The sequence below is a fragment of the Mesorhizobium sp. M0491 genome (genome assembly GCF_040321265.1).
Classification (GTDB): Bacteria; Pseudomonadota; Alphaproteobacteria; order Rhizobiales; family Rhizobiaceae; genus Mesorhizobium.
On record NZ_JAMYRE010000015.1, the window covers coordinates 57,348 to 113,354 of the forward strand.

The 56,007-nt window shown below is 62.2% G+C and carries 56 protein-coding genes and 1 tRNA gene (2 of these 57 running past the window's edge); 22 read left to right on the plus strand and 35 right to left on the minus strand.

The window, feature by feature from the left end; translation table 11 throughout:
* Positions 1–988 carry the 5' portion of a PRC-barrel domain-containing protein gene (locus NKI69_RS20275; RefSeq protein WP_023811006.1) on the minus strand. 350 nt of this gene lie to the left of the window's left edge, so the window shows 988 of its 1,338 coding nt (coding positions 1–988); the start codon lies at positions 986–988; its stop codon lies off the left edge, out of view.
* A gap of 254 nt (positions 989–1,242) precedes the next feature.
* On the opposite strand from NKI69_RS20275, the gene NKI69_RS20280 reads away from it, so the two are divergent.
* Complete coding sequence (locus tag NKI69_RS20280; protein ID WP_023811005.1) at positions 1,243–2,163, plus strand: diacylglycerol/lipid kinase family protein; 921 nt, start codon at positions 1,243–1,245, stop codon at positions 2,161–2,163.
* Positions 2,164–2,192: 29 nt separating this feature from the next.
* Here the strand turns inward: NKI69_RS20280 and NKI69_RS20285 are convergent, their stop codons facing one another.
* Positions 2,193–2,396 carry a hypothetical protein gene (locus NKI69_RS20285; protein ID WP_023811004.1) on the minus strand — a complete coding sequence of 68 codons (204 nt, stop codon included), beginning with the start codon at positions 2,394–2,396 and terminating at the stop codon, positions 2,193–2,195.
* Positions 2,397–2,545: 149 nt separating this feature from the next.
* Here NKI69_RS20285 and NKI69_RS20290 point away from each other — a divergent pair, with 149 nt between their 5' ends.
* Positions 2,546–4,078 (plus strand): sensor histidine kinase, encoded by a 1,533-nt coding sequence (locus tag NKI69_RS20290; RefSeq protein WP_023811003.1) that lies wholly within the window; start codon positions 2,546–2,548, stop codon positions 4,076–4,078.
* A 13-nt stretch (positions 4,079–4,091) separates the two neighbouring features.
* On the opposite strand, the gene NKI69_RS20295 is transcribed toward NKI69_RS20290, so the two are convergent.
* The 3 genes from NKI69_RS20295 to NKI69_RS20305 all read right to left on the minus strand — a co-directional run bounded on the left by NKI69_RS20295 (position 4,092) and on the right by NKI69_RS20305 (position 5,776).
* On the minus strand, positions 4,092–4,550 hold the full coding sequence (locus NKI69_RS20295; RefSeq protein WP_352722432.1) for a hypothetical protein: 459 nt from the start codon (positions 4,548–4,550) through the stop codon (positions 4,092–4,094).
* A gap of 11 nt (positions 4,551–4,561) precedes the next feature.
* Positions 4,562–4,888 carry an ElaB/YgaM/YqjD family protein gene (locus NKI69_RS20300; RefSeq protein WP_023811001.1) on the minus strand — a complete coding sequence of 109 codons (327 nt, stop codon included), beginning with the start codon at positions 4,886–4,888 and terminating at the stop codon, positions 4,562–4,564.
* 126 nt (positions 4,889–5,014) lie between these two features.
* The gene (locus tag NKI69_RS20305; protein WP_256747408.1) at positions 5,015–5,776 is read right to left on the minus strand and encodes a Crp/Fnr family transcriptional regulator; all 762 of its coding nucleotides are present in this window, start codon (positions 5,774–5,776) and stop codon (positions 5,015–5,017) included.
* 205 nt (positions 5,777–5,981) lie between these two features.
* Here NKI69_RS20305 and NKI69_RS20310 point away from each other — a divergent pair, with 205 nt between their 5' ends.
* The gene (locus NKI69_RS20310) at positions 5,982–6,293 is read left to right on the plus strand and encodes a response regulator (protein ID WP_050592687.1); all 312 of its coding nucleotides are present in this window, start codon (positions 5,982–5,984) and stop codon (positions 6,291–6,293) included.
* Between the two features lie 13 nt (positions 6,294–6,306).
* Here the strand turns inward: NKI69_RS20310 and NKI69_RS20315 are convergent, their stop codons facing one another.
* Positions 6,307–6,858, minus strand: a complete 552-nt coding sequence (locus tag NKI69_RS20315) for an RNA polymerase sigma factor (protein ID WP_013529285.1) — start codon at positions 6,856–6,858, stop codon at positions 6,307–6,309.
* Between the two features lie 3 nt (positions 6,859–6,861).
* A complete protein-coding gene (locus NKI69_RS20320) occupies positions 6,862–7,065 on the minus strand; it encodes a NepR family anti-sigma factor (RefSeq protein ID WP_023810998.1) in 204 nt (67 codons plus the stop codon).
* 213 nt (positions 7,066–7,278) lie between these two features.
* On the opposite strand from NKI69_RS20320, the gene NKI69_RS20325 reads away from it, so the two are divergent.
* From NKI69_RS20325 to NKI69_RS20350, 6 genes are all read left to right on the plus strand, one after another.
* Positions 7,279–8,073, plus strand: coding sequence for a response regulator (locus NKI69_RS20325; protein ID WP_023810997.1), 795 nt, complete (start codon positions 7,279–7,281; stop codon positions 8,071–8,073).
* A gap of 171 nt (positions 8,074–8,244) precedes the next feature.
* Positions 8,245–8,412 (plus strand): DUF1328 domain-containing protein, encoded by a 168-nt coding sequence (locus NKI69_RS20330; RefSeq protein ID WP_013529282.1) that lies wholly within the window; start codon positions 8,245–8,247, stop codon positions 8,410–8,412.
* Positions 8,413–8,588: 176 nt separating this feature from the next.
* Positions 8,589–9,620, plus strand: coding sequence for a sensor histidine kinase (locus NKI69_RS20335; RefSeq protein ID WP_164893021.1), 1,032 nt, complete (start codon positions 8,589–8,591; stop codon positions 9,618–9,620).
* A 129-nt stretch (positions 9,621–9,749) separates the two neighbouring features.
* Complete coding sequence (locus NKI69_RS20340; protein ID WP_127295168.1) at positions 9,750–9,926, plus strand: hypothetical protein; 177 nt, start codon at positions 9,750–9,752, stop codon at positions 9,924–9,926.
* 120 nt (positions 9,927–10,046) lie between these two features.
* Positions 10,047–10,373, plus strand: coding sequence for a hypothetical protein (locus NKI69_RS20345; protein WP_352722433.1), 327 nt, complete (start codon positions 10,047–10,049; stop codon positions 10,371–10,373).
* 83 nt (positions 10,374–10,456) lie between these two features.
* Positions 10,457–10,702, plus strand: a complete 246-nt coding sequence (locus NKI69_RS20350; RefSeq protein ID WP_023810994.1) for a YMGG-like glycine zipper-containing protein — start codon at positions 10,457–10,459, stop codon at positions 10,700–10,702.
* Between the two features lie 96 nt (positions 10,703–10,798).
* On the opposite strand, the gene NKI69_RS20355 is transcribed toward NKI69_RS20350, so the two are convergent.
* The 4 genes from NKI69_RS20355 to xylF form a co-directional block, all read right to left on the minus strand.
* On the minus strand, positions 10,799–12,427 hold the full coding sequence (locus NKI69_RS20355) for a CHASE domain-containing protein (RefSeq protein WP_128305027.1): 1,629 nt from the start codon (positions 12,425–12,427) through the stop codon (positions 10,799–10,801).
* A 127-nt stretch (positions 12,428–12,554) separates the two neighbouring features.
* Positions 12,555–13,355, minus strand: a complete 801-nt coding sequence (locus tag NKI69_RS20360) for an ATP-binding cassette domain-containing protein (protein ID WP_023810992.1) — start codon at positions 13,353–13,355, stop codon at positions 12,555–12,557.
* Positions 13,356–13,366: 11 nt separating this feature from the next.
* Positions 13,367–14,719, minus strand: coding sequence for a sugar ABC transporter permease (locus tag NKI69_RS20365; protein ID WP_023810991.1), 1,353 nt, complete (start codon positions 14,717–14,719; stop codon positions 13,367–13,369).
* A 145-nt stretch (positions 14,720–14,864) separates the two neighbouring features.
* The gene (gene xylF, locus NKI69_RS20370; protein ID WP_023810990.1) at positions 14,865–15,905 is read right to left on the minus strand and encodes a D-xylose ABC transporter substrate-binding protein; all 1,041 of its coding nucleotides are present in this window, start codon (positions 15,903–15,905) and stop codon (positions 14,865–14,867) included.
* 269 nt (positions 15,906–16,174) lie between these two features.
* On the opposite strand from xylF, the gene NKI69_RS20375 reads away from it, so the two are divergent.
* Positions 16,175–17,419 carry an ROK family protein gene (locus NKI69_RS20375; protein ID WP_023810989.1) on the plus strand — a complete coding sequence of 415 codons (1,245 nt, stop codon included), beginning with the start codon at positions 16,175–16,177 and terminating at the stop codon, positions 17,417–17,419.
* Positions 17,420–17,452: 33 nt separating this feature from the next.
* Here NKI69_RS20375 and NKI69_RS20380 read toward each other — a convergent pair whose 3' ends face one another.
* The 10 genes from NKI69_RS20380 to NKI69_RS20425 all read right to left on the minus strand — a co-directional run bounded on the left by NKI69_RS20380 (position 17,453) and on the right by NKI69_RS20425 (position 33,784).
* Positions 17,453–18,772 (minus strand): HlyD family type I secretion periplasmic adaptor subunit, encoded by a 1,320-nt coding sequence (locus NKI69_RS20380; protein ID WP_352722434.1) that lies wholly within the window; start codon positions 18,770–18,772, stop codon positions 17,453–17,455.
* Between the two features lie 3 nt (positions 18,773–18,775).
* Positions 18,776–20,503, minus strand: a complete 1,728-nt coding sequence (locus NKI69_RS20385; protein WP_352722435.1) for a type I secretion system permease/ATPase — start codon at positions 20,501–20,503, stop codon at positions 18,776–18,778.
* Positions 20,504–20,577: 74 nt separating this feature from the next.
* Positions 20,578–22,002 carry an endo-1,3-1,4-beta-glycanase EglC gene (gene eglC / locus NKI69_RS20390; protein WP_352722436.1) on the minus strand — a complete coding sequence of 475 codons (1,425 nt, stop codon included), beginning with the start codon at positions 22,000–22,002 and terminating at the stop codon, positions 20,578–20,580.
* 536 nt (positions 22,003–22,538) lie between these two features.
* Positions 22,539–23,228 carry a phosphate regulon transcriptional regulator PhoB gene (phoB, locus tag NKI69_RS20395; RefSeq protein WP_010911896.1) on the minus strand — a complete coding sequence of 230 codons (690 nt, stop codon included), beginning with the start codon at positions 23,226–23,228 and terminating at the stop codon, positions 22,539–22,541.
* 16 nt (positions 23,229–23,244) lie between these two features.
* Positions 23,245–23,952: a phosphate signaling complex protein PhoU gene (phoU, locus tag NKI69_RS20400; protein WP_023810985.1), complete on the minus strand. Its 708-nt coding sequence runs from the start codon at positions 23,950–23,952 to the stop codon at positions 23,245–23,247.
* Between the two features lie 26 nt (positions 23,953–23,978).
* Positions 23,979–24,797, minus strand: coding sequence for a phosphate ABC transporter ATP-binding protein PstB (gene pstB, locus NKI69_RS20405; RefSeq protein ID WP_013529271.1), 819 nt, complete (start codon positions 24,795–24,797; stop codon positions 23,979–23,981).
* 17 nt (positions 24,798–24,814) lie between these two features.
* Positions 24,815–26,131, minus strand: coding sequence for a phosphate ABC transporter permease PstA (gene pstA / locus NKI69_RS20410; protein WP_023810984.1), 1,317 nt, complete (start codon positions 26,129–26,131; stop codon positions 24,815–24,817).
* A complete protein-coding gene (gene pstC / locus NKI69_RS20415) occupies positions 26,128–27,591 on the minus strand; it encodes a phosphate ABC transporter permease subunit PstC (RefSeq protein WP_352722437.1) in 1,464 nt (487 codons plus the stop codon). Before pstC ends, pstA begins: the two co-directional genes overlap by 4 nt.
* A gap of 95 nt (positions 27,592–27,686) precedes the next feature.
* Entirely contained in the window at positions 27,687–28,715 is a 1,029-nt protein-coding gene (locus NKI69_RS20420; RefSeq protein WP_023810982.1) for a PstS family phosphate ABC transporter substrate-binding protein, read from the minus strand.
* Between the two features lie 509 nt (positions 28,716–29,224).
* Positions 29,225–33,784, minus strand: coding sequence for a PAS domain-containing protein (locus NKI69_RS20425; protein WP_352722438.1), 4,560 nt, complete (start codon positions 33,782–33,784; stop codon positions 29,225–29,227).
* A 190-nt stretch (positions 33,785–33,974) separates the two neighbouring features.
* On the opposite strand from NKI69_RS20425, the gene NKI69_RS20430 reads away from it, so the two are divergent.
* Complete coding sequence (locus NKI69_RS20430; protein WP_027037074.1) at positions 33,975–34,325, plus strand: hypothetical protein; 351 nt, start codon at positions 33,975–33,977, stop codon at positions 34,323–34,325.
* Positions 34,326–34,398: 73 nt separating this feature from the next.
* On the opposite strand, the gene NKI69_RS20435 is transcribed toward NKI69_RS20430, so the two are convergent.
* Positions 34,399–34,635: a hypothetical protein gene (locus NKI69_RS20435; protein WP_013529265.1), complete on the minus strand. Its 237-nt coding sequence runs from the start codon at positions 34,633–34,635 to the stop codon at positions 34,399–34,401.
* A gap of 124 nt (positions 34,636–34,759) precedes the next feature.
* The gene (locus NKI69_RS20440) at positions 34,760–35,674 is read right to left on the minus strand and encodes a DUF2865 domain-containing protein (protein WP_128305018.1); all 915 of its coding nucleotides are present in this window, start codon (positions 35,672–35,674) and stop codon (positions 34,760–34,762) included.
* A gap of 318 nt (positions 35,675–35,992) precedes the next feature.
* Here NKI69_RS20440 and NKI69_RS20445 point away from each other — a divergent pair, with 318 nt between their 5' ends.
* On the plus strand, positions 35,993–36,205 hold the full coding sequence (locus NKI69_RS20445; protein WP_023810978.1) for a hypothetical protein: 213 nt from the start codon (positions 35,993–35,995) through the stop codon (positions 36,203–36,205).
* 10 nt (positions 36,206–36,215) lie between these two features.
* On the opposite strand, the gene NKI69_RS20450 is transcribed toward NKI69_RS20445, so the two are convergent.
* The 6 genes from NKI69_RS20450 to NKI69_RS20475 form a co-directional block, all read right to left on the minus strand.
* Complete coding sequence (locus NKI69_RS20450) at positions 36,216–36,584, minus strand: UCP034077 family protein (RefSeq protein ID WP_128305017.1); 369 nt, start codon at positions 36,582–36,584, stop codon at positions 36,216–36,218.
* A 390-nt stretch (positions 36,585–36,974) separates the two neighbouring features.
* Positions 36,975–37,832, minus strand: a complete 858-nt coding sequence (locus tag NKI69_RS20455) for a glutathione S-transferase family protein (RefSeq protein WP_352722439.1) — start codon at positions 37,830–37,832, stop codon at positions 36,975–36,977.
* A 22-nt stretch (positions 37,833–37,854) separates the two neighbouring features.
* Positions 37,855–38,436 (minus strand): VOC family protein, encoded by a 582-nt coding sequence (locus NKI69_RS20460; protein WP_352677401.1) that lies wholly within the window; start codon positions 38,434–38,436, stop codon positions 37,855–37,857.
* Between the two features lie 171 nt (positions 38,437–38,607).
* Positions 38,608–38,682, minus strand: a tRNA-Glu gene (locus tag NKI69_RS20465).
* A 90-nt stretch (positions 38,683–38,772) separates the two neighbouring features.
* Positions 38,773–39,180 carry a VOC family protein gene (locus tag NKI69_RS20470; RefSeq protein WP_352677400.1) on the minus strand — a complete coding sequence of 136 codons (408 nt, stop codon included), beginning with the start codon at positions 39,178–39,180 and terminating at the stop codon, positions 38,773–38,775.
* A gap of 48 nt (positions 39,181–39,228) precedes the next feature.
* Positions 39,229–39,612 (minus strand): fimbrial protein, encoded by a 384-nt coding sequence (locus NKI69_RS20475; RefSeq protein WP_352722441.1) that lies wholly within the window; start codon positions 39,610–39,612, stop codon positions 39,229–39,231.
* A gap of 28 nt (positions 39,613–39,640) precedes the next feature.
* Here NKI69_RS20475 and NKI69_RS20480 point away from each other — a divergent pair, with 28 nt between their 5' ends.
* Positions 39,641–40,681 carry an RluA family pseudouridine synthase gene (locus NKI69_RS20480; RefSeq protein ID WP_352722442.1) on the plus strand — a complete coding sequence of 347 codons (1,041 nt, stop codon included), beginning with the start codon at positions 39,641–39,643 and terminating at the stop codon, positions 40,679–40,681.
* 202 nt (positions 40,682–40,883) lie between these two features.
* On the plus strand, positions 40,884–41,795 hold the full coding sequence (rpoH, locus tag NKI69_RS20485) for an RNA polymerase sigma factor RpoH (protein ID WP_013529255.1): 912 nt from the start codon (positions 40,884–40,886) through the stop codon (positions 41,793–41,795).
* Positions 41,796–42,095: 300 nt separating this feature from the next.
* On the opposite strand, the gene NKI69_RS20490 is transcribed toward rpoH, so the two are convergent.
* The 4 genes from NKI69_RS20490 to NKI69_RS20505 all read right to left on the minus strand — a co-directional run bounded on the left by NKI69_RS20490 (position 42,096) and on the right by NKI69_RS20505 (position 44,646).
* The gene (locus NKI69_RS20490) at positions 42,096–42,968 is read right to left on the minus strand and encodes an MBL fold metallo-hydrolase (RefSeq protein ID WP_352442029.1); all 873 of its coding nucleotides are present in this window, start codon (positions 42,966–42,968) and stop codon (positions 42,096–42,098) included.
* 147 nt (positions 42,969–43,115) lie between these two features.
* On the minus strand, positions 43,116–43,775 hold the full coding sequence (locus NKI69_RS20495; protein WP_352722443.1) for a peroxiredoxin: 660 nt from the start codon (positions 43,773–43,775) through the stop codon (positions 43,116–43,118).
* 221 nt (positions 43,776–43,996) lie between these two features.
* Positions 43,997–44,362: a cell division protein ZapA gene (locus NKI69_RS20500; RefSeq protein ID WP_023810969.1), complete on the minus strand. Its 366-nt coding sequence runs from the start codon at positions 44,360–44,362 to the stop codon at positions 43,997–43,999.
* Between the two features lie 11 nt (positions 44,363–44,373).
* On the minus strand, positions 44,374–44,646 hold the full coding sequence (locus NKI69_RS20505) for a DUF4164 domain-containing protein (protein ID WP_013529251.1): 273 nt from the start codon (positions 44,644–44,646) through the stop codon (positions 44,374–44,376).
* 263 nt (positions 44,647–44,909) lie between these two features.
* On the opposite strand from NKI69_RS20505, the gene tkt reads away from it, so the two are divergent.
* The 7 genes from tkt to NKI69_RS20540 all read left to right on the plus strand — a co-directional run bounded on the left by tkt (position 44,910) and on the right by NKI69_RS20540 (position 54,412).
* Positions 44,910–46,901 (plus strand): transketolase, encoded by a 1,992-nt coding sequence (gene tkt, locus NKI69_RS20510; protein WP_023810968.1) that lies wholly within the window; start codon positions 44,910–44,912, stop codon positions 46,899–46,901.
* Between the two features lie 153 nt (positions 46,902–47,054).
* On the plus strand, positions 47,055–48,065 hold the full coding sequence (gene gap / locus NKI69_RS20515) for a type I glyceraldehyde-3-phosphate dehydrogenase (RefSeq protein ID WP_023810967.1): 1,011 nt from the start codon (positions 47,055–47,057) through the stop codon (positions 48,063–48,065).
* A gap of 218 nt (positions 48,066–48,283) precedes the next feature.
* Entirely contained in the window at positions 48,284–50,173 is a 1,890-nt protein-coding gene (locus NKI69_RS20520; RefSeq protein WP_023810966.1) for a potassium/proton antiporter, read from the plus strand.
* Between the two features lie 146 nt (positions 50,174–50,319).
* Positions 50,320–51,516, plus strand: a complete 1,197-nt coding sequence (locus NKI69_RS20525) for a phosphoglycerate kinase (RefSeq protein WP_023810965.1) — start codon at positions 50,320–50,322, stop codon at positions 51,514–51,516.
* 134 nt (positions 51,517–51,650) lie between these two features.
* Complete coding sequence (locus NKI69_RS20530; protein WP_023810964.1) at positions 51,651–52,676, plus strand: class I fructose-bisphosphate aldolase; 1,026 nt, start codon at positions 51,651–51,653, stop codon at positions 52,674–52,676.
* A gap of 165 nt (positions 52,677–52,841) precedes the next feature.
* Positions 52,842–53,582 (plus strand): DUF899 domain-containing protein, encoded by a 741-nt coding sequence (locus NKI69_RS20535; protein WP_352722444.1) that lies wholly within the window; start codon positions 52,842–52,844, stop codon positions 53,580–53,582.
* A 62-nt stretch (positions 53,583–53,644) separates the two neighbouring features.
* Positions 53,645–54,412 carry an SGNH/GDSL hydrolase family protein gene (locus tag NKI69_RS20540; RefSeq protein ID WP_023810962.1) on the plus strand — a complete coding sequence of 256 codons (768 nt, stop codon included), beginning with the start codon at positions 53,645–53,647 and terminating at the stop codon, positions 54,410–54,412.
* Here NKI69_RS20540 and NKI69_RS20545 read toward each other — a convergent pair.
* Together NKI69_RS20545 and NKI69_RS20550 are read right to left on the minus strand one after the other, a co-directional pair.
* Positions 54,380–54,541: a hypothetical protein gene (locus tag NKI69_RS20545; protein WP_023810961.1), complete on the minus strand. Its 162-nt coding sequence runs from the start codon at positions 54,539–54,541 to the stop codon at positions 54,380–54,382. The genes NKI69_RS20540 and NKI69_RS20545 overlap by 33 nt on opposite strands.
* Before the next feature lie 117 nt (positions 54,542–54,658).
* Entirely contained in the window at positions 54,659–55,606 is a 948-nt protein-coding gene (locus NKI69_RS20550; RefSeq protein ID WP_352442021.1) for a ring-cleaving dioxygenase, read from the minus strand.
* 312 nt (positions 55,607–55,918) lie between these two features.
* Here NKI69_RS20550 and NKI69_RS20555 point away from each other — a divergent pair, with 312 nt between their 5' ends.
* Positions 55,919–56,007 carry the 5' portion of a hypothetical protein gene (locus NKI69_RS20555; RefSeq protein ID WP_023810960.1) on the plus strand. 79 nt of this gene lie beyond the right edge of the window, so 89 of the gene's 168 nt are visible here — the first part of the coding sequence; the start codon lies at positions 55,919–55,921; its stop codon lies off the right edge, out of view.

Below are 56,007 nucleotides of genomic sequence, written 5' to 3' on the forward strand. Positions count from 1 at the left end.
CGGCAGTCTGTGTCTGGTCGGGAGCCGAGGCGTCAGGGGTCGTCGCGGCCGGAGCTTCGGCGGTCTTGTCTGCCGGAGCGACAGCAGGAGCCGTGGTGTCAGAGGGCACAGCTGCCGGAGCGGTGGCCGCAGGCTCATTGGAAGCCGTCGTTGCCGGCGCCGGATCATAGGCCTTGCGGTCGAAATCCGGCTGCGCCTGCAGCTCTTCCTTGGTGGTCTGGGCGACCAGCCAGCGGTCGCCATCCTTCTCGGCCCACTGCGCCTTGGAGAAGTCATAGGTGACGTTCTTGGCGCCGAGACCAAGGAAACCACCAACACCGATGACAAGGGACTCGGCCTTGCCTTCCCTAGTCAGCACGATGTCATTGACGTCACCGATATTCTGCGCGTCGTCGCCGGTGCCGTTATAGACGTTTTCACCGATGATGTTGGTGGCAAGGTTACCATCCGCGCGCTTCACCGGTTCCGCCGGTGCGGCGTTCATGTCGGCCGGCTTTTGTGCCGTATCCGTCGTAGCGGGTGCCGTCGGTGCTGTCGCGTCGGTCGATGCGGCAGGCGCCGGGGCCGGCGCGTAGGGCTTGCTGTCGAATTCTGCCTGTGCCGTCAGCTCGTCCCTGGTCGTCGGGGCCACCAGCCAGCGGTCACCATTCTTTTCGGCCCACTGCAGCTTGCTGTAGTCGAAGGCAACGCTTTTGGCGCCGACGCCCAGAAAACCGCCGACGTCGATGACAACGGATTTCGCCTGCCCATCCTTGTCGAAGACGACGTCGCTGACCTTGCCGATGTTCTCGGCATCATCGCCGGTGCCGTTGTAGACGGATTCACCGATGATGTTGGTGACGATGCTGCCCTCTGCGCGGACTGCTGCAGCGCCTGACTCCTGAACGGCGGGGCTCTGCGCCGGCGTCGGGGTCGTCGCACTCTGCGCATAAGCGCCGGTGGCGATCAGTGTTGCGAGTGCGGTCGTGGCTAAAAGATTGCGGATCATGATAGTCTCTCCTCGTGCCTGATCTCATGCGCCGCGTCTTCGCTGGGGAAATCGGACGCGGCATCTACAGGTTCACAACGTCGTGACCAGTCTGTTGTTCCGACAAACCGCTGCCGTCCGGGAAACGAAACCACAGAAATATCGGGCCGCCGGGCAGCCCACGCGTAGCTAGGGAACCTTTCCGTCGCCGCCGCGTTTCAGCCATCGGCTGGGTGTGTCCCGGCCACTTTTCGGCTGACATGGTGGAGCGGGGCATGAAATTCGCAGCGGTGCTGAACCGGGATGGCGGCACTTTGCGCACCACCGACCTCGCCGCATTCTCCGACCGGATGCATCAAACGCTGGAAGCGGCGGGTCACTCGCTCAGCATCGAAATTGTCGCCGGCAAGGACGTGGTGGAAACGCTCGACAGCGCAGCTTCGCGTCGCTCGGTCGACATCGTGCTGGCGGGTGGCGGCGACGGGACCATTTCCGCCGCGGCTGCCCGGCTGATGGGCACGAAGAAGGCGCTAGCCATATTGCCGGCCGGCACCATGAACCTGTTCGCACGCGGGCTGGGCATTCCGCAGTCGCTCGACGGCGCGCTGAAATCCTTCGCCGACGGCGAAATCATCGCAGTGGACGTGGCGACGGCCAATGGCCAACCTTTCGTGCACCAGTTCTCGATCGGCATGCATGCGAAGATGGTGCAACTGCGCCAGAAGATGGAGTTCGGTTCGCGGTTGGGAAAGATCCGCGCCTCGGCCAAGGCGGCTTGGGCGACGATCAACAATCCACCTGCGATGAATGTGACACTCAGCATCGGCGAGGCCGAAATGGCGGCCCGCATCACCGGCATTGGCGTCACCAACAATTTGTTCGGCGAAGGCCATTTGCCCTACACCGACAATCCGGCGGGCGGCGTGCTTGGTGTCTATGTCACGGTGGCGAAGCAGCGCGCCGAACTGGTCAAGTTCTTCTTCAACGTGGCGCGCGGCAAATGGCGCGACAACGAACATGTCGAAATCCACCAGACGAACAGAACGGTGCTGAGAATCCATTCGAGCAGCCGCAAGTTTCGCGCCGTCATGGACGGCGAACTGGTCAGGCTTGACCGTGAAACGGTAATCGAGATCCAGCCTGGCGCGCTGAATGTACTGGTGCCGGCGAGCGCGGCTCAATCGAGAGCCGCCTGATGCGGTGCGTTGCATCCAACAAACCGGCTTTAACCAGCAGGAGCCTCTTCGGTGGTGTTGGGCGGTGTGGGGACATGCTGTTCATCGCTGGTTGGCGTCTTGATCAACACTCCATAGATCTCGGCAATGCCCCACGCGGCAAACACCAGAAGCAATGCGGCGATCAGGATTCGAAATCCATGCCAGCCCCATCGCCCCTGCCGGGCCTTGTTTTCTGGAATGATCTTGGCCATGCTCGATCCCTGTCTCATTCTGCACCAACTGGCGCGCTCGGCAAATCATTGTCGGGTAACGGTTCCTCGCTAGGATGGTTCCGGAAAAGCGCGTTGGCCTTGCACCGTCGCAAGCATGCGGCGGCGATGACCGGGACGAGGCAATTGGGGTGACTGGCAAGACGCAAACAGTGCCCGAGCTGCCCGCCGAAGTTGCGCGCGCAGTCAGGGATGTTGACCGGCTCGCTGTGCTGCACGGGTTGGAGATGCTGGATACGGCGGCCGACCCGGATTTCGACCGCGTCAGCAGCCTTGCCGCGGCGGTGATGCAGGCGCCGATTGCTCTGGTCACACTCGTCGACCTGGAACGGCAGTGGTTCAAATCCTGCTTCGGCCTGGACGAGACCGAAACCACGACCGACGTCTCGTTCTGCGCCCATGCGATTGCCGCCGGCGACGAGCCGATGGTTGTCGTGGATGCAACGACGGACCCCCGTTTCAAGACAAACCCGCTGGTCACCGGAAAGCACCATGTCCGCTTCTATGCCGGCGCACCGATGATCGTGGCAGGTGCCCGCATCGGCACGCTGTGCGTGCTCGACCGCGAGCCGCATGGTTCTCCATCCCGCGCCGAGCTCGACCAGTTGAAGGCGCTCGCCGGCCTCGCCGCCAGCCTGTTCACCCTCAAGGACGCAACCCGCAGCGGCACGATCGCCGAGGCCGCACTGGTTCGCGAGGAAAAACGGCGCGCCATCGCACTCGATGCGGCATCGCTCGCCAGCTGGGCATGGGATATCCGTACCGATATCATCGAATGCGACACATTGATGTCGGAGCTGTTCAACCTGCCGCGCTCCAACCGGTTGCGCGCACGCGACATCCTCACCGCCATCGATCCGCGTGACGTCTACCAGACCGAAACCCGCTTTCGCGACGCCCTGACCGGCAGCGACGACTATTTCGGCGAATACCGGGTGAAGGGCTTTCACCCGCCGCGCTGGCTCGCCACGCGCGGCCGTGTGATCGAGCGTGACGGCGACGGCAAGCCGACATTGATCTTCGGCGTCAACTACGACATCTCCGAGCGCAAGCTCGGCGACGAACGGCAACGGCTGCTGCTGCGTGAGCTCAACCATCGCGTCAAGAACACTTTGGCGACCGTCCAGGCGCTGGCAACACAGACCGTGCGCCATGCCCGCCAGCCAAGCCAGTTCCTCGAGGCCTTCGGCGCCAGGCTTCAGGCCTTGGGCATCGCCCACAATCTGTTGTCGGACCGCGAGTGGCGTGGCATCGGCATCAGTGAACTCGTCCAAATCGAGGTCAAACCTTTCGAAACGGCCGAGCAGCCGCGCATGACGATCTCCGGCGACGACCTGCTGCTGTCGCCCGACCAGGCCATCGGGCTTGGCCTGATCCTGCATGAACTCGCCAGCAACGCGCTGAAATATGGCTCGCTGTCGGTGCCGTCAGGCAGGGTCGACCTCGGCTGGAGGACGCAAGGCAGGAGGGATGCCCGGCGTCTTGTGCTGACCTGGCGTGAAAGCGGCGGCCCGCAAGTCGCTCCGCCGGATCGGCACGGCTTCGGCTCGATCCTCATTCGCCGCAGCCTTGCCAAGGTCATTTCCAGCGAAGTGACCCATGAATTCCGGCCGGAAGGCGTATTTGCCGAAATATCGATGCCCCTGGAAGATCTGTCGAAGTGACCTCCCGACAGCTCTATCTCCGCTCGCTCTCGTCCGGATCGTCGGATTTCACATTCTCGCGGTAGATGGCGTAGGCCGCGAGGGCCACGGCCGGCCCCAGAATGACGCCGAGACCGCCTTTTCCCTTAAGCAGGCTCGGCAGCACGGCGAGTGCGGCGGTGATGCCGATCGCCTTCATGTCGGCATTGCGGCGCTGCGCCCGGCGCCGGGCGCGCGAGCCTGCCGATATCCGGTAGACCAGCAGGACAACCCCGGCAAGCACCAGAAAACCGACGCCGAACCCCAGTGCCGCGGCAAGCGGCCCATAGCGCATCGCCGTCCAGATATAGGCGGCCCCGACAAGAAAGCCGAGACCGCAAAGTGCGGCGGCCATGGCGATCATATAGACGATTGCCGCCGTGCGCGCCCGGTATATGGCGGCCACGGTCTCCCCCGAGGCGAGACCCGAGATCAGGGTTGCCAGCATTCCCATCCGAAGCGCGACTAGCGACGCGCGATGAGCGCGAAAAGGAAGCCGACGCCGGCGGCGATCGCCAGTGACGTCACCGGCTTTTCGCGTACACTTGCCATCATCTGCGCTTCGATGTCCTTGGCATTGCTGCGCAGGCTATCAAAGGCTGCTTCGCCCTGCGCACGCAACTGCTCGACCCCTTCCGTGGCTGCGCGGCGCGCGGTGCCATAACCATGCTCGCCGGTCTTGGCCAGTTGTTTGGTGAGCTTGTCGATGTCGGCCTTCAACTGCCTGATGTCGGCTTCCAGGTCCGCATTTGCACGGGCGTCGTTTGCGGTCTTTCCTGCGGCAGTGGCCATGGCTTAACTCCTTGTGATTGCTTGGTTTCAAACGCGCTGCCCGCCTCAAGGTTCCGGCATTGGGACAAAGTAGCCGAAAACGCATCGGCGCGCACCGGTCCGTCGGCTCCGGCAAGAGACGCTTCCTCAGATTAATGGCCGGCGCGCTTCACCCAGCCCTTCCCAGCCGGCGAGCCGCTTGAGGCCTTCATTGTCGGAGACCACGCAGCCGCCGTCGCGCCAGACGATCAGCTTGCGATCCATCAGCTTGCGGATCGTCTTGTTAGTGTGAACCAGCGACAGGCCGAGCGTATCGGCAATGTGCTGTTGCGTGATCGGTATCTGGACAGATTGGTTGCCATTCAGTCCGACGACCTTGGCGCGGCTGCCGATGAAGGCGATGAGATAGGCAGCGCGCTCGATCGCACTGCGGCGCCCGAGGCTGAGCAGGTTCTCGTCCAGCATCCGCTCTTCACGCGATGCGATCCAGGTGATGTCATAGGCCAGCCCGGGATGATTGCGGTACAGCTCATGCAGATATTCGCGCTCGAAAACACACAGCAGCATCGGCGACAGTGCCTCCACGGAATGCTGCATCTCGCCCATCACACTGCCTTGCAGGCCGATCAGATCGCCGGGCATGAGATAGTTGAGGATTTGGCGGCGGCCGTCCCGCAACAACTTGTAGCGAAACGCCCAGCCGGAGAGCACGGTGTAGAGATGGGCGCTATGGCTTCCCTCCACCAGCACCGTGCCACCCTTTTCGACTGCGAGTTCGCCCTTCTTGAATTTGCTGATGAACGCCAGTTCCTGTTTTTCGAAATCGCGGAAAATCGGCAACGGCCGCAATGGGCAGTTCTCGCAAGGATATTGGCGGCTGGAGAAAGCGCTATTGTTCTGGACTGACATTTCGACCCCCTTCGAAAGCCCGCTCTTGGAGGAGCGCGTTTCCCGTTGCAAGGATTGAGATTCCGCCCGCTTGCCACATGTCTTTTTTAAATGACAGCAAGCGAATTAGCGATCATGACTCCGGCGTTTCAAGGAGTCTTTGCCTGTGCCCACATTGCTTGACGGATTGCGGATTCTGGTCCTGGAGGACGAATTTCTGATCGCCATGGATGTCGAGCAGCTTTGCCGCGACCATGGCGCCGATGAGGTGGTGATCGCCCGTGACCTGACCGAGGTCGATGGCCGCGAGGTCGCCACGCGATTCGATGCAGCCATTGTCGACTTGATGCTGGGCGGTGTCTCGACGATCGATTTCGCCTCCGGCCTGCGCGCGGCAGGCATACCTTTCGTGTTTGCGTCGGGCTATTCGGATGCAGAGGAGATCAAGGCATCGTTTCCGGGCGTCAGGCTGATTGGCAAACCCTATTCGGGTGAAGACCTCGTGCAAGCGGTCGCCGCGGCCTGCGGACGCGCTTGAGACACGATCGCGGTCAGCTTGCCGGCGAGCTCGTTACCTGGGCCGAAATTGCGTCCGGACCATACTCGTCCTCGCCTGATATTTTCAGGATCTCCTGCAAGCGCGTACGGGCTCGGCTGACGCGGCTCTTGATCGTCCCCACCGCGCAACCGCAGATCTCGGCGGCCTCCTCGTAGGAGAAACCAGACGCGCCGATGAGGATGATGGCTTCGCGTTGGTCCTCCGGCAATTGTTCCAGCGCCCCACGAAAATCCTTCAGGTCAAGCTGGCCGTGCTGAGCCGGATGAACGGCAAGCCTGGCCGTCATGATACCGTCGCTGTCCTGCACTTCGCGCCCGCGCTTGCGCATCTGCGAATAGAACTCGTTGCGCAGGATGGTGAAAAGCCAGGCCTTGAGGTTGGTGCCGGGCTGGAAGCTCTCATGCTTGTCCCAAGCCTTGACGAGCGTTTCCTGGACGAGGTCGTCGGCTTTATCGGCATTTTGAGTCAGCGACACGGCGAACGCGCGCAGACTTGGGATTGCCCCAAGCAGATCGGTCTTGAAGCCTTGGGAGACCGCGGCCATGCCTCAGTCCTTCTTCTGTGCGGGTTCAGCCTGTTCCAGCTGGCTAAGCAACTGGGAAAAGCGATCCGGCACATCGTCGGAGACCAGCGCGTCGTAATATTGTTTGAGTTTGCGTCCGATTTCGGAGTTCGGTCCAAGAGCATCACCAGAACCGTTCCGGCGCCTGCTCTCGGCGCCAGCCAGAATATCTTTCGTCATATCCTTCATTTTGCCCTTGTATTCCCAGCGCTCAAGCCGCTCTTATCATACTCAACACAACGCAAGCGGCGCCCTCGTCTGGTTGCCCATCCCGACCACAAACGCCACTCCCCGGCTTTTGTTCCGTCGAGGCGGAACTTTTTCAAAAAATCCGCGTTAACGTCAGGGCTTGCAGTCAGCTTGACCTATGCAATCACGTCATTCTGAGGGAGACGTCTTACCATGAGCTTATCCGCCACCATCGCACCACATCTGCCCTTCCTGCGCCGCTTCTCGCGGGCTGTTTCCGGGTCGCAAGAGAGTGGTGATGCGCTGGTAGCCGCGATGCTCGAGGCCATCATCGCCGATATCGAGATATTTCCCGAAGCATCGAGCGACCGCATCGCGCTGTACAAGGTTTTCGCCAAGCTGTTCACATCCGTCGCCATCCGCGTCCCGCAGGAGCAGGCGCAATCGGCGTGGGAACAGCGCACCGCCGCCAATCTGAATGCGATCGCGCCGCGGCCTCGTCAGGCCTTTCTGCTCGTGGCTGTCGAAGGCTTCAGCGAGGACGAAGCGGCTGAGATCCTCGACGTCGGCGACCAGGAGTTTTCAGAGCTGCTAGCCCAGGCGAGCAACGAGATATCCCGTCAGGTGGCAACCGACGTTCTGATCATCGAGGATGAACCACTGATCGCCATGGATATCGAAGAAATGGTAGAGAGCCTCGGGCACCGCGTCGTTGGAACGGCGCGCACCCATGCCGAGGCAGTGATGATGTTCGGCAAGACACGGCCGAAGATGGTGCTGGCCGACATCCAGCTTGCCGACGGCAGTTCCGGCATCGAGGCCGTGAACGAGATCCTGTCATCGACGTCGGTGCCGGTCATCTTCATCACCGCCTTCCCCGAGCGCCTCTTGACCGGCGAACGGCCGGAACCGGCCTTTCTGGTCACCAAGCCGTTCAATCCCGACATGGTCAAGGCGCTGATCAGCCAGGCACTGTTCTTTGACCGCCAGGCGAAAGCCGCCGCATAGTCGTGAATTGGGGAAGTGGTAATCGTGCCGCCTGATGCACGCGGGCGGCGACGGTGAAATTCCTGCGCGCTTCCTGCTTGAACGATTTGCAAGCTCGGTCTTTTTCGGCAAAGGGTGGGAACAAACCGCAGCCACCCACGTTTTTATCGCACCATTCGAAGGAGATGCATCATGCTTTACTGGGCGCTCGTATTTCTCGTCGTTGCGATCATCGCCGGCGCGCTTGGTTTCGGCGGCATCGCCGGTACATCTGCCGGCATAGCGCAGATATTGTTTTTCATCTTCCTCGCTTTCCTGGTCATTTCGCTTCTTGCGGGCCTGTTCAAACGGGCTTCATAACAACGAACGGCCGAACACTGGAAGCCGCACCCCTCAAACGGTTTCCAGCCACCGCCGGGCGGTGTCCTAAAGGACGCCGTCCGGCGGACCGTTTTTTGGCGGCGGGTTCGGGAAACCTGTTTGGAACCCATTCACCGGTGAGCCGTTCAGCCTGAATTGGGTGGACAGTTTGGCCGATGGGTTCCAGGACCGGAAACAGGAAGGACGACGTGCAAAGCGATGAAGTCATCGCCCTCCATCCTGCCGAAAGCGGCATGCAGCTCGGCCGCGCCCTTCTTCACGCGTTGCACAATGCCGGCATTTCCGTTCTCTACCAGGATCGCGAGATGAAAACCGTATGGGCGCGCAACATGCGTGCGCCCTGGGTTTCGGACACCACCGACAGCATCGGTATTCTGCCGGAGGCGCAGGCCGACCGCATCGGCGCGGCCAAGCGCGACGTCATTGCATCCGGCAACCCCCAACGTCTCGAGATCAGCGTTCCCGTCGAGGATGGCAGCCGCTGGTTTGAGGTCTGGATCGATGCCGACCACGGCGACGGCGGCACGGTGCAAGGCGTCGTCACCACAATGGTCGAGACGACCGAGCAAAAGCGCCGCGAGCAGACCCTGACGACGCTGTTGCGGGAGGTAAGCCATCGCTCCAAAAACCTGCTGGCGATCATCCAGAGCATAGCCACCCAGACCGGTCGCTACTCCGACAGCATCGGCGATTTCCTGACACGCTTTCGCGGCCGGCTGCAATCGCTGGCTTCGTCCCAAGATCTCGTGACCTCTTCCAACTGGCGGGGTGCAGCACTTCGCGAACTCGTATCGGGCCAGGTGGGCCGCTACGGCGGCGATCCGGTTCGCAGCCTGAGATTTCAGGGGGCAAACCCCTATCTCAATCCCAACGCTGCCCTGCATATCGGCCTTGCGATGCATGAACTCGCCGTCAATTCGGTGAGCTATGGCGCCCTGTCGCGGCCCGATGGATTCGTCGATGTTACAGCTAACCTGACCGCCGCCGACACGGGAACCTCCCTGTCCCTGACATGGGCCGAGGCAATCGGAGCCAGTGATGTTAGGCGTAGCGAGAAGCGCTTCGGCAGCGTCGCACTCGAACGGGTCGTGCCGACGTCGCTGAACGGAACGGCGACGCTCGAAATCGCGGCTGGCCGTCTCGAGTACCGCCTTGTCGTTCCGCACGGCAATTTCGAGACGGATTGAGCGACCCGAGCTTCCTTAACCAGCTGTTCACCATAAAAGCAGATGCTGTTTTTCCCAGATACCGCTGGAACTTGTTGCATCACCGAACATTTCCGCAGCAGGATTGCAGCATGGTGCGGGAGGAATGCCTTGACGGTTGCCGACATGAACAGACTGGAGCAGGCCGCCCGGATTTCCATGGGCGAGTTTGAGGACTCCGAGGCATCCGCGCCACCGCTGGCCCCTGTTCCCAATGGGGCCTTGCGCCTTGTCGCGCTGGGCCTGCTGGCCGTGATCGCGGTGGTCGCCCTGTACCAATTGGTCTGAGGCCAGCTCGTTTCGGCCGGTGACAGAATCGATTGTCGCCCTCTTACTTCCCTGCCCGGCCCAGCGAGCCAGGAACTTTGGCGAATGTAGACCGTTACTATGGCGAGAGGACTTCCCGCCATGGAACATATCGCTGCATTGCTGCTGGTCATCGGTTGCTCGAACACGATGGCCGACTGCCGTGAACTCCAGGTACCCAGAAGCGTTTTCGCGAGCGCCGAGCAATGCGTGGCCGAACGCCCGTTCGCCTTGGGCGACGTGCAAGGGCAGGCTGACAACATCGTCGCCAAATGCCTTGCCGTCGATCCGGCGCTTGAAGACGACTATGATAAGATCGTCTGGAATGTGCGCGCCGATGGTACGCTTGACGCGTCTTTGGCAATTTCCAGCCTCGTAATGGCGTCGAACGCGGCACGCCCAGAAAAAGACTATCTTCGCCAACAATAGATTGCAGCAGCAAAGGCCGTCATTTCATGCTAAATGGCAGCTGGAGCTTTACCAAGTGAGGACAAAAAGTGAGGAGTGACTCTATGCGGAAGATGATTATTGCACTGGTTGCGGTGGTTGCCGTCAGCGGCTGCACCTCGACCGAGCAGGACGTGGTTGGCGGCGGCTTGATCGGCGCCGGTGTCGGCGGCTTGGTCGGCGGCGGCAAGGGTGCGCTGATCGGCGCGGCCGTTGGTGCCGGTTCCGGCCTGCTGGTGCGCAATCTGCGCAACGGCTATTGCCAATATCGCGATCATCGCGGCCGGATCTACACGGCTCGCTGCAACTAATTCGGCGATCATCGAAACGTCGATCCGGAGGCCGGTCCGCTGGCCTTCGGATTTTTCATGTCTGGACGCTTGATCCTTTTCGGGTGAAGGTCGCGCTCAGTTGGCGAGTGGAATTTTGATTTCCACGTTCAGCCCATTGGCCTGGTAATCGCGTTTAATCGTACCGCGCAGTTCGCGCGTCACGTTGAGATCGATCAGCTTGGTGCCGAATCCGGTCTTGGCTGGCGCTTCGAGTTTGGTCTGCCCGTTTTCGCGCCAATTGAGAGCCAGCGTCCTGTCGCGCCCGCGCCCTTCGACCGACCAGTCCACTTTCAGCGCGCCGACGGAATTGCCGGCTTCGCCGTATTTCAGCGCATTCGTCGCCAGTTCGTGGAAGGTCAGGCCGAGCGCTTGCGTCGTGGTTTCGTCGAGCAGCACCTGTGGTCCCGACAACAGCTCATCGGGTAGCTCCTTGCCGAACACCTGACCCAGCTCGATGCGCAGGAGATCGCCAAGATCGGCCTTCTGCCAGCGCGAGCGCGTCAGCATATCCTGGGACGCCGCCATCGCCTGCAGCCTGGCCGAGAAGGATGCGGAAAACTCGTTGACGTCGGTAGCCCGCGACGCCGTCTGGCGCGCGATAGCCAGCACCCTGGTAATCGAATTCTTGATGCGATGCTTCATCTCCTGCAGCATCAGGTCTTTTTCGATCAGGCTCTTTTCCGTCGTTTCGTGCAATCGCGACGCTGCCTCATAGGCCCGCTCCTGATAGCGCGCCACCAGCGCGATGGCGCCCGCCAACAGCAGGCCGAACAGCCCCAGCATCACCGGAATGGCGCGCGACGACGGCTGCGAGAAGGCGCTTGTCGGCCGGAACAGGACAGTCCACGGCCGTCCGGCGACGATGATCTTTCGGGTGACCAGCAGCCTGTCGCCGAAAGTCGACGCCGGCGGCGTCTCCGACCGGAACAGCAGATTATCGCCGTTCACGGCACCATCGCCATCATAGATTTCGGTGTTGACCGGCAGCAACGGCGACCGGCTGAGCGCGGTCTGGAACAGATCGCGAGCCCGAAAGGCCGCATAGAGAAAACCGGCCGTCGAGGATCTCGAAGCATTGATGACGTCGGGAGCGGTTTCGACATTGAGCCGCACGAAAACGAAGAAGCCGGTGAACGTCTGCGCGGCGCCCGTGTCCTGGCCCAATTGCACCAGCCCGCTGGCGTGCTGCTGGTCGTCGGACATCGCCTTTTCGATCGCCACACGCCGCGCCGGTTCGCTGAACATGTCATAGCCGATGCCGGCTTGATTGGATGGATCCAGCGGTTCGAACAGCACGATAGGGGTGCGCCAGGGTTGAGTGGTATCCGGATAGATTGGATGACTGTCGCCATAATCGTGCAGCATATCGCGTTCGACCGTCGCCTCGTCGCCCGCCTTTGCCAGCCTGAGGAAGCCGATACCGCGCAAGCCGGCGAAATTCTTGTCGACATCGAGCGCGTTGAAGAACGCCTTGAACTCATTGCGAGAAATATCGCCATTGCGGGCGTCGAACAGGGCCTGCGTTGAGCGCAGCAGCGACAGATGCAGGTCGATGCGGCTCTCGATCCGGTTGAGCGCATCGTCGGCAGTCGCCTCGAACTTGATGCGCGCGGCTTCCTGCGTGGCGAAATAGGCAAAACCTGCCATCACCATGCTGATCAGCGCGACGGCGATAAAGGCGATGATCGGAAAAAGCTTCTTCAACGGATCGTGCGGTCCCTGAGCAATGTCGGACCTTTATGGGCAAGTCGCCGTGCCAACACAATGCCAAGGCCAAGCCATCCTTACGGCTGGCATATCACTTGTCCGGCAACCGCGATCTGGCTCGATCTCAGGCCGCTATCTTCAGCGCGCCCGGTCCGGGAATGGCGCCCGGCGGGCATTTGCCCAGAATGATCATCCCCAGCACCTCGTCCTGGGTGACATCGGTGGTGCGGGCGGTGCCGACGACCTGGCCGTTCTTCATGACGCAGACCCGGTCGGCAAGCTCGAACACATCGTGGATGTCGTGGCTGATCAGGAAGATGCCGATGCCGTCGGACTTGAGCTGCTTGACCAGTTCGCCGACCTGCGCCGTTTCCTGCGGACCAAGCGCCGCCGTCGGCTCGTCCATGATCAGGATGCGGGCGTTGAACAGGATCGCACGCGCGATCGCCACCGATTGCCGCTGGCCGCCCGACAGCTTGATCACCGGCTCCTTGAAGCGCTGGAACCGGGGATTGAGCCGACCCATCACCTTGCGCGCCTCGGCCTCCATGGCAACGTCGTCGAGCGTGCCCCAGGCGGTCATCAGCTCGCGGCCGAGGAACAGATTGGCGGCGGCATCGACATTGTCGGCCAACGCCAGCGTCTGGTAGATCGTCTCGATGCCATATTTCTTGGCGTCGCGTGGATTGGAGATCGATGCCTCCTCGCCGTTGACGAAGATCTGGCCCGAATCGCGCTTGTAGGCGCCGGACAGGATCTTGATCAATGTCGACTTGCCGGCGCCATTATGGCCGAGCAGCGCCACGACCTCGCCGGGGAAAAGATCGATCGAGGCGTCGTCGACGGCGCGGATGCCGCCAAACGCGATCGAGATGTTCCTCATGTCGATCAGCGCGGTGGCTGCAGGAGCAGTCTTGTCAATCATGGCATGCCCTCCTAGACGCGCTTGCGATAGACGGTGTCGAGCCACACGGCGATGACCAGTACGGCCCCGACGACGATGCTCTGCAGCGGCGAGTCGACGCCGAGCAGCACCATGCCGGACTGCAGCGACTGCATCAGCAGCGCGCCCAGCATGGCGCCGATGATCGTTCCCGATCCGCCGGCAAGCGACGTGCCGCCGATTACGGCGGCTGCAATGACCAGCAGTTCGTCGAGCGTTCCAAGCACGTTGGTGGCCGAATTCTGCCGGGCCGAGGAGATTGCCGCGGCGATCGTGGCCAGCACGCCCATGATCATGAACACCTTCATGGTGATCCAGCGCGTGTTGATGCCGGCGAGATTGGCCGCCTCGGGATTGCCGCCGATGGCAAAGACATAGCGGCCGAAGCGGGTGCGGTTGGTGATGAAGGTCATGACCAGCCCGACGGCGACCGCCATCAGCACCGGTATGGCGATACCGTGGGCGATGAACAGGCCGCCTTCGGGAAGGGTGATGTTGTTGGCGGCCGCATATCTGTTCACGATGCCGATCGGCCAGGGATAGGAATTGGCGAGCCAGACCGCGCCCATGATGGCGCCGCAGGTGACGACTCCGAGCAGCGTCTCGGCCCAGATCGGACGTAGCGGAAACCGGAAACGCTTGCGCTGCACCCGGCCGTTGAACAGCCCAAACACCACGGCGAGGCAGGCGACGATCCCGACGACCCAGCTCCAGGTCGCGCCGATCGATCCCGCCGGCCCGCCGCCCATCAGCTGAAAGGTGGCGTCGAGCGGCGCCACGGTCTGGCCTGACGTGACCCACCAGGCCGCACCGCGCCAGACCAGCAGGCCACCCAGCGTCACGATAAAGGCGGGCACTTCGAGATAGGCGATGACGAAGCCTTGAAAGGCGCCGATCAACAGGCCAAGCGCCAGGCCGATGACCAGCGCCAGGACCCAGATCCACGGATTGCCGAGTTCGAGCCCGACAAAGCGCACCAGGAAATGAACCTGAGCAAATCCCATTACCATGCCGATCAGGCCCTCGGCGGAACCGACCGACAGGTCGATGTTGCGCATGACGATGACCAGCACCATGCCGCAGGCCATGATGGCAACCGCGGATGTCTGCACCGACAGGTTCCACAGATTGCGCGGCGTGAGAAAGGTGCGGCTGTCGAAATCGAGCGGGTTGACGCCCAGGCGCAGGCTGGAAATGACATGCAGCCCAATCCAGATGACCAGCAGCGCACCGATCATGCCGAGCATGCGGGTGTCGATCTCGGTCGCCTTCAGGAACCGGGCGACGGCCCCGAGTTCCGACGCGCGCGCCGTATCGGCCTGTGGGTTGGACGTCGTATCGGTCATGATTTCCTCCCACCGACTGGCCGTCTGACGCGCATGCCGGAGCCCAGCCTAGAAGCTATCCGCATGATGCGGAAACACAAAAGTTTTTGAGAAAACGCCGCGGCTTTTGGGCCGCGGCGTTGAGAATGCAGGCACAAGCCAGCTTTTAGTTGCAGGCCGCGACGGTGCCGGCAGCGACGCCCGTGCAGACTTCTTCCTTCTTGATCCAGCCAGCGTCGATGACGAGGTTGAGATTGTCCTTGGTGATGGCAATCGGGGTCAGGAACAGCGACTTGACGGTGTTGCCGCCCGGCGTCGTGAAGTCCTTGGCGCCGGCAATGTCGCCGGTCTTCTTGCCGTCTGCGAGCTGCGAAGCGATCTCGGCGGCGGTCTTGCCGAGCTCACGCGCGTCCTTCCATACCGAAACGGTCTGCGTGCCGAGCGCGATACGGTTCAGCGCGGCGTGGTCGCCGTCCTGACCCGAGACCGGCACTGTGCCGGCAAGGCCTTGCGCCGTCAGCGCCGCGACGACGCCACCGGCGGTGCCGTCATTGGCCGCGACCACCGCGTCGACCTTGTTGTCGTTGGCGGTCAGGAACTGTTCCATGTTCTTCTGGGCGTTGGCGGGCAGCCAGCCATCCGTGTAGGCTTCGCCGACATTCTTGATCTTGCCGCTGTCGATGGCTTCCTTGAGCACTTCCATCGAGCCCGAGAACAGGAAGTCGGCATTGGGATCGGCACCGGAGCCCTTGATGAAGACGTAGTTGCCTTCCGGCTTGACCTTGAACACTTCGCGGGCCTGCATGCGGCCGACTTCCTTGTTGTCGAAGGTCAGATAGAAGACGTCCTTGTTTTCGATCAACCGGTCATAGCCGACGACCGGAATGCCTTCGTCCAGCGCCTTCTGCACCGCAGGGCCGATGGCCGAGGCGTCCTGCGCCAGGATGATCAGCGAATTGGCGCCCTGCGAAATCAGGCTTTCGACATCGGTGAGCTGCTTGCCGGGATTGGACTGCGCATCGGCGGAGATGTACTTGTCGCCGGCGGCCTCGATCGCCGTCTTCATGGCGGCCTCGTCGGTCTTCCAACGCTCTTCCTGGAAATTGGACCACGAAACGCCGACGACCTTGTCCTTCGCCTGCGCGACAGACGCGAGCGTCAGCGACATGGCGGCACCCGCCAGGATGGCGGCTGTGAATCTTTTCATATTATCCTCCCTGCGCCGCGTATGGCGCGACCAAACTGACCCGAGGGCCGGCACAGAAGCCCTATTTTTTCGAGCCTCGAAAAAACACTGGGCCAACGTCCGAACGCTGTCAACATCGATTCTGATGGATTTTGATGTCATTTCGAGTTTTTTTCGAGTCTCGGAATAAATAAATGACAGGGCGTGCAGCTTCTGCCAGTATTTACCTGCGTCACCGACAGCGTTCCAGGGCAGGAAGAACCGCGGCGACCGGGAGGACGTGAAAGAACATGTCGGTCGGAATCCGCCACGACGATCTGCGTCGCCGCAACCGGGCGATGGTAATTGCGGCCGTGCGCCAGGCCGGACAACCGTCCCGCACCGAAATCGCCGCGACCACAAGCCTCAGCCATTCGACCATCTCGGCGATTTCCTCCGACTTGATCGTCGAAGGCATCCTGACCGAAAGCAAGCCGAGCGAGGCCGGCTCGCTCAAACGCGGCCGGCCGCAGGTCGGCCTCAGCCTCAATCCGGAAGCGGCCGCGGTAATGACCGTGGTGCTGTCGCTGAACTTCCTCTCCGTCGCCGTCATCGACTATGCCGGCCAGGTAGTATCCGAGGAACAGCGCCGGCTGGACACGCTGACGATGTCGCGCGAGTCGCTGATCGGTGAATGCACGGCAATCGTGCGGCGCCGCCTGGCAGATCCCGACCTGGACGTGCGCAGCATCGCCCGCATCGCGCTGGCGATCCAGGGCATTACCGACACCCGTGCCCGCGCCATGCTGTGGTCGCCGATCACGCCGCACACCGATATCGCCTTCGCTGACATATTCGAAGACGCGTTCGGCATCCCCGCCATAATGGAGAACGACTGCAACATGATGGCGGTGGCGCTGCGGTGGCGCGACCCCGATCGTTACCGCGACGATTTCATCGCTATCCTTTTGTCGCACGGCATCGGCATGGGCCTGGTGCTGAAGGGCGAATTGTTCACCGGCACCCATTCCTCGGGCGGCGAATTCGGCCACATGATCCATCGGCCGAACGGCGCGCTCTGCCGCTGCGGACGGCGCGGCTGCGTCGAAGCCTATGCGGGCAATTACGCCATCTGGCGCAACGCCAGGCAGATGGGCGAGGATGCAGAACCCGTCGCCGATGTCAGCGACGCCGACATGCGCGCCCTGGCTGCCGCGGCCCGCGAAGGTGACGGACCCGAACGGGAAGCCTATCGCAAGGCCGGCGAAGCGCTCGGCTACGGCCTCGGCAGCCTGTTCGCGCTGATCGATCCGGCGCCGGTCGCCATGGTCGGTGTCAGCGCCGCCGCCTTCGACCTGATCGAGCCGGCATTGCGGCAAGCGATTGCCCAGACCGCCGGCGGCCAGCATTCCAAATCGATTTCCTTCGACACCGAGCCGAACGAACTGCCGCTGATCCGCGAAGGCTGCGCCATGCGGGCATTGATCTTCGTCGATCAGGAGATTTTTGCGCCGGGCGTGCAGGCGAGAGGGAGCGCCGGAAAGAGCGTGGCGTGAGGGCCAGGGTCAAAATTGCGCGGTCCGCAACATCTACCGCTCCGTGAAAGCGCGCGCGAAGGAATCGCGCATCGGCCGTACGAGATACTCGAAGAAAGTCCGTTCGCCGGTGCCGATGAACGCTTCTACCGGCATTCCAGGGTAAAGCTGCTCCGCTTTCACGCCGGGCGGCAAGTTGGCGGCAATCTTCAGCTTGGCGCGGAAATAGGGTTCATGCGTAGCCTGATCGATGAGCCGATCTGCGGAAACCTGTGTCACCATGGCTGAAATCTCGGGGGTGAGCCGCATGTTCAACGCTGATAGTCGCAGTCTTGCCGGCTGGCCGACACGAACCTGGTCAATGTCTTTCGGCGGCAGCCGTGCATCGACGATCAAGCCCGATGCCGTAGGCAGAATCTCCATGATCTTCTCGCCGGGGGCAATCACGCTGCCCTTGGAATTGTAGGTGGACGATACCACGATGCCCGCCGCCGGCGCCTTGATCGTCGTCCGCCGCAGCACTGCCTCGGATGCCCGCATCTGTTCGTCAATGTCAGCCAGCGAAGAACGTACCTCGTCGAGTTTCGTCAGGGCTTCCTCCACGCGTTGCGTGGTCAGGCGCTCTATCTGCTGCTGCGCTTCGACGATCTGGGTGTTGGCCGATGCAAGATTTGCCTCCAGCGCCCCTGCCTGCCCGACGAGATCGGCCTCGCTACGCAAAAGCTGTGAATATTCAGTGCGATTGGTGAGGCCCTTGTCCAAAAGGCTGGTCTTGATGCCCAGTTCTTTCTTCACGACTTCGGCCTGTTGCTCAATGGCCTGTTTCTGGGCCTGCAACCCGACGACCGATTGGCGATGCATGGCAACCCGTTGCCTGAGGATCGATTGTTCCGATCGAAATCGGGCGAGCCTGGCGTTGAATTCCTTCTGCTGTTCTTGAACCAGGACCTCGAAATTGTGCTGGAACGGTGCCGGCGCAGCCTCTGTGATTGGCGCAAGCCGATCCAACCCGTCGCGTTCCGCCTCCAGCCGCGAGGCGCTGGCCTTCAACGCGATCGACTGTCTCGTCAGCCGGTTGAGTTCGGCTTGCGCGGCTGTTCGATCCAGCAGGATCAGTTCCTGGGCCTGTTGCACCCGATCACCCTCATGGACGAGCAACTCTTGGATGATGCCGCCCTCGGGATGCTGGATGAGGATGTTCCCGCCTGTCGCCGAGATTGTGCCTTGCGTGATGACCGCGCCGGACAACGGTGCACTGACTGCCCAATAGCCAAAGCAACCCATCAATATCGCCATTGCCGCGTATCCGGCGAATGCCACCCGGCGAATGTCGGTGCGTGCTGTGCCTTCCCGGACGAGGCTCTGTGCTGTCATCTTCTACGATCCAAAGCGGACACTATGAGGGGTGCCGCGGTTCGTCGTTGCAAAAGACCCTGTCACCGCCATGCTGCGCTGTGGGGCAAGGCCGATGCCGGCGATTGGCTGCCGCATCACGTCGCCGCTTGGACCGAAGGCTGCGATCACTCCGCTGCGTAGAAGCATCACGCGGTCGCAGGCTGCGGCGACCGAAGGGCGGTGCGTTATCACGATTGTCGTAACGCCCGCCGCTTTCGCGGCGGCAAGCACTTCTTCGAGCGCGGCTTCGCCGCTGCCGTCGAGATGGGTACTGGGCTCATCCAGAACGAGAACATGCGGATTGCCGTAAAAAGCGCGCGCGAGCCCGATCCTTTGGCGTTCGCCGCCCGACAGTGTTCTGTCCGACGAACCTATTCTGGTCTGATAGCCGTCTCGCTGCTCCAGTATCAGCTCATGCGCCCGGGCATTCTTTGCTGCCTCGACGATAGAGGCGTCATTCGCATCGGGTTCAAAGCGGGCGACATTTTCCGCGATCGATCCGGGAAAGAGCTCCACCTCCTGAGCGAGATATCCGATATGCCGGCCAAGCTGCTTCTCGTCCCAGGTTCTGAGATCGGCGCCATCAATCCTGACGCAGCCGCTGGTTGCCTGAATCGCACCGACAAGCAATCTTGCCAGGGTGGACTTGCCGGCTCCGCTCGGACCTATTATCGCCACCGCTTCGCCTGCGCCGATGCGGAAATTCAGTCTCTTGATGATGGGTTCGGTGCCGGGTGTGGCGTTCGGCGCGACAAAGATGAGGCCCTGCACGACAATTTCGCCGGACGGGTCCGGCAAGGTCAGTTTTTGCGCAAGCGCCGGATGGGCGGAAAACGCCTTGTCCAACCGCTTCCACGATCGTCTGGCGTCGACGATCTGCCGCCATGACCCGATCAGTTGGTCGAGCGGCTGCAGCGCGCGGGACGACACCAGGGAAGACGCGAAGATCATGCCGGCCGTCATCTTCCCTTGCAGCACGAGCCATGCTCCGACACCCAGTATTGCTAGCTGAAGCATCATGCGTACGGCTCGCGACGTTCCACTGAAAATCGCGTTGGCCATCGACGAACGGTCATGCAGGACTAGCGCCTCCGCCACGTGCCTTCCCCACACTCGCGCGGCGTTTTGGATCATGCCCATGGCGCGCAGCGTCTCTGCATTCCGGGCAAAGGCCTGCTCCGACAGGCTGGCAACAGCCGAGCGTTCCGCCGACAAGGCATCATTCTTGCCGATGGCAAACTGATTTGCCACGACCAGCGCAAGCAACAGACCAGATCCCGCCAGCGTAAGCCAGAACAGCAAAGGATGGATGAGGTACAGCAGGGCGAGGAAGAACGGAGCAAACGGCAGGTCGAACAAGACCGCCGCGCCACGTGACCTGATGAAGGCGCATACCGAGGCAAGGTCGCGCAGTGGAGGCAGGGCTGCTCCCCCGGCGTACTTAGCCTCCAGCGAGACGGCGAATGTCCTCGCGCCCAGTCTGTTGTCGACAATGGCTGCAACGCGCTGCGTGTAAACGGAGCGGACCGCATCGAGGAGACCGAGAAAGGCGAGTGCGAGAACCGCGATAGCAGAGAGGTAAAGAAGCGTCTCGACGCTGGAGGAAGGCAGGACGCGGTCATAGACCTGCAAGAGATAAAGGGGGATCACCAATAGCAGGATGTTGATGAGGAACGAAAAAACACCGACATCGGCGATGGCGCGCCTCAAGACTGCCCGCAGATCAGACCGTGCAATCATTCCCGCGCTCCTAACGGCTCATGGCCCCAACATAAGGGCGTCGCTTAGACCGAATGGTCGCCGGCGATGTCCAAGGGGTGGTGCTGCAGGTCGTCCAGCGTATAGGCGCGGATGTAGTCGATCTTCATCTCCGCTGGCGTAGCCAGATGGTCAGGAGGCTGGCCGGCAATGCCGCCCACCGCGAGATTGGCCAGCATATACATGGGATCGTGCATGTCGGCCGGCGTCGCTGCTTGAGCGACCTTTACACCATCGTAGGTCCAGACAAGCTCATCCTTCGTCCAGAGCAGGCCATAGGTGTGGAAACCGTCGGTATCCGCAACGTTCACCGTTGACGAAACCTTCGTGTGCGCTCCCGTCTCATTGGAATGCGCCGTCATGTAGAGCGTGTTCGGGTCCTGGCCGCGCGTTTCGACAACGTCCAGCTCCGGCGGCCACGATCCGTCCTCCGGAAGCAGCCAGAACGCCGGCCAGGCTCCGGCTGTTTCAGGAAGATCCGCCCGCATTTCGAAATAGCCGTAGGTTTGCGAGAAGGTGTCGTGGGTCGTCAGGATCCCCGAGGTGTATTCGTAGTTGTTGATCAGAGGCTTGATGTCCTCCGGCGCCTGCGCGGCGGTGATGGTGAGGACGCCGTTCTCAACGCTGAACGGATGGACCGAACTCGTCGGGCCATAATTGGCGTCGATATACCACTGCAACTCACCATTGCTGCTCAACGTGCTGCCGTTCGGCGCTCCCCACCAGAAATTGGAATTCCAGGTGCCGTCCTGCCCGTCCCGAAGGCTCAGCGTGTTGAAATCGTCGGAGAAGGACAGCGTCATTGCGGACTTGTCGATCGGAAGTTCGAACTGGGTGGGCTGCAGCTTGTCGATGGTCGTATTCTTGAACACCAGGATCTCGTCGGATCCGAGGTTCAGCATCACGTTCGATTCCACCTGGACCATCTGTGAACGGACGGCATCGAACGAAGTGAAGTCGTAGCCGTCAAGCCGGACCGCATCGGTCGCACCGAAGTCGAAGATAAGATCGCTTCCATTACCTTTGGAGATGGCGAAAGTATCGGCGCCATCGCCGCCGATCAGGACATCATTTCCCTTGCCGCCATCCAGCGTCTGGTGACCCGACCCGCCCTTGATGATGTTGTCCACCGCATTTCCGAACGCAAATCGGTTGGTGCCGGTAACGACGAGGTTCTCGAAATTGTCGGGGAGCTTGTAGCTCATCCATGTGTCGATCGTGTCGATCCCTGCCCCAGGATCCTCGACCACCTTATTGTTGGTGGAATAGAGATGATAGTAGTCGTCGCCGGCGCCACCGTAGATCGTGACAGTGACGCCGGTGTCTCCCCAGAAGGAGTCGTTGCCGGAGGTGCCATGCAGTTCCGGTCCAGACCCGGTGGCCGAGAACCAATGAGTGGAAGCGCCGGTGTAGGCAAGAGGGATGCCCTTGGCATTTAAGACCGTGCTCATCAGAAATCCTTCCCAATGGTGCCCGACCTGGTCAAAAGTCCGGCGACCGCTTCCAAGCAACGCTGCAAAGAACGAGATCGTTCCACAGAATCGTCATTAGATCCGAGATCGCGTTGAGAAATCGACAGACGAGCAATGAATAAAGAGGAGAGGACTCGCAATAATTTGAAGTAATTTATTAAAATTGTATATTTCTGCAGAATACGCGTCATCCGACGAACGTATATCTAAATTAACTCAAAGTCATTCTTGCGTGGCTTTCTGGTCGGAGCCTGCGGGCAAGATGGCGACGTACCAAGTAATTCGCCGTGGTTCCTGCGGCCAGCCGGGGCCCAATAGAGAGTTTGGGAGATCGAGGAACGCGAGAAGCTGCCTGTCGCTTTGGTCCAAATGCAGTCATTCGAAACCTGATGAGGATGACCGCTCCTGTCGTCACGTGCTCGCTCCCCATCGATGAGACGAGTGCAACATTCCACCGGCTGTTGGCGACCGCGTGCTAATCGAGTTTTCCCGATCTATCGGGACGGAACAGCCACCTAGTCTTCCCTGATCGCGTAGCCCGCCCCACGGATCGTGCGGATGACATCAGGCATGCGGCCGTTGTTGACCGCCTTGCGCAGCCGCCCGACATGTACGTCGACCGTGCGCTCGTCAATGTAGATCGTTTCGCCCCAGACATTGTCGAGCAACTGGCTGCGCGAGAACACGCGGCCTGGATGGCGCATCATGAATTCGAGCAGGCGGAACTCGGTCGGCCCGAGCCGGATCTCGCTCTTCTTGCGATAGACCCGGTGCGACTCGCGATCGAGCACGATGTCGCCGACCTTTAGCACGCTGGACAGCACTTCCGGCTTGGCCCGGCGCAGCAGCGCCTTGACCCTGGCCATGAACTCCGGCGTCGAGAAGGGCTTGACCAGATAGTCGTCGGCACCGGTCGACAGGCCGCGCACGCGGTCGCTTTCCTCGCCTCGCGCGGTCAGCATGATGATCGGCAGCCGCTCGGTCTCGGGACGCATTCGCAGGCGCCGGCAGAGTTCGATACCGGAAACCGCAGGCACCATCCAGTCGAGCACCAGAAGATCGGGAACGTTCTCCTGCAGCCGGATTTCGGCCTCGTCGCCGCGCGTCACCACCTCGACCTGGTAACCTTCGGATTCAAGATTGTAGCGGAGCAGCACGCCTAGCGGCTCCTCATCCTCCACCACCATGATGCGTGGTGCGATCATCGGCTGGTCACCCCTGTTATGCCGCTGGCGCGGACATTGCCGTCTCGTCCTGCTTCGGACGATTGGCTGGCAACTGCGTGCCGGTCAAAACATAATAGGCATTTTCGGCGATGTTGGTCACGTGATCGCCGATCCGCTCGAGGTTCTTGGCGCAGAACAACAAGTGCGTGCACGCCGTGATGTTGCGGGGATCTTCCATCATGTAGGTCAGCAGCTCACGGAACACCGAGGTGTATTTGACGTCGATGCGTTCGTCATTGTTTCTGAGCGTGGCAAGCGCTGCCGGGTCGGCGGCGGCATACTCGTCCACGACCCCCTGCACCTGGATCAGCACCAGTTGCGCCATCGCGTCGATCGAATGCGAAAGGTCGTGCGGCGTGACACTCAGCCCGACAGTGCCGACGCGCTTGGCGATGTTCTTGGCAAGGTCGCCGATGCGCTCAAGGTCGCCGGCCATGCGGATCGAACCGACCACCGCACGCAGATCGTTGGCCATTGGCTGGCGCTTGGCGATCAGCGTGATGGCGCGATCGTCCAGCTCGCGCTGGCGTGCATCCATGATGGCATCATCGGAAACCACGCGCTGCGCCAGCGCATTGTCCGAATTGAGCAAAGCCCTGGTCGAGCCACTGACCATCGAGCAGGCGAGATCGCCCATGTCGCGGATCAGCTGGCTGATCTGCTCCAGATCCTCATCGAAAGATGCGACGGTATGTTCACCCATGATCTTCGTCCCTCGTATGCCTGAGCTCAGCCGAACCGGCCGGTGATGTAGTCCTGGGTGCGTTTGTCGTCGGGGGTGGTGAACATCTTGTCGGTGGCGCCCTCCTCGACCAGATAGCCTAGATGGAACATCGCGGTGCGCTGCGACACGCGTGCTGCCTGCTGCATCGAATGGGTGACGATGACGATGGTATAGTTCTGACGCAGTTCGTCGATCAGTTCCTCGACGCGAGCAGTGGCGATCGGGTCGAGCGCCGAACACGGTTCGTCCATCAGGATCACCTCGGGTGACACGGCGATGGCGCGTGCAATGCACAGACGCTGCTGCTGGCCACCGGAAAGACCCGTGCCAGGTTCTTGCAAACGGTCCTTGACCTCGTTCCAGATCGCCGCCTTCTTCAGGCTCGACTCTACGATCTGATCCATGTCGGCCTTGCGCTTGGCCAATCCGTGGATGCGCGGACCATAGGCAACGTTCTCGTAGATCGATTTGGGGAACGGATTGGGTTTCTGGAACACCATGCCGACGCGCGCCCTGAGTTCGACGACATCGATGTTCTTGTCGTAGATGTCTTCTTCGTCGAGCGTTATCTTGCCGGTTACCCGTGCTGAATCGATGGTGTCGTTCATGCGGTTGAGGCAGCGCAGGAAGGTGGACTTGCCGCAGCCGGAGGGGCCGATCAGCGCCGTCACCTGGTTCAGGCGGACGTCGAGATCGACGTCGAACAGCGCCTGCTTCTCGCCATAGAACACGCCGACCTTGTCGCCGCGCATTTTGATTACTTCGTTCGACTTCATCTTGTCGCCCACTGCGTTTTCAAGGGACTGTTCGGTCATGATGTTCATACCAAGATGCCTTTTTTCTACCAGCGCCGCTCGAACCGACGCCGAAGCACGATCGCGGTGATGTTCATGGCCATGAGGAAGACGAGCAGGATGATGATGGCGCCCGACATGCGCTCGACGAAGGCGCGTTCGGCCTCGTTCGCCCACATATAGATCTGCACCGGCAGCGCGGTGGCCGGATCGAAAGGCGTCGTCGGTGGATCGGCGACGAAGGCGACCATGCCGATCAGCAGCAGAGGCGCGGTTTCGCCGAGCGCACGCGCCAGACCGATGATGGTGCCGGTGAGGATGCCGGGCGCGGCAAGCGGCAGGATGTGCTGGAACACCATCTGCATCTTGGAGGCGCCAAGACCGAGAGCCGCCGAGCGGATCGACGGCGGCACCGCGGCAAGTGCGGCGCGCGTGGCGATGATGATCGTCGGCAGCGTCATCAGTGTCAGCACCAGGCCGCCGACGAAAGCGGCGGAGCGCGGCATGCCCAGGAAATTGATGAACACCGCGAGGCCGAGCAAGCCGAAGACGATTGACGGCACCGCGGCCAGATTGTTGATGTTGACCTCGATAAGGTCGGTGAAACGGTTCTTCTTGGCGAACTCCTCCAGATAGATGGAGGCGGCGACGCCGATCGGCAGCGCCAGGAGCAACACGATCACCATCATATAGAACGAGCCGATGATCGCCACGCCCATGCCCGAGGTTTCCGGGCGGCTGGAGGCGCCGTAGGTGAACAGGCCGCTGTTGAAGTGCTCGGCCATCGCGCCCTCGGCCTTGAGCTTGTTCATCCAGGTGATCTGCTGGTCCGAGACCTTGCGTCGCGCTTCCTCGACGCTGAGGTCGATCTGACCCTTGAAAGCCGAGTCGAGATTGGCGGCGGCGAGGATGTTGACGTCGCGCGTCGTGCCGATCACGGACGGATCGGCGGCAACGATGTCGCGCAACTGGACGCGGGCGCCTTCCGACAGGAAGCCCTTGAGCTGCTTGATCGCCGGCTTGTCGTCGGGATTGATGCCGAGCTTGGCCACCAGCGCGTTTTCGGCGAGCTTGGGATAATTCGCCTTGATCAGAACGCTCGGATCGGTTGCGCGCTTGCCGGAAGGATCGATCACCTTCTCGTCGAACGAGATCGGCAGTGATACCGTCGTCTGCCAGAAGGCGGTGTAGCCTTTCGAGACGATGGTGATCAGCATGATTGCCAGGAACGCCAGGCCTACGGAAATCGCCACGACGCCATAGATGCGGAATCGGCGCTCGGCAGCGTAACGGGCCTTCAGGCCGATGTCGCGGCGCGGATGGGCCGCCGCCCTGACCATCGTATCCATGGAAATGTCGGTCATTCGTACTGCTCCCGATATTTGCGCACGATGTAGAGCGCGACGATGTTCATCACCAACGTCAGCGCGAACAGCGTCAGGCCGAGCGCGAAGGCGACCAGCGTCTGCGGCGAATTGAACTCGAGGTCGCCGGTGAGCTGGTTGACGATCTTGACGGTGATGGTCGTCATCGCCTCGAACGGGTTGATGGTGAGGTTAGCGGCGACGCCCGCCGCCAGCACGACAATCATCGTTTCGCCGATGGCGCGCGAGGCAGTCAGCAGGATGGCGCCGACGATGCCGGGCAGTGCAGCCGGCAGGATCACCCGCTTGATCGTCTCGGAGCGGGTCGCGCCGAGGCCAAGCGACCCGTCGCGCATGGCGCGCGGCACCGCGGTTATGATGTCGTCCGAAAGAGAGGACACGACCGGGATCAGCATGACGCCCATGACCAGGCCGGCGGTGAAGATGCTCTGGCCCTGGATGAAGGGCGAACCGCCGGTCAGTGCCGCGGACAGATCGCGCAGGAATGGCCCAAGCGTGACGACGGCGAAGATGCCATAGACGATGGTCGGTATGCCGGCCAGCAGTTCAAGCGCCGGCTTGACCACCGAGCGCACCCTGGGCGTTGCATATTCGGCCATGTAGACAGCCGACATCAGCCCCACCGGCACCGCAACCAGCAGTGCGACGGCGGCGATGTAGAGCGTGCCCGCAAGAAGCGGGATCAGGCCGAACTGGCCCTGGCTGCCGCCCGAACCGGCAGCGGAAAAACGCGGATCCCAGACGGTGCCGAAGAAGAACCTCATCGGCGAGACGCTTTCGAAGAAGGTGATCGTCTGGAACAGCATCGAAAGCACGATGCCGATGGTGGTCAGGATAGCGATGGTGGAGGCGGCAAGCAGCCCCCACAGCATCAGCCTCTCGACATTGTTGCGTGCCCTGGCGCGCGGCTCGATCTGCCTGAGCGCATAGAAGGCGCCGGCGATCGAGGAAACGAGAATGACAATGGCGCCGAACAGGCCGAGCCGGTCCTGGACCTTGTTCGCCTCGACGGCGATCGGGATCATGTAATCCTGCGTGTCGCTCGCCAGTGCCACACCCTTGGCGGCGAGCAGCGGCTGCAGCTCGGCAAAGCTGGCAGGCATTGCGGCCAGTGTGCCCGCATCGAGTTTGCGCAGGCCCCTGGCGAGGCTCTTTACCAGGCTGACGTCCAGTGCCTCACTGGCAACCTTGCTGTCGACGGTGCGCTCGGGCAAGGCAGCGTGAATGTGTCGGTCCAGATAGATGGAAGACCCGACGGTCCAGACGGCAAGCAGCAAAAGAGCAGGCAGAACGGCGAGCAGGAAGGCCCACCAGCCATGATAGTGGGCGCGCGAATGCGGCTTGACCTTGCCATTGTCCTGGGCCGCGGCACGTTGCCGGCCGATGAAAAAGGCAACCAGGCCGACGGCAACGACGATGGCCAGTACGAGCAAGGACATGGACCCACCCCAAGAGAAATTCTTACGCAGCCGCCGTTGCGGCCTGCGATGAAACCGGGGCGCGGGATTGGCCCGCACCCCGGTTCGGCAGCTGATTACATCGACTTTCCGGCGGCGAAAGCGTCACGCTGGGCCTGACGCTCGGCATCCGGAGCAGCAACGAGGCCGTATTCGGCGAGCGGGCTTTCCGGGCCAACCATCTGGTCGTCAAGGAAGAACTCGACATATTCCTTGAGGCCGGGAACGACGCCCAGATGCGCCTTCTTGACGTAGAAGAACAGCGGGCGCGAGACGGGATACTTGCCGCTGGCGATCGTCTCGGTCGAAGGCACGATGCCTTCCACGGTGGCGACCTTCAGCTTGTCGGCATTGTTCTCATAGAAGGCGAGGCCGAACACGCCGACGCCGGTCTTGTTGGAGTCGATGCGGGCGAGCGTCTCGGTATAGTCGCCATCGATGTCGACGGCCTTGCCGTCCTTGCGGATGGCGATGCAGGTTTTGCCGATTTCCTTGTCGTCGGCAATGCCGGCAGCCTTGAGAGCAGCCTTGTCGCAGCCGGCATCGAGAAGCTTGGTCTCGAACACTTCGCGCGTGCCGTGCTTTTCGCCCGGAATGTAGGCGGCGATGTCCCAGTCGGGCAGCTTCGGATTGACCTGGCTCCACTTGGTGTTCGGATTGTCCACCAGCTTGCCGTCGACGACCAGCTTGGCCGCCAGCGCCTTGTAGATGTCGGCGGGAACCAGCGCCCAGTCCGGGCCCTTGATGTCGGTGGCGAAGACGATGCCGTCATAGCCGATCCGGACTTCCTGGACTTCCTTCACGCCGGCGTCGGCACAGGACTTGAGTTCGTCCGCCTTGATCGGACGCGACGAGTTGGCGATGTCGATCGTGTCTTCGCCGACGCCCTTGCAGAATTCCTTGATGCCGGCGCCGCTGCCGCCGGATTCGACGACCGGGGTCTTGAAGTTGGTGAATGTTTCGCCGAACTGCTCGGCGACGATCTTGGCATAAGGTAGCACGGTCGATGACCCGGCGACCTGGATCTGGTCGCGCGCGGCGGCGAAGCCGGACGTCGCGGCGAGCGCAAGCGCAGCGGCCGACGCCGTATAGAGGAATTTCTTCATGTGGCCTGCTCCTGTTCGGAAGATGGTCTCTCGGCGCTCGTCAGTCGGCACCCGCTGAGGCCAATAGCCTTCGATTATAACAGTCGCATGACAGTTTGATGTCACCCCGGTAACGCGTCATCGGGATGAGCAGAATGCCGCCTGGCCGGCACTCCCGACGCAGCCCGGCTTTGTCACCGGAATCAGGGACTTGCTCGATTCGGTCGAGGCTGGCCGGCGATTTGGAGATCAGCCGGCCTTTATGAAGAAAAGCCGGACGGGAGCGCGTTGCTCTCAGCCAGACGGTGTCGTGGCCGGGCCATCGCCGAAAACAGGTCCGTTGGGGTAGGTTGACGCTGTCTCATGCCGGCGGTCGCTGCTCCCGCCCGTAACTGGGAAGAGCGGAATTCGTATGTCGCCATTGTCTCGGCTGGATGCCGCCTTTCATATGGTGCGATCGCACCATAGTCTTGGCCGCTGACAGGGGCGCGAATCTTCGCCGTATTCCCGGCACTCGGGCAGAGCCGGCCTTATCCGGCGTTGCGCTGCGCCTGCCGGCTGGCGCCGACCCAGCGCTCGACCTTCTCGAGCAACGCCCGGGGACTGATCGGCTTGGGCAGATAGTCGTCCATGCCTGCCTCCAGGCAGCGCTCGCGGTCGCCCTTCAGCGCATGCGCGGTGACGCCGACGATCGGCACATGCGTGCCGGTTTCTTCCTCCAGCCGGCGAATGGCGGCGGTTGCTTCGAGACCGTTCATCTCCGGCATGGAGACATCCATCAGGATCATGCACGGGTTGAGCCGGCCAAAGGCGTCGAGCGCCTTGCGGCCATTGCCGACGATCTCGAAACCATAACCGGTCTCGCCGAGGATCTGGGTGAACACCATCTGGTTCACCTCATTGTCCTCGGCCACCAGGATATCCAGCCTGTCGCCGCCAGCCGCCACCGGTGGCCGGGGGCGAATCGAAGGCGGCTGCAGCAGCGCCCGCTGTTCGGACGGTGCCGAGGGCTGCGGCCGCGCAACATTGCCTGGAGTGGCGTCGGCCGCGAGCGGCTGCGTGTCGCCAGTATTGTGGCGATGCCGCTGGATGGTGGCGACCAGCGTTTCCAGCAGCACCGAAGAGCGCGCCGGCTTGATCAGCTGGGCATCGATGCCGAGATCGCGATAGCTGGTGTTGGCGAGCGACTGGTCGACCGAGGTCAGCATGATGATCGGCGTGCCGGCAAGACCGGCGGTGTTGCGCACGATCCGCGCCATTTCGGCGCCGCTCATTTCAGGCATCTGGTAGTCGAGCACGACGCAGTCGACCGGCACGCCATAGGCCGCGGCGGCGATCAGCACCTTGAGGCCTTCGGCGCCGCTTTCGGCCGCGCAGGAATCGAACGTCCACGATGTCATCTGTTCGGTCAGGATGGCCCGATTGACGGCATTGTCGTCGACGATCAGCACACGCGCACCGGTCACGTCGATCGGCATGATGCGCTGTCCGTTCTGCTGTCCGGCCCTCGGCAGCGTCACCGAGAACCAGAAAGTCGAGCCCTTGCCTTCCGCACTTTCGACCCCGATATCGCCGCCCATCAGCTCGACGAGCCGCGAGGTGATGGCGAGGCCGAGACCGGTCCCCTCGTGTCGCCTCGTCGAAGAGGTGTCGACCTGGCTGAATTTCTCGAACACCAGTTTCAGTTTTTCCTCGGGGATACCGATACCGGTATCGGTGACCGAGATCGTCAGCTTCGTTCCGGTTGGAACGCTCTCGCCGGTGACGTCGACCAGCACATGGCCTTCATCGGTGAATTTCACCGCGTTGCCGAGCAGGTTGGTGACGATCTGCCTGATACGGCCGACATCGCCGACGAACAGGCTCTCGAGCCGAGGCTCGACACGAACGATCAGCTCGAGATCCTTCTCCTTGGCCCGTGTGGACACCAGCGTCGCCACGTCCTCGATCGCCTCGGCCAGATTGAAGGGCGCCGGATCGAGCACCAGCTGACCGGCATCGATCTTGGAGAAGTCCAGGATGTCGTTGATGATGGTGAGCAGCGCATTGCCCGATTTCACGATGATGTCGGTAAACGTCTTCTGCTTCGGGTCGAGGTCCGATTTGGCCAGCAGTTCGGCCATGCCGAGCACGCCGTTCATCGGCGTGCGGATCTCGTGGCTCATATTGGCGAGGAATTCCGACTTGGCGCGGTCGGCGAGCACGGCGCGCTGACGCGCCTCGCGCAGTTCGGCCTCTCGCATCTTCAGCTCGGTTATGTCGGTGGTCGAGCCGATCAAATAGAGCGAGCCATCGGAGGCGATCATCGCGCCCTTGCGGGCGAATTGATGCCTGACGCTGCCGTCGGCCAACGTCACCGTCTCTTCGACCTCCTGGGTTTCGCCGGTGCGCAGCACGGCGAGGTCGCCATTGACGAAAGCCTCGCCATCCGGCCCGAAAATCTCGATGTCGGTCTTGCCGATAGCCTCTTCCTTGCGGAAGCCCGTGAGATCGCACCAGCCCTTGTTGACATAGAACTGCCGGAGATCGGAGCGCTTGGCGTAGATCGATACCGGCACGTTGTCGATCAGGCTGCGGAACACCTCGTTCTCGCGCATGCTTTCTTCCAGCGCACGCTCGCGCGCCTTGACGTCGGTGATGTCGGTGCTCGAACCGACCAGATGCACCGACCCGTCCAGCGTCACCAGGCGGCTCTTGCGCGTCATCAACTGCCGAACCGTACCGTCGCGATGGGTGACGGGTTCCTCGACCTCCTTGACGGCGCCCGTCACGACGACTTGCGTGTCGTCATGGCTGTAGCCATCGGCGTCCTGCGCACCGAACAACTGCCGGTCGGTGCGGCCGATGACATCCTCCTTGGCCAAGCCGGTGATCGCGCACCAGGCCTTGTTGACGAATTCGATGCTCAGGTCCTGCGCCTTGATGAAGGCGGCCACCGGCAACTCGTCCATCACGTGCCGGAACAGGTCGATCTGGCGCATCGAATCGCGCAATGCCGCCTCGCGGCTCTTGATCTCGGAGATGTCGACGCGAACACCGATGAAGGTGCCATCATCGGTCCGCATGTCGTAGACCTGGTACCAGCGGCCGTCGGGGTTATGACGCTCGTAGCAGGAATTGGGCAAGCGGTAGCGGGCGAGGATCGCATCCAGCCAGCGGTCATGGTCGCTGTCGTAGAGCTGGTCGACTTGTGGATCGCCGCTGTTGCGGAAATAGCCGTTCGCATGGCCCAGAACGAGTGCCTCGCGGAATGTGCAGCCGGGCTGCCATGCCGGCTTCAAGGCCGGCAGCGTATCCTGGATCTTGCGGTTGGCGAACACGAACCTGTCGTCGCTATCGTAGATGATCACGGCGGCCGGCAAGGATTCCAGAACGCTGGCGAGATGCTTGCGCGCATCCTGCGCCTCGGTCTCGCGGCGCTTCATGTCGGAAATGTCGAACAGGAAGCCGGCAACATAGTCGCGGCCGCTGGCCATGCCGACGCGGCTCTTCCTCACGATGCGCGATCGGCTGGCGCCATCGACCTCGAAATTCTCTTCCACTTCGTACGGCCGCCCGGTCGCAAGGACCTCACCTTCGCTCTGCTCGAAAAGCGCGACAGCGTTCGCCGGGAGGAAATCGCCGCCGGGCTTGCCGAGCATGGCTTGCGGCGTCTGGCCAAACAGAGCGGCGAACGCCTCGTTGACGAAGACGAAGCGCAGATGGTCGTCCTTGACGAAGATCGGATCCTTGACGGCGTTGATCACCGCCTCCGCCAGCCGCGCCTTCTCCAGCGCGTCGGCAAGTTCGGCCTCCCGGTCCTTCATGTCGGTGACGTCGACATAGGAGATCAGCCGCTTGCCGCCGGCCAGCGGCGCCATCGACGAGATCAGGGTGCGGCCGTCATTGCGCGGGAACTGCCGCGAGGCGGCGATCCCGGCCCTGATTTCCGCCTCGCGCTCTGCCACATGCCGCTGCCATGATGCATCGTCGGCACCAAACGGATCGATGTCGCGGCTGGCGTCCATCAGATCGCGGAAGCTGCAGCCGATCTCGGCGCGCCGGGCGTCGATCTGCCAGAAATCATAGAAAGCACGGTTGATGATCTCCGCGCGCATATTGGCGTCGAGGACGAGGACACCGATCGGCATCTGGTCGACCATGGTGCGGAGACTGGCGAAGGTCTCTGCGATCTTGGCATTGGCGCTTTTGATCTCCGCATCGCGCTGCTTGATCTCGGTAACCTCATAATAGGTCAGCAGCCGCCTGCCCCCGGACAACGCCGTCACCGAGAACATCATCGTCCTGCCGTTGGCATGGACAAATTCGCGCGGCGCGACGGATCCGGCGCGAATCTCGTCGAGGCGGGTGGCGAGGTAGCGCTGCCATTGCTGTTCGTCGATGTCGCCATAGATGCCGCTGCGGCGGTTGAGCTCCATCAACAGGCTGAACGGAGCGCCGACGCTAACAGCGCCGTCCGGAATCCTCGAGAGGTCGCGATAGGCCTTGTTGATGATCAGCGTGTCGAGCCTGGCATCGAGAAGCACGACGCCCATATGCATGGCGTCCATGGTCCGCTCGAGGTCGGCCAGATGCTGGTCGGGCTCGCCGTAGGCCGATGGTCCCGGCCCCGGATCTTTGAAGGCGCCCGCCAGTGCCGTGACGTTGCGGCCGATGCCGCGATAACCGGCAAATCTTCCTTCGTCGTCGAACTTCGGAAAGCCTGACGTCAAGACCCAGCGACAGTCGGCGTTGCCACCCTTGAGTTCGTAGACGAAGTCGCGAAAAGGCCGGTGCGCCTGCAGATCCTCCAGATGCGCGGCGCCACTGCGATCGCCGTTAAGGACCTGGTTGAGGAAGTCGAAGCGGAACCGGCCGAGCACGTTTGCCGGATCGGTGCCAGTGGCTGCCTGGTAGTTTTGCGAAAGCCAGGAGAAGCGCAGTTCGGCGTCGGTCTCCCAGATCCAGTCGGAACCGGCTTCAACGAGTTGGCGAAGCGCATCGTTCGAATCCATGCAAGAGGCGGACGATGATGCATCATCGCCATGCGCAGTGGATCTGCGAGGCTCGCGCTTGCCGCGCGCGCCGATTGTTTCGTTCGCTTCCGCCATGCCGTCCCCACCCCGAAAACCAAGGCCGAACCCTCCTCCGCGGTTCGTCGGCGGAATGTGCCCGAGAAGCATTAAGGATCCGCTAACCTTAACGGTTGGTTAGACAGGATTGGGCGGCAGGGTCTGCTTCATCCGCCCGGTTGTCGGCAGGGTCGAACCCGCTATATAAGCAACGGCAGGGGTATTGCTGATGCTTGGACGGATTGTGCCTTTTTTCATGGGGCTGGCGCTGCTTTTCGGCGGCGGTTGCTCTCGCAGTTATGACGGCACGGTCGTCATCCCGAGACCGCTCGATGTCCGGCGCATCTGGGATCGGCCGCCACCGAATGTCGACTACGGCCAATCCGAGGTCGAAAACGGCGCTTTTCCGGTGGCGCCGCAGCCACCCCGGCGTTTTTCCGAGCGCAAGGTCAGCCATGCCGCACCGAGACGGCACCAGACGAGGTTGCCTGCGTCGGCGTCCCTATCGGCGCCGGCGAAGCCGCTGACCTGCAGGAACGTCAGCGAGCCCGGCAAGAGAGCTCGCATGGTCTGTGATTAGATTGGAGCGGGTCTCTAAAAGCGGGATTCGATCAAACAAAACGCGATCCGCGGATAGCTCGGTTACCCGGCCTTCACAGGGAAGCAGCGCCTTTTTTCGGCTCCTTCGCTCCGAGCTTGTCGAGTGCAAGACGAACCTGACGCAGATCTTCCTGCCAACCGTCATCGTCGTCCATTGGACCCTCCGAGGCAGCCCGCTGCAACCCACGCGCCTCGGATTCGATCTCGCGCAGTTCGGCGATTTTCTGTTCGGTGGTCAGCGAGTCGTCCTCGACGATCTCCAGCACCCGCATTTCCCTGAACGTAGCCACGGCGTTCCTCCCGGCTGATGTCGATCACAACGCCGTGAGTGCCCCTCTGTTCCAGAGGGATCGCGCAACCGCATCGCAGCACGCACGCCGCCACCGGTGATCGCCGATCGGGGAAGACCGGCGATCATTCGGCCGGGAAAAATGCCGGGCCGACCACGCGCACCGGCCGCTCGCCGGCCTCGATCGAAAGGTGCTGGGCCGCACCTGGGGCTTCGGCATCGATCCCGGCGACGGCCGCAACCGTGCCGAGATCCGGCTTCGCCGTCGGCAGCGGAATAATGGCGTTGCGCATGTTGGCGGGCGTCACGGTCCTGGCTCGCAGTTCGGTGACCCGCTGGTAGTAGCGCTTGACGTCGCATGCCTTGAAATTCGCATCATCGCGATATCTGAAGGCTGCCGGCAGCTCGGTATAGGGTTTGCGCGTGTCGAGCGCGGTCATCTGGTCGGTTTCGAGGCTGGCGTCGCTCAACGTGTAGAGGTCGACGCTGGGGTCATCGCAGATGTAACGGCATTGATCGACCGTCTCCTTAAGATCGCCACTGGCGGCGAACTGCGACTTTGGCGCCGGGAAGAAATACCCGTCCGACAGACGCACGCAAAACAGCATCGCATTGCCGGCGAACGTGGTGGTCGCCGATTGGGTGCTGGGCGCGGCGCGCACAGGCCGTTGCTTTGCTGAAGGCGCACAGCCAAGCGCGACGAGGCGCGCCTGCAGGCCCGCTGTGTCGCGGCCCGAATTCCCGGCGGCAGCGATCCGGCGCTGCACATCCGAGCGGCTCCTGGCGAGATCGGCGCAGGCGTTGAAGAGACCACCAAGCGAACTTTTCGCCGTGCACTGGCGCTGTCTCTCGATAGTCTGGATGGCTGCAAGTTGCCGGCGCAACGGGGCAAGCTCCGGGCTTGCCCCGCCGCTGCGGCCAGCCGAAAGCAACTGGCTTCTGATCGCGCCGCAGCTGTCCGCGTAGGACGAAAGCGTACCGAACAAAACTGCCGCCAGTGAAATAAATGCGATCACCATGGAAGGCCAGAAACGGATCATCGGGACAACTTGGTCCTTTTTGCGGAGAACCTGGAATTTAGAGCCCATGACTTCAGCAAGCTTCAGCTACATGAGTAATTTCTAATAATCTAAAGAGTTTCAACCTGAAGGACCTATTGTCTATTGTACTACGTTACCTCATGTAAATTCGATATTACATTTTTATTTCAAGATTGAGACGAACCTCGAAAGAAAGCGCAAGCCTGACCGTGGCCGAGGATTTGCAACGCAACGGACCGAGATCAATGCGCCATTATCGCCAGGCGTTCGAAACCTTTGCCGGGCCTTCCGCGTTGAAGGACCAAAGGGAGATTGCAGATGTCGATCCACTTCACCGTCTCGGACCTGACAAGAAACCTGTTTCACTCGCTGGGGCTGGACCAGCGCGCGCCAAGGCCACTCAATCCCGAGCAGAGCCTGTTGCTGGAATGCTATCTGGCCGGCCAGGTTCCTGAATCAGCCTGGAGCGACTACGTCTTCGAGACGCCCGATCTTGCCCGGCATGCCGAGGCAAGGCGCAGTCACCACTGAGCGGCAGCGCCTATTTTGGAGAAGCGAATTGCAATGTGAACACGTTGCCGGCGATCCCTTGCGCCAGCTTCGCTGAGAAGGTCAGGGGCAGACAATTCTGCAGGGCGGTTGTCGCGGCGTCGACAAACGATTTCTTCGCCATGGCACCGCCTTCCACCTTGATGGCTGTCGGCCTCGGTGGGCCGATTAGCGTGCCGTCCCGCTTGAAGCTGAAGCTCAAGGTGACGCTGGCGGTTCCGGCATCCGCCGGCGGTGTCCAGCATGCCTGAATGGCGGTCCCGACATCGTTCATTGTGTTCAGTTCAGCCGCATTTGAAGGATGAACAGCACTCGCCAGCATCACACCCACAACCGCAACCCGCTTCGCAACGCTTTTCATCGCCAGCCCTCATTTCGCGCCTGACCGACAATCCATGCCGGACTGCCGAAATGGATGGTAGGGTCAACGCCGGCGATGACAATATCTCTCCGCAAAAGTTGACGCCAAAAAAGCGACAGCGGCCGAGGCTTGCGTGGCCTGATCGCTGCTCGATCGCGCCCGGCGATAGAGCAATTCCAGGAAAAGTGTGAAACGGTTTTCCCGGGGAAAGCGCATGGCGCTTCCCTTGGGAATTGCGTTGAACAAAGAGACCGCGTGCGAAAGCAAAAAGGCCGGCATTGCGCCGACCTTTCCTATCGCTACGACGTTCTGCGCCAGTACATCCGTGGTCGCGGGCCGAAAGCGAATTGCCCCGCAGTAGACAGGGCTTTGGTTAACGCATCCTTAACCTCAGGCCTTGGCCTGCGACTTCACATGCGCGATATAGCCGCGCACGTCGCCGGCCGGCTCGCTATAGGCCTTGCCGAGCGTCTTCTCGATCGCCGCCACATAGTCCTTCGCCCATCGGGGCAAGGAATAGTCGACGACGGCCAGGAATTCGAGCGTCGCCGCCAGCCGGATATCGGCGATCGAAGGATGCTTGCCGCCGATGAACGGCTTGCCGTCCCTGAAGAAGCTGTGGAAGACCTCCAGCGGCTCGGCGATCGCGGCCATCGCCGCCTTCTGGGCCTCCGACTTCCTGTCGGGGTGCGCGTCGCTGTGGCCGACCTCGCCGGCATAATGCGGGAAGCCGAGCGCCGGGTAGGTGGCGCGCGCCACATAGGGGTAGAGCGTGCCGATCAGGTAGAACATGGCGCTGTCGACCATCGCCCGCTTGGCCGGCGCCTTCGGATAGAATTTCTCCAGTCCGTGCTTGTTGGCGAGATACTGCATGATGGCGCAGCTTTCCCACAGCACGCCTCTGGGGAGGCTCTTGTCCTCGATCATCGGTGTCAAATGGGCCGGGTTTCGCGCCATGAACTCCGGCGAACGGGTGTGGCCCCAGGCATCCGTCTCGGCATGGTCGAAACCGGCCGCGCGCGCAAACACCCGCACGGTCATGTTGTTGACGCTGGGCTTCAGCATGATGAGCTTCAGCGCCGGCTTCTTGGCCGGCTTGGCCTTGGCCCTGGGCGCGGCTTTTCCCGTCGCCTTCACCGCAGGCCTAACGGCCGCCTTGGCTTTTGGCTTTGCCGCAGCTTTCGCCGCCGGCTTGGCGGCAGCTTTGGCCGCGGATTCCCCGGCAGTCTTCGTCGCTGTCTTGGCCATCTTATTCCTCCCTCTGGTCTGTTCAGTATGGGTTCTTCGCTGCCCGGTCCTCCGACAAGGTTGCGCGGGAACGCTCGACGAGCGCCTGGATCGCATCGGCGAGATGCACTTCCGCGATGTTGTAGTCGCCGCGCGCGACACGGATCTTGTGCGCTTCCATCAGCACGTCGGCATGGGCAAAGCCCGCCGGCGGTTCGAAGCGGTAGGACGCCAACTCGATCAGCAGGCCGAGCGGATCCTCGAAATAGATCGAATCCATGAAACCGCGATCCTTGACGCCGCTGTGCTTGATGCCGCGCTCGTCAAGCCGGGAGACCGCCTGCAGGAAGGTGACGCGCGACACCGAAAAGGCGATGTGGTGAACACAACCCGGATCGGTCGGCGTGCGCCGCTTCTCTGGTGTGCGGCTCTCGTCGGTGAAGATGGTGACCAGCCGGCCGTCGCCAGGATCGAAATAGAGGTGGCTTTCCCTCGGCTTGTCGAGATTGGGCTGTTCGAAGATGAACGGCATGCCGAGCACGCCTTCCCAGAAATCGATAGAGGTCTGGCGCCCGGCGCCGACCAGCGTGATGTGATGGACGCCCTGCGATTGCAGCTTCTGCATTGGCCTTCCTCCCGAGGCATCGACTGCCCGTCCGGATCCGCCCAACACCGGGCGTTCTGCGCGCCGCTGGAGCCGTGCCCGAGGACCCATGACGCGATGCTAATGCAATCGGGCCCACTGCGCCAGAAGCCACGAACGTAGCCAGGATCGAGCGATTGGTGGAGACAAGCTTGGTACGCCCAAGGGGAATCGAACCCCTGTTCCCGCCGTGAGAGGGCGGTGTCCTGACCGCTAGACGATGGGCGCGTTCAAGAACCGGCGATATAGGCTGAGCGCTGGGAAAAAGCAACTGGGCTTCGCCGGCTTTGTCGTATCGGGGAAAAGCCGTGCGCAAGCCTAGCGTTTCGGCTCGATCAGGTCCCAGAGATTGCCATGCAGATCGGCGAAAACCGCCACCGTGCCATAGGGCTCAAAGCGCGGCGCTTCGCGAAACTCGACGCCCTTTTCCAGCATCGCCGCGTGGTCACGGGCAAAGTCGTCGGTTTCGAGGAACAGGAAGACACGCCCGCCGGTCTGGTTGCCGATACTTTTGCTTTGTGCCTCGTCGGAAGCTTCGGCCAGAAGCAGCCTGGCGCCTTGGCCGCTGGCCGGTGCCACAGTGACCCAGCGCTTGCCACCGCCGAGATCGACATCCTCGATGAGCAGGAAGCCCAGCCGCTCGACATACCAGGCAATCGCCTCGTCATAGCTGGCGACGACCAGGGCGACGGTCGCGACGCGTCGACGTTCGGCGAACCCGATCATGCCTGTGGCTTGCTCATTGGCCTGCTGCCGTTCATCGTTGCGGCTCGGTCACTTGTTGCGGATCGCAAAGCGGCCGATCAGGCGTCGCTCGGTGATGTCGTAGACGAAGATCGTGCGGCTGCCGTCGGCAAGCTCGGCATCGATCGAGACACGATTGCCGGACAGCGACTGGCTGACCACCTTGGCCCCGACCGGCAGCACGATGTCGCCGCTGACCGGTTCGCCGGCGGGTGTCTGGATATCGCCGGCCAGCGGCGGGTTCGTCGGCGGTGCATTGCGCGCTTTGTAGACAAGGGCGCCGATCACCACCATAAGGGCGAGGAACAGCAGGCCGAGATTGATCCCGACGAAGCGGACGAGTTTCCTGCGCACCTTTTCGACCTCGGGGTCGAGCGGCTTATCCTGGTCTTCTTCGGCGATCGGGCTGGCCATGGCAAAACAGTTCCGGAACGGTTTTTCAATGAGCGCTCATAGCGAAGAGGCCCCCGAATTGATAGAGGCGGTACCGACCGTGCTGGTGGCGGGCGCGGATGCGGCCGGCCTGCGCCTCGACCAGTGGCTGGCCGCAAGCCTTGGCCCGGACATATCACGCAGCCGCGTGCAGATGCTGATCAGGCAGGGCGCGGTCTCGGTCGACGGCAAACCTGTCGACGAGACCAAGCGCAAGATGGCGCCGGGCGAAAGCGTGTCGGTTACCATGCCGGAGCCGGAGCCGGCGGAGCCGCAGGGCGAGAACATCGCGCTAGACGTGCTCTATGAGGACGACGAGCTGATCGTCATCAACAAGCCGGCCGGGCTTGTCGTGCACCCCGGCGCCGGCAACTGGACCGGTACGCTGGTCAACGCGCTGATCCATCATTGCGGCGACAGCCTTTCCGGCATCGGCGGCGTCCGGCGGCCAGGCATCGTCCACCGCCTCGACAAGGAGACCAGCGGCGTCATGGTGGTCGCCAAGACCGACCGCGCCCACAAGTCACTGTCCGAGGCTTTCGCCGATCACGGCCTGACCGGCGATCTCGAACGTGCCTATCTGGCGCTGGTCTGGGGGATACCGCAAAGGCCGGCCGGAAGGGTCGACGCGCCGCTCGGCCGCGCCGCCGACCGGGTGCGCCGTGCCGTGGTGCCGGAAGGACGCGACGACGCCCGCCATGCGGTCACCCACTTCGCCGTGCAGGAGCGTTTCGGCGAGAGCCAAAAGGAGTTCGCCACGGCCAGCCTGGTCGAATGCCGGCTGGAGACCGGCCGCACCCACCAGATCCGTGTCCACATGGCGCATATCGGCCATCCGGTGATTGGCGACCCCGATTACGGCCAAGCCTTCCGCACCAAAGCCAACCGGCTGCCCGAACCGCTGAAAAGTCAGGTCAAGGCATTTCCCCGGCAAGCTTTGCATGCCTGGCTCCTTGCATTTCGGCACCCCACTACCCATCTAACGATGAGGTTCGAGGCGCCGTTACCGAGGGACATGGAGGAACTCGTCGGCGGCTTCCGCAAACTCTGAGCCCGTCACCAACAAGCCATCAAAAAACCTGACTGACATTGTTCACTTCACCGTGACACACTGTTTCGTGTTGAACAAATGCCTGTCTTTTCTGGTTTTGTTCCTGTATAAGATCTGATGTCGCGGGCGAGCCTTTTGGTGCTCGCGTTCACATGCCCGCCGCGTTTCGGGGGCATCACTCCAATAGAGAGGGGGCGCTATCATGGCCCAGTCACTACCCAGTATCGTTTCCGGCGAAGGCGGCCTCAGCCGCTACCTGGAAGAAATTCGCCGCTTTCCCATGCTGCAGCCGCAGGAAGAGTACATGCTCGCCAAGCGTTATGCCGAGCATGAAGACACTTCCGCTGCGCACAAGCTCGTCACCAGTCATCTCAGGCTCGTCGCCAAGATCGCCATGGGCTATCGCGGCTATGGCCTGCCGATCGGCGAAGTGATCTCGGAAGGCAATGTCGGCCTGATGCAGGCCGTCAAGAAATTCGAACCCGAGCGTGGCTTCCGCCTGGCGACATATGCCATGTGGTGGATCAAGGCCTCGATCCAGGAGTACATCCTGCGCTCGTGGAGCCTGGTCAAGATGGGCACGACCGCCAATCAGAAGCGCCTGTTCTTCAACCTGCGCAAGGTCAAGGGCAAGATCCAGGCGCTCGACGACGGCGACTTGAAGCCCGACCAGATCGCCGAGATCGCCACCAGGCTGAACGTTTCCGAAGCCGAGGTGGTGTCGATGAACCGCCGTCTGTCGGGCGACGCCTCGCTCAATGCCCCGATCCGGGCGAGCGAAGGTGAGTCCGGCGAGTGGCAGGACTGGCTGGTCGACGACCACGAAAGCCAGGAAGAGATGCTGATCGAGCAGGACGAGCTGGAAAACCGGCGCGGCATGCTGTCGGGCGCTCTTGCCGTGCTCAACGAACGCGAGCGTCGCATCTTCGAGGCTCGTCGCCTCGCCGAGGAGCCGCTGACGCTGGAAGAGCTGTCGTCCGAGTTCGACATCAGCCGCGAGCGCGTGCGCCAGATCGAGGTGCGCGCCTTCGAGAAGGTGCAGGATGCGGTCAAGGCCGCCGCCAAGCGCCAGACCCAGGCGCTGCGCACCATCGAGGCACAGCCCGCGGCTTAAAGCCGGCTAAGGCAACAAAAATCAAGGCGGCGCCAGGAAACTGGCGCCGTCTTTTTTGTAGCGGACTGCAATGGTGGTTGGCGAAAGCGAAGGCGACATCCGATCTCCCCCCTTGCGGGGGAGATGTCCGGCAGGACAGAGGCGGGTGTGAAGGATCGCTACTTTCGGCGTCAGTCCACCCAACCGAAGACTGAAGGCACAGCCACAATTAGCTGACAGGTTGGCGGGACAGCACCCCCCTCTGCCCTGCCGGGCATCTCCCCCGCAAGGGGGGAGATTGGCAACTTCGCCAACAGCCCCTCAAAGCCCGTCCAGCGGAAATTTCAGGTACCGCAGGCCATTGGCTTCGGGTTCGGGCAGCCTCCCGCCATTCATGTTGACCTGCAGCGCATGCAGGATCAGCCTTGGCATCGGCAGCGTCCTGTCGCGCGCCTCGCGCAAGGCGACGAACTCGGCCTCGCTGCGCGCGGCGACGAGATGGATGTTGGTTGCCTTCTGTATGGCGACCGTGCTTTCCCACGAGGGCTCGCGGCCGCCGGCCTGATAGTCATGGCCGACGAAGACGCGCGTCTCGTTCGGCAACGCCAGAATGTCCTGGATCGAGCGCCAGAGCCGCGCGGCACTGCCACCGGGAAAGTCCGTCCGCGCCGTGCCGCTGTCGGGCATGAACAGCGTATCGTGGACGAAGGCGGCATCACCGATCACATAGGTGATCGAGGCCAGCGTATGGCCGGGCGAGAACAGCACCTTGACCGGAAGAGTACCCACCTGGAAGGTTTCGCCTTCACCAAACAGCCTGTCCCACTGCGAACCGTCGGCGGGAAAATCCGGCCAGTTGTAAATCGCTTTCCACAAATTCTGAACGTCGACGACCCTGTCGCCGATCGCCGTCGGCGCGCCGGTCTTCTCCCTCAGATAGTGCGCCGCCGAGAAATGGTCGGCATGCGGATGGGTGTCGAGGACCCATTCGACGCTCAGTCCCTGCTCGCTGACGAAGTCGAGCAGGACATCGGCATTCGTCGTTGCCGTAGCACCGGATTTCTCGTCGAAATCAAGGATCGGATCGATGATGGCGCATCGCTTCGTCGCCTGGTCGGCGACGACATACTGGATGGCCCCGGTCGGCTTGTCATAGAAGCCGCTGACCTGCGGCTTGGCCAAAGCTACGTCCAATTCCGGCTTCCCCAACTCTCGGTCGCCAGGAATGATTTTCTCTGACGACACCCGAGAGGAGCATGGTTGTCCGCTCGGGTGCGGCAGTCAAGTATCACTTGGCTCGCAAGGGCGAGAAGGCCAAAGATCGTTCCGAAGCGCCTGGGATCAGGCCGATGGCTGCTTGGTCTTCCGCAGATAGGGCAAAATGGTCTCGTAGGCGCCGAAGCGCTTGATCGCGTCTTCGTTGGAGACAGCAGCGGTGATGATAACGTCCTCGCCCTGCTTCCAATTCGCCGGTGTCGCCACCTGGTGCTTGGCGGTGAGCTGCATGGAATCGACCGCGCGCAGGATCTCATCGAAATTGCGCCCCGTGGTCATCGGGTAAGTCAGCACCAGCTTGATCTTCTTGTCAGGTCCGATGACGTAGACCGAGCGCACCGTGGCATTGTCGGCCGGCGTACGGCCCTCCGACGTCTCGCCGGCACCGCCCGGCAGCATGTCGTAGAGCTTGGCGACCTTGAGGTCCTTGTCGCCGATCAGCGGGTAGCTCACCGAATGACCGGTCGCCGTCTTGATGTCGTCCTGCCACTTGCCGTGACTTTCGACCGGATCGACCGAAATGCCGATGATCTTGACATTGCGCTTCTTGAACTCGCCTTCGAGCCCGGCCATCGTGCCAAGCTCGGTCGTGCAGACCGGCGTGAAATTCTTCGGGTGACTGAACAGGATCGCCCAACCGTCACCGATCCAGTCATGGAATTTGATCGTCCCTTGCGTGGTCTCGGCGGTAAAATCCGGCGCAATGTCGTTGATACGAAGGCTCATGGTACATCTCCCCTGTAAACGGAACCGTCGGCAGCGAGGAACAGCACGCGGCAATCACGCCGACATCAAGCTGTCCCGCCCGGCATCGTTGCATCTTAGCGCAAAAATCGTGGCTGCAAGATAATATGAAACTCTTGTCGGCGGCAGGCGAGCATTTTTATGCTGCCGAATACGCGGCGCGCATATGAGAGCCTGTTGGGCTGGACAGGAAAGGTTCTGCCTCAGGATTTGTTGACCGCCAGCGTCACAGTCAGGTCTTCCATGCGCTGTGCCAGCGCGCCGAGCGCGTTGGTCAGCACGCTATCGCTTTTGTCGGCCTTGGTCAGAGCCTCGTCGCGGGTCTTGCGCAGGGTCAGCACTTCGCTTTCCATGCCCTTGACGCGTTTCTGCAACTCCGAGAGTTCATCCATCACCATGATGCCGGCCATCACGGTCAGCCGCTGATCGCCGATCTCGCCGAACGAGTCCTTCAGGTGTGAAACATAGCGGTCGAAGCGTTCGGCAAGGTCGATCAGATGCTCTTCCTGGCCCTCGTCGCAGGCCATGCGATACTGCTTGCCGTCGATTGAAACCGTGACCTGTGCCATCGGGCCAGCTCCTATCTGTCCAACACGGCGCGGATGGTTTCCATGGCAGTCACCAAACGTCGCGAGACTTCCTTGTTGGCATCTTCCAGCCGTTCGGCGCGCGCTTCGGAATTATCGAGTTCCTGCGCCAGCCGCGAGCGGTCGGCATTCATCCGCTGCACCTCGGCCTCGGCTTCGGAGTAGTCGCGTTCATGCTCAAGCTTGGCCGCGACGGCGTTTTCCAGCCCCTCGATGGCCTTGCCCAGCCTCGCGATGACTTCCTTGAGTGTGGCTTCCCCGGTCATGGCCTTCGTCCTGTGCCCTGCCCATCACCGAATCGTTCACGTTCAGAACGCGTTATCCCTGAAACATTAGGCACCGGGTGAAGGCAACGTCAATAAAGCTCTCGCGACTGTCCCCTGCTAACGCTAATGTAGACCCGCCGCCGGCATCACAAGACCGGCAAATGTGCACCCGATTTGTTGACTAAAAGCCCGCGCCTGCTATGTGTCGCGCACCCTTTTCAAGGGCTCTCCCAAGCCCCCAAACCCCCACTTCTGGAGGAACCATGACGTCGCGTGAACAACATGACCGGATGGCCAATGCGATCCGCTTTCTCTCCATGGACGCCGTCGAGAAGGCAAATTCCGGCCATCCAGGCCTGCCCATGGGCTGCGCCGATATCGCCACGGTGCTGTTCACGCGCTTCCTGAAATATGATCCCAAGGCCCCGCACTGGGCCGATCGCGACCGTTTCATCCTGTCGGCCGGCCATGGCTCAATGCTGCTCTATTCGCTGCTGCATCTGACCGGCTACGAAGACATGACCCTCGACCAGATCAAGCACTTCCGTCAGTTGGGCTCGAAGACCGCCGGCCATCCCGAATATGGCCATGCCACCGGCATAGAGACGACGACGGGCCCGCTCGGCCAGGGTCTCGCCAATTCGGTCGGCTTCGCGCTCGGCGAGCGCATCATGAACGCCGCCTTCGGCAACGATCTCGTCGATCATTACACCTATGTGCTGGCCGGCGACGGCTGCCTGATGGAAGGTGTTTCCCAGGAAGCCATCGCGCTTGCCGGCCATCTCAAGCTCAACAAGCTGATCGTCTTCTGGGACAACAACGACATCTCGATCGACGGCCCGGTCTCGCTGTCCGACAACACCGATCAGGTCGCCCGCTTCCAGGCCTCCGGCTGGAATGCCATCCACATCGACGGCACCGATCCGGAAGCCATCGCTTATGCCATCGAAGCTGCCCGCCATTCCGACAAGCCGACGATGATCGCCTGCAAGACGACCATCGGCTTCGGCGCACCAACCAAGGCCGGCACCAACAAGGCGCACGGCTCCCCTCTGGGCGCCGACGAAATCGCCGGCGCGCGCAAGTTCTTCAACTGGGATTCGCCGCCCTTCGAGATTCCAGCCGACATTCTCGACGCCTGGCGCACCGCCGGCAAGGCCGGCGTCAAGGCGCGTACAGACTGGGAAGGCCGCCTGGCCAAGGCCGACGCCAAGCTGAAGGCCGAGTTCGAGCGCCGCATCAGCGGCAAGCTGCCGTCCAATTTCGACGCCGTCATCGCCGACTACAAGAAGAAGCTGTCGGCCGACAAGCCGAAGGTCGCCACCCGCAAGTCTTCCGAGATGGCGCTGGAGGTCATCAACGGCGCCGTGCCCGAGAGCATCGGCGGCTCCGCCGACCTGACCGGCTCCAACAACACCAAGACCAGCCAGACCAAGAACATCACGTCGGACGACTATGGCCAGCGCTATGTCCACTACGGCATCCGCGAGCACGGCATGGCCGCCGCGATCAACGGCCTGACGCTGCATGGCGGCCTCATCGCCTATGGCGGCACCTTCATGTGCTTCTCCGACTATGCCCGTCCGTCGATGCGGCTCGCCTCGCTGATGGGCATCCGCTCGATCTTCGTCATGACCCATGATTCCATCGGTCTGGGCGAAGACGGCCCGACCCACCAGCCGGTCGAGCATCTGGCCGCATTGCGCGCCATTCCCAATCACAATGTCTTCCGCCCGGCCGACGCCGTGGAAACCGCTGAATGCTGGCAGATCGCCCTGGAGTCGGAAAAGACGCCGTCGACGTTGGCGCTTACCCGCCAGAACCTGCCGACGGTACGCAACGAATTCGTTGCCAACAACTTGAGCAGCCAGGGTGCCTATGAGCTGGCTGCCGCCAGCGGCGAGGCAACGGTGACGATCTTCGCCACCGGCTCCGAGGTCGAGATCGCACTCGGCGCCCGCGACCTGCTGGAAAAGCACGGCCATCCCACCCGCGTCGTCTCGGTGCCCTGCTTCGAACTGTTCGACCAGCAGAGCGACGACTACCGCAAGAAAACGATCGGCAACGCGCCAATCAAGATGGCGATCGAAGCCGGCATACGCCAGGGCTGGGATCATCTGATCGGCTCCGACGGCATCTTCGTCGGCATGACAGGCTTCGGCGCCTCGGGCACGATCGAGCAACTCTATCCGCATTTCGGCATTACCGCCGAAGCCGCGGCCAAGGCGGCGGAAGCCCGCCTGCTTACCAAATAGGTTCAAGGTTCGGCGAAATCGCGTAAGGCGGTCTCGCCGGGCCGGCCCAACTTAATCGATTTAAATCCACGCCACTGCGGCTGGATTCTTTCTGCTTCCACAGCTATGAAACTGCGGACCCTCATCCGCCCTCCAACTCCCAGGGAGAGAATTATGACCGTCAGAGTTGCCATCAACGGATTCGGCCGCATCGGCCGCAACATCCTGCGCGCCATCCATGAATCCGGCCGCAAGGACATCGACGTCGTCGCCGTCAACGACCTCGGCCCGGTCGAGACCAATGCGCACCTGTTGCGCTATGACAGCGTGCATGGCCGCTTCCCGCATGAAGTTTCAGTTTCCGGCGACCAGATCACCGTCGGCAAGGAAACGTTCAAGGTCACCGCGATCAAGGATCCGACCCAGCTGCCGTGGAAGGAACTCGGCATCGACATCGCGCTCGAATGCACCGGCATCTTCACCGCCCGTGACAAGGCAGCGGCACACCTGACCGCCGGCGCCAAGCGCGTCATCGTTTCGGCCCCGGCCGAAGGCGCCGACCTCACCGTGGTCTACGGCATCAACCACGACCAGTTGACCAAGGACCATATCGTCATCTCGAATGCCTCTTGCACCACCAACTGCCTGGCGCCGCTGGCAGCCGTGCTGCACGAGACGGTCGGCATCGAAAAGGGCATGATGACGACGATCCATTCCTACACCGGCGACCAGCCGACGCTGGACACCATGCACAAGGATCTCTACCGCGCCCGCGCCGCTGCCCTGTCGCAGATCCCGACCTCGACCGGTGCCGCCAAGGCGATCGGACTGGTGCTGCCCGACCTCAAGGGCAAGCTCGACGGCATCTCGATCCGCGTGCCGACCCCGAACGTCTCGGTCGTCGATTTCAAGTTCATCGCCAAGCGGTCGACCACGGTGCAGGAGATCAACGACGCGGTGATCGCCGCCTCCAACGGCAAGCTCAAGGGCATTCTCGGCGTCACCCATCACCCGAACGTGTCGATCGACTTCAACCACGATCCGCGCTCCTCGATCATGGCGCTCGACCAGACCAAGGTGATGGACGGCAACTTCGTGTCGGTGCTGTCCTGGTACGACAATGAATGGGGTTTCTCCAACCGCATGGGCGACACATCGGTCGCCTTCGGCAAGACCATCGCCTGATCACAAAACTCTCTTTTCGAGACTTGGAACGCCCGGCTTTGCCCGGGCGTTTTTCATGAGCGCAGCTTGCGCCTTTCCAAATTGTGTCCTGGACGCCAAAACATCCAAAAATCAGCGGCATAGGCCAAAAAGCCACCCTGCCGCCTTGCACTGGTCACGTCTTCGCCCCACTCTCTCGCAAAGCAGGAGACAGACGAATTTGAGGGGCTGATTTCAGGATGGAGCATGCGATCTATCTCGTCACGCTGGTCGGCACAGCGCTTGTCGTCGCCGCCGCGTTTTCGAGCCTGATCGCCTTCCGCTTCGGCGCCCCTCTTCTGCTCCTGTTTCTCTGCATTGGCCTCGCCACCGGCACTGATGGTCTCGGCATCCAGTTCGACAACGCCCGCATCGCTTATTTTGCCGGCTCACTGGCGCTGGCGGTCATCCTGTTCGATTCCGGTTTCGGCACGCCGCTCAACGCCTTGCGGCAGGCTGCAGGCCCGGCTTTGTCGCTGGCGACCTTCGGCGTGCTTGTCACCACCGGCCTGTTCGGCGTCGCCGCCCATTATCTGCTCGATCTCACCTGGCTGGAATCCTTCCTGCTCGGGGCTGCCGTCGCCTCCACAGATGCGGCGGCCGTGTTCTTCCTGTTGCGAGCCGGCGAGATCAATCTGCGCGAACGCGTGCGCTCGACGCTGGAGGTGGAATCCGGCACCAACGACCCGATCGCCATCTTCCTGACCATCACGCTGGTAGAGATCATCGCCGCCCACGCCAACCCCGAGACCAATGTTCTGGTCACCAGCCTGTTTCTCGGCTTCCTCCTCAACATGGGCCTCGGTGCAATCGTAGGCGTGCTGGGCGGTCTCGCCATCGTGCGCCTCGTCGACCGGCTCAATCTCGACCACGGCCTGCTGCCGATCTTCGTGCTGACCTTGTCGCTGATGGTGTTTGCAGCAGCCGGCGCCATTGGCGGCTCAGGCTTCCTGGCGGTGTATATCGCCGGCCTTATCGCCGGCAATTCCGACATCCGAGCCGTCACCATCCTCAAGCGTTTCCAGGACGGCATGTCGTGGCTGGCGCAGATCATCATGTTCCTCATCCTCGGCCTGTTCGCGACGCCGTCGCAGTTTCCGGCGATCATGGTGCCGGCGGTGCTGCTCGGCCTATTCCTGATGTTCGTGGCGCGGCCAGTCGCCGTCTGGCTCTGCCTGATCCCGTTCCGTCTGCCGCGCCCCGAAGTCGCCTTCATCTCGTGGGTCGGCCTGCGCGGCGCGGTGTCGATCCTGCTCGCCATCACCCCGCTGCTCGGCGGCCTGGAAAACGGCCGTGTCATCTTCAACACCGCCTTCATCATCGTGCTCGTGTCGCTGGTCATCCAGGGCTGGACGGTCGGACCGCTGGCGCGCCGCCTCGGTCTGATCGTGCCGGCACGGCTCGGACCGCTGGACAAGGTCGAGCTTGAATTGCCGGGCTCGGCCCATCACGAGCTTCTTGCCTATCGCGTTGCACACGGCAGCCCGGTGGCGCGCGGCGAGCGGATCCCACGCTGGGCGCGGCCCTCGCTGGTGCTGCGCGACGGCCGCTCGATGCGCTTCCAGGACATGGGCCGGCTCGCCGCCGGCGACCAGGTCTATATTTTCGTGCCGGACCGCTATCCGCGCCTGCTCGACAAGCTGTTCGCGAGCCGTGCCGTGGTCGATCCCGAGGATGCCGATTTCTTCGGTGCCTTCGCGGTCGACCCCGCGCGCTCCGCCGCTGAACTGGAAGCGGCCTATACGCCAGGCCTGACCGAAGCGGAGCAAAAGCTCACCGTTGGCGCGCTGGTCACGGCGCGGCTCGGCGGCCATGCCGAATATGCCGACCGCGTCCTGCTCGGCCCGATAGAACTGATCGTCCGCGACGTCGACGACAAGGGCAAGATCATAGGCCTCGGTCTGTCTTTCGAGCCGACCGCGCCGGTGGCGCGGGTGCCGGTCTTCCTCAGCGCCGGCGAAATCGGCGACCGTCTTTCCGCCTTCATCCGCAACTGGCGCAAGCCGACCGAGACGCAGGAGACCGAGGCGCGGGCGGACGAAAAGCCGGCCCCGGAGCCGGCGCCGGAAAAGGCAGCAACCGAAAGCTGACAAAACCGCTATTGAGCGCTGCCATTCATCCGCCCTGCCGGCGCAAGATCGTACCCAGTTCAAAATTTCGGTTCGAGCGCGCCCTAAGCCTTGCATCGTCACCGATGCGGGGTATGGTCCCCCGGTTTTTCGCGAAAGGAACCCGCATGGCCGCCTTCAAGACACTCGACGATATCGGCAACATCAGCGGCAAGCGCGTGCTGGTGCGCGTCGACCTCAACGTGCCTGTCACTGAGGGCAAAGTCACCGATGCCACCCGCATCGAACGCATCGCACCGACTATCGCCGAGCTATCGGCCAAGGGCGCCAAGGTCATCCTGCTCGCCCATTTCGGCCGGCCCAAGGATGGCCCCTCGCCCGAATTCTCGCTGGAGCCTATCGCCAGGGCGACAGCCGACGTGCTCGGCCGTCCCGTCGGTTTCGCCTCGGATTGCGTCGGCGACACGGCCGGAAGCGCCGTCGCCGCCATGAACAAGGGCGATGTGCTGCTGCTTGAAAACACCCGCTTCTACAAGGCCGAGGAAAAGAACGATCCGGCCTTCACCGAAAAGCTTGCCGCCAATGGCGACATCTTCGTCAACGACGCCTTTTCCGCCGCGCACCGCGCCCATTCGTCGACCGAGGGGCTGGCGCATCTGTTGCCGGCTTTTGCCGGCCGCACCATGCAAGCCGAGCTTGAGGCGCTGGAGAAGGGCTTGGGAAAACCGGTTCGTCCGGTCGTCGCCATTGTCGGCGGCGCCAAGGTCTCGACCAAGATCGATCTGTTGATGAACCTGGTGAAGAAGGTTGATGCCCTCGTCATCGGTGGCGGGATGGCCAACACCTTTCTTGCCGCGCGTGGCACCAATGTCGGCAAATCGCTGTGCGAGCATGATCTCGCCGCGACCGCCAAGCAGATCATGATCGAGGCGGCCGAGGCCGGCTGCGCCATCATCCTGCCGGTCGACGGCGTCGTCGCCAGGGAGTTCAAGGCGGGCGCGGCCTGCGGGACCGTCGCTATATCGGATGTGCCGGCCGACGGCATGATCCTCGATGTCGGCGCCAAAACCGTGACGGCCATCGGCGAATGGATCGACCGCGCCGCGACACTGGTCTGGAACGGCCCGCTCGGCGCCTTCGAGATCGCGCCCTTCGATCATGCGACGGTGGCAGCTGCCAAGCACGCGGCGTCGCGCACCAAGGCCGGCAAGCTGGTCTCGGTCGCCGGCGGTGGCGATACGGTGGCGGCGCTCAACCATGCCGGCGTCGCCGACGACTTCACCTATGTCTCGACCGCCGGCGGCGCTTTCCTGGAATGGATGGAAGGCAAGCCGCTGCCCGGCGTCGACGTCTTGAAGCGCTGAGGCTCCGAGGCGATCAACACTCGGAGAGCGAACAAGGCCGCCCGAGGCTTTCAATCGATTCGAGCTTTCCGATGCCATTCCTTTGGCGGTAGACTTCCGTTAAGCGCGGAACAACCGTTTCAGGAGAAGCCACAATGAGCGAACGTCTCGAAGACATTGCCGCTGCGATCGTCGCCGATGGCAAGGGCCTGCTGGCCGCCGACGAAAGTTCGGGCACCATCAAGAAGCGCTTCGACGTCATTGGCGTCGAATCGACAGCCGACAGCCGCCGCGATTACCGCGAGATGATGTTCCGCACCAGGGAGGCAATGACCCGCTACATCTCCGGCGTCATCCTCTATGACGAGACGATCCGCCAGAAGGCCGCCGACGGCACGCCGCTGGTCGACATCATCAAGGCGGCCGGCGCCATCCCCGGCATCAAGGTCGATGCAGGCGCCAAGCCGCTGGCCAGGTTTCCCGGCGACACCATCACCGAAGGCCTCGATGGCCTGCGCGAGCGCCTTGCCGACTACTACAAGCTCGGCGCCCGCTTCGCCAAATGGCGCGCGGTGATCGACATCGATGTCGCCAAAGGCGTGCCTTCGGGGACCTCGATCGGCTCCAACGCCCATGCGCTCGCCCGCTATGCCGCTCTTTGCCAGGAAGCCGGCATCGTGCCGATCGTCGAACCGGAGGTGCTGATGGATGGCGCCCACGACATCGACACATGCTACGAGATCAGCAAGGTGATTTTGCTCAAGCTCTATAGCGAACTCTACGCGGCGCGCGTCGTGCTGGAAGGTACTATCCTGAAACCGAACATGGTGCTGGCCGGCAGGAAATCAGGCAAGGTGAGTGGCCCTGAAGAAGTCGCGGAAAAGACTATAAAGCTGTTCCGCGAAACCGTACCGGCAGCCGTGCCGGGCATCGCCTTCCTGTCCGGCGGCCAGGAGGACGAGGAAGCGACCGCCAACCTCAACGCCATCAACGCCATCGGGCCGCACCCGTGGAAGCTGACCTTCTCCTATGGTCGCGCGCTGCAGGCCGCGCCACAGAAAGCCTGGAGCGGCAAGGCCTCGAACGTCGCCGCCGGTCAGGCTGCCTTCACCCATCGCGCCCACATGAACCATCTGGCAGCGCTCGGAAAATGGAAGGCGAGCCTGGAACAGGCCGCCTGACCACAGTCCTTTCTTCCTCCTTCGAACCCGGGCCGATGCGCCCGGGTTTTTTGTTTGTGACTTGCCGGGCTTGGGGCGGAGCCTCTCCGTCCTTATTTCCTCTCGGGCGATGTCGGGTTGTGCTCATCCCGAACGTCCTTGGAATGACACTTCAGGGAGAGGTTCATGCATCGCAACAAGGTCGTTTCGCGCGAAGACCGGTTCCAGGCGCACAAGGCGCATCTGGCGCGCGAGAAGGAACTGACGCGGCTCCGCGAGCGGATCGCGGCTGAGCGGCGTGAATTGCCCTGGCTGAAGATCCGGAAGGACGATGTCTTCGAGACCGGGCAAGGGCCGAAGAGACTGGCCGACCTGCTTGCCGGCAACAGCCAGCTGATCGTCTATCACTTCATGTTCGGGCCGGGCTGCGTCAATCATTGCGAGGGCTGCTCATTCCTTGCCGACCATATCGACGGCGCCAATCAGCATCTGCGGCATCACGACGTGTCGCTGGTCGTGGTTTCGCGCGCCCCACTGGCGGAACTTCTGCCTTACAAGCAGCGCATGGGCTGGAAGTTCGACTGGGTGTCGTCCTATGCCTCGGATTTCAACTTCGACATGCAGGTCTCCTTCACCGACAAGCAGATCGCCGCCGGCGACACCACCTACAATTTCGAGACCCGTCCACGGACATCGAAGGAGCTTCCCGGCACCAGCGTTTTCTACCGGGACGAGACCGGCGACATCTTCCTCACCTTCATGTCGCGCGCCCGCGGCGGCGAGGCGCAGATCGGCGCCTACGACTATCTCGACATGACGCCGAAGGGCCGCAACGAGAACGGCCCCTATCATGGACTGATGGATTGGGTGCGGCTGCACGATGAATATCAGGGCAAGCAAGCGGGGCAGGCGAGTTGCTGCGATTGAAGAGCGTTCCCGTCGACCAAAACATGCGCTAAGGCTGCCGCTGATCGTTTAACGGTACTGCTATGCGCTTCCCGGCCTTACTCACCTGGCTCGCCTTCCCGGTCTATATTTGGCAAGGCCTCGGCGTGCGACGCCGCACCACGCGCATGCTGCCGGCGCAAGGGCCGGTCATGCACGAAATACCAGGCAAGGCGCCTGATATCTCGCTTCTGGTGCTGGGCGATTCCTCCGCCGCGTCGGTCGGCATCGGCAATTCGGAAGACGGGCTTGCCGCGCAACTCGCCGTGCTGATTTCACAGAGTACAGGCCGCGCCGTGCGCTGGCGCGCTGCCGGCTTCAATTCGGCAACGTCTGGCCAGATCCGTGACCATGTCCTGCCCAATCTGTCGGCCGATCCATGGACGCATATCGTGCTGGCCATCGGCACCAACGACACCAAGAATTTTCACTCCGTGCCGCGCTTCAAGAAGGAGTTCGGCGGCCTGCTCTACGCGATGCGTGCCAAGTGGCCGGAAGCACGCGTGGTGTGGTCGCCGGTGCTGGAGTTCACGCGGGCGCCGGCCATGCCGCCGCTGCTCGGAAAAATTCTTGAGATTCGCGCCACCGACATGAACCGGATGGGCGAACGCCTTTGCCTGGAGCGCGGCGCGGTGCCGGCGCCGCGCCTGCCGATCACCAATCCGGAAGCCGGCTTTGCCTCGGACGGCTTTCACGCCTCGGAAGCAGGCTACCGGGCTTGGGCCGAGCATCTGGTTGGCCCGGTGCTTGGCAATTGGGCACCGACGACAAGTGCCGTCCTACGTCAAATGCCCGAGCACGGCCGCCAGTGAAATCGCGGCCATGGCGAGCAGTGCCAGCTTCCAGAAATCGCCGCGTCGCTTGAGGCCTGGCCAGCCGAGCGGCTTGATCAGTTGAATGACCATGAAACCGACGATGACAAGGGCGAGGAATTTCGTCATGCCGCCTTTGACCAGCAACGCGCCCGGCTGTCAAAGCACGTCGTTCATTGCCTGAGAAAGAACGACGCCGCGATCCTAGGTCGGAACGCGGCGCCCGTCTGCGACTGGGAAAACGATCTACTTCAGCGGCTTGAGGCCAGCCTCGATCGAAGCCCGCTTCGGTTCGAGGAATGGCGGCAAGGCGAGGCTTTCCCCCAGTGTTTCCAGCGGCTCGTCGGCGGTGAACCCCGGCCCGTCGGTTGCGATCTCGAACAGGATGCCATTCGGCTCGCGGAAGTAGAGCGAACGGAAATAATAGCGCTCGACCTCGCCGCTCGACGGCAGCCGGAACTCGGCCAGCCGCGCCGTCCATTGATGCAGCGTCTCCTGGTCCGGCGCCCTGAAGGCGACATGGTGAACCGCACCCGCGCCTTGCCGCGCCGGCGCCAGTCCCGGCTGCACCAGGACATGCAACTCCGCCGCCGGCCCGCCCTCTCCCATTTCGAAGACGTGAACCTGCCCCTCCGGCGAGACATAGTCGCGCGCCTTGCGCATGTTCATCACTTTGGTCACCACCGCTTCGGTGTTGGTGATGTCGGGAACGCTGATGACGATCGGCCCGAGCCCGCGTATCTGGTGCTCGACCGGTACCGGGCTTTGCGCCCAGGGATGGCTGCCGCCCTTGCCGCCATCGCGGACCAGGCGCAGACGCTGGCCCTCGGGATCTTCGAAGTCCAACGACGCATAACCGCCGATGTCGGCGACCTCTCCTGTTGCCAGGCCTTCATCGGTCAAGTGTTGCTTCCACCAGGCAAGGCTCTCCCGGCTGCCGACCCTGAGGCTGGTCCGCACGATGCTGTGCGTGCCGCGCCGCTCGCGGCCGACCGGCCAGTCGAAGAAGGTAAGGTCGGTGCCCGGCGTCGCTTCGCCGTCGGCATAGAAGAGGTGGTAGGCCGAGGTGTCGTCCTGGTTTACGGTCTTCTTGACCAGCCGCAGACCCAGCACCTTGGTGTAGAAATGAAGATTGCCAGGCGCATTGGCGGTGATGGCGGTCAGATGGTGGATACCTGTCAGTTGCAAGCTCATCGTCGTCTCCCTGCTGTTGGGGAAGAATTTTCTCCCTTCATATCAGACCTGCGGTCACCTCGCTGAAGGCCTCGTATTCCGACAGTCCGTCGCCGGACGCTGAACAGCGGCGCCGAAAACAACGTCGTCGCCATGAACAATCGGACGTCGCAAACCTGCCTTGAGGCACCGCTCGATGCGGCGAGAAGCGATGCCTTGCCTGCGGCGCGCGCACCGGCCGCAACTATTGTCTCGCGCCCTGACATCCTCCTGACAGACTGCTGTCAGGAGGGGTATGCGATAGTGCTCTACACAGAGAGAGGAGACTTAGCCATGAACGGTTACACCATTCTGCGCGGCATGCAGCACTATGTCGGCAAGATCCGGACGATGCGCAACGAGATCCGCACCCAGCGGTTCAT

Coding starts and splice junctions, on each gene's coding strand:
- NKI69_RS20280 (WP_023811005.1), top strand. CDS start 1,243: ATGAAATTCGCAGCGGTGCTGAACCGGGATGGCGGCACTTTGCGCACC.
- NKI69_RS20285 (WP_023811004.1), bottom strand. CDS start 2,396: ATGGCCAAGATCATTCCAGAAAACAAGGCCCGGCAGGGGCGATGGGGC.
- NKI69_RS20295 (WP_352722432.1), bottom strand. CDS start 4,550: ATGGGAATGCTGGCAACCCTGATCTCGGGTCTCGCCTCGGGGGAGACC.
- NKI69_RS20300 (WP_023811001.1), bottom strand. CDS start 4,888: ATGGCCACTGCCGCAGGAAAGACCGCAAACGACGCCCGTGCAAATGCG.
- NKI69_RS20305 (WP_256747408.1), bottom strand. CDS start 5,776: ATGTCAGTCCAGAACAATAGCGCTTTCTCCAGCCGCCAATATCCTTGC.
- NKI69_RS20310 (WP_050592687.1), top strand. CDS start 5,982: ATGGATGTCGAGCAGCTTTGCCGCGACCATGGCGCCGATGAGGTGGTG.
- NKI69_RS20315 (WP_013529285.1), bottom strand. CDS start 6,858: ATGGCCGCGGTCTCCCAAGGCTTCAAGACCGATCTGCTTGGGGCAATC.
- NKI69_RS20320 (WP_023810998.1), bottom strand. CDS start 7,065: ATGAAGGATATGACGAAAGATATTCTGGCTGGCGCCGAGAGCAGGCGC.
- NKI69_RS20325 (WP_023810997.1), top strand. CDS start 7,279: ATGAGCTTATCCGCCACCATCGCACCACATCTGCCCTTCCTGCGCCGC.
- NKI69_RS20330 (WP_013529282.1), top strand. CDS start 8,245: ATGCTTTACTGGGCGCTCGTATTTCTCGTCGTTGCGATCATCGCCGGC.
- NKI69_RS20335 (WP_164893021.1), top strand. CDS start 8,589: ATGGGTTCCAGGACCGGAAACAGGAAGGACGACGTGCAAAGCGATGAA.
- NKI69_RS20345 (WP_352722433.1), top strand. CDS start 10,047: ATGGAACATATCGCTGCATTGCTGCTGGTCATCGGTTGCTCGAACACG.
- NKI69_RS20350 (WP_023810994.1), top strand. CDS start 10,457: ATGCGGAAGATGATTATTGCACTGGTTGCGGTGGTTGCCGTCAGCGGC.
- NKI69_RS20360 (WP_023810992.1), bottom strand. CDS start 13,355: ATGATTGACAAGACTGCTCCTGCAGCCACCGCGCTGATCGACATGAGG.
- NKI69_RS20365 (WP_023810991.1), bottom strand. CDS start 14,719: ATGACCGATACGACGTCCAACCCACAGGCCGATACGGCGCGCGCGTCG.
- xylF (WP_023810990.1), bottom strand. CDS start 15,905: ATGAAAAGATTCACAGCCGCCATCCTGGCGGGTGCCGCCATGTCGCTG.
- NKI69_RS20375 (WP_023810989.1), top strand. CDS start 16,175: ATGTCGGTCGGAATCCGCCACGACGATCTGCGTCGCCGCAACCGGGCG.
- NKI69_RS20380 (WP_352722434.1), bottom strand. CDS start 18,772: ATGACAGCACAGAGCCTCGTCCGGGAAGGCACAGCACGCACCGACATT.
- eglC (WP_352722436.1), bottom strand. CDS start 22,002: ATGAGCACGGTCTTAAATGCCAAGGGCATCCCTCTTGCCTACACCGGC.
- phoB (WP_010911896.1), bottom strand. CDS start 23,228: ATGATCGCACCACGCATCATGGTGGTGGAGGATGAGGAGCCGCTAGGC.
- phoU (WP_023810985.1), bottom strand. CDS start 23,952: ATGGGTGAACATACCGTCGCATCTTTCGATGAGGATCTGGAGCAGATC.
- pstB (WP_013529271.1), bottom strand. CDS start 24,797: ATGAACATCATGACCGAACAGTCCCTTGAAAACGCAGTGGGCGACAAG.
- pstA (WP_023810984.1), bottom strand. CDS start 26,131: ATGACCGACATTTCCATGGATACGATGGTCAGGGCGGCGGCCCATCCG.
- pstC (WP_352722437.1), bottom strand. CDS start 27,591: ATGTCCTTGCTCGTACTGGCCATCGTCGTTGCCGTCGGCCTGGTTGCC.
- NKI69_RS20420 (WP_023810982.1), bottom strand. CDS start 28,715: ATGAAGAAATTCCTCTATACGGCGTCGGCCGCTGCGCTTGCGCTCGCC.
- NKI69_RS20425 (WP_352722438.1), bottom strand. CDS start 33,784: ATGGCGGAAGCGAACGAAACAATCGGCGCGCGCGGCAAGCGCGAGCCT.
- NKI69_RS20430 (WP_027037074.1), top strand. CDS start 33,975: ATGCTTGGACGGATTGTGCCTTTTTTCATGGGGCTGGCGCTGCTTTTC.
- NKI69_RS20440 (WP_128305018.1), bottom strand. CDS start 35,674: ATGATCCGTTTCTGGCCTTCCATGGTGATCGCATTTATTTCACTGGCG.
- NKI69_RS20445 (WP_023810978.1), top strand. CDS start 35,993: ATGTCGATCCACTTCACCGTCTCGGACCTGACAAGAAACCTGTTTCAC.
- NKI69_RS20450 (WP_128305017.1), bottom strand. CDS start 36,584: ATGAAAAGCGTTGCGAAGCGGGTTGCGGTTGTGGGTGTGATGCTGGCG.
- NKI69_RS20455 (WP_352722439.1), bottom strand. CDS start 37,832: ATGGCCAAGACAGCGACGAAGACTGCCGGGGAATCCGCGGCCAAAGCT.
- NKI69_RS20460 (WP_352677401.1), bottom strand. CDS start 38,436: ATGCAGAAGCTGCAATCGCAGGGCGTCCATCACATCACGCTGGTCGGC.
- NKI69_RS20470 (WP_352677400.1), bottom strand. CDS start 39,180: ATGATCGGGTTCGCCGAACGTCGACGCGTCGCGACCGTCGCCCTGGTC.
- NKI69_RS20475 (WP_352722441.1), bottom strand. CDS start 39,612: ATGGCCAGCCCGATCGCCGAAGAAGACCAGGATAAGCCGCTCGACCCC.
- NKI69_RS20480 (WP_352722442.1), top strand. CDS start 39,641: ATGAGCGCTCATAGCGAAGAGGCCCCCGAATTGATAGAGGCGGTACCG.
- rpoH (WP_013529255.1), top strand. CDS start 40,884: ATGGCCCAGTCACTACCCAGTATCGTTTCCGGCGAAGGCGGCCTCAGC.
- NKI69_RS20495 (WP_352722443.1), bottom strand. CDS start 43,775: ATGAGCCTTCGTATCAACGACATTGCGCCGGATTTTACCGCCGAGACC.
- NKI69_RS20500 (WP_023810969.1), bottom strand. CDS start 44,362: ATGGCACAGGTCACGGTTTCAATCGACGGCAAGCAGTATCGCATGGCC.
- NKI69_RS20505 (WP_013529251.1), bottom strand. CDS start 44,646: ATGACCGGGGAAGCCACACTCAAGGAAGTCATCGCGAGGCTGGGCAAG.
- tkt (WP_023810968.1), top strand. CDS start 44,910: ATGACGTCGCGTGAACAACATGACCGGATGGCCAATGCGATCCGCTTT.
- gap (WP_023810967.1), top strand. CDS start 47,055: ATGACCGTCAGAGTTGCCATCAACGGATTCGGCCGCATCGGCCGCAAC.
- NKI69_RS20520 (WP_023810966.1), top strand. CDS start 48,284: ATGGAGCATGCGATCTATCTCGTCACGCTGGTCGGCACAGCGCTTGTC.
- NKI69_RS20525 (WP_023810965.1), top strand. CDS start 50,320: ATGGCCGCCTTCAAGACACTCGACGATATCGGCAACATCAGCGGCAAG.
- NKI69_RS20530 (WP_023810964.1), top strand. CDS start 51,651: ATGAGCGAACGTCTCGAAGACATTGCCGCTGCGATCGTCGCCGATGGC.
- NKI69_RS20535 (WP_352722444.1), top strand. CDS start 52,842: ATGCATCGCAACAAGGTCGTTTCGCGCGAAGACCGGTTCCAGGCGCAC.
- NKI69_RS20540 (WP_023810962.1), top strand. CDS start 53,645: ATGCGCTTCCCGGCCTTACTCACCTGGCTCGCCTTCCCGGTCTATATT.
- NKI69_RS20545 (WP_023810961.1), bottom strand. CDS start 54,541: ATGACGAAATTCCTCGCCCTTGTCATCGTCGGTTTCATGGTCATTCAA.
- NKI69_RS20550 (WP_352442021.1), bottom strand. CDS start 55,606: ATGAGCTTGCAACTGACAGGTATCCACCATCTGACCGCCATCACCGCC.